Below are 57,671 nucleotides of genomic sequence, written 5' to 3'. Positions count from 1 at the left end.
GGCGACCCGAATGCGCCGCAGGCGCTGCGCCTCTATGCCGAGTTCGTCGGCAAGAGCTTCGCCAACCTGGCCGCGCCGCTGATGTGGGAGGGCAAGGGCGTCGGCCTGCTCAGCATGCAGCGTGGCGAGGTCGGGCCGTTCAAGCCCAGCGAGCGGGCGCTGCTCAAGACCTTTGCCGACCAGGCGGTCATCGCGATCCAGAACGCGCGGCTGTTCCACGAGACGCAGGAGGCGCTGGCCCACCAGACCGCCGCGGCCGAGGTGCTGCAGGTCATCGGCAAGTCCGTCCATGACACCGGGCCGGTGTTCGACAAGATCATGGAGTGCAGCGACCGCCTGTTCGACGTCAGTTCGTTCTCCCTGACGATGGTCGATCCGCAAGGGCAGATCGCGCTCACGCGCTGGCGCATGACCGCGGCCGGCCGGGCGGTGATCGGCGACGAACGCGCTGCGCAGCTCGGCCTGGCGATGCAGGCCAGCTACCCGATGCCGATAGCCGACACCTCCGCCCCGCTCGCCTTCCGCACCGGCGACGTGGTGGAGTTCCCGGATGTGCTGGCCGCTCCGGATGCGCCGCCGATGCTGCGCCTCAATGCGCAACGACTCGGCCGCAGCTTCGCCAACCTGGCCGCCCCGTTGATGCTGGAAGGCCGCGGCATCGGCGTCCTGAGCATGCAGCGCAGCGAGGTCGGGCCATTCACGCCCGGCGAGCGCGCGCTGCTCAAGACCTTTGCCGACCAGGCCGTCATCGCGATCCAGAACGCGCGGCTGTTCAACGAGACGCAGGAGGCCCTGCAGCGCCAGACCGGCACGGCGGAGATCCTGCGCGTCATCGCGAGTTCACCGACCGACGTGCAGCCGGTGTTCGACGTGATCGTGGAGCGCGCGGTGCAGTTGTGCAATGCGCGCATGGGCCGCGTCTACCGCTACGACGGCACCACCATCCACATGGTGGCCGTGGGCGGCGTGCATCCGGTCAAGCTGCGCAAGCTCAACCGCATCTTCCCGCGGGAGGCGGCGGACGACACCATCGCCGGCGTCGTCATCCGGTCCCGCAAGCCCTACTTCGTCAAGGACATCCAGCAACCCAACGACGTGCCGACGCTGTCGCTGCAGATGATCGCGTCGCTGGGCACCCGCAGCCAGGTCACGGTGCCGATGCTGCGAGGCGGCGAGCCCATCGGCGCCATCACCGTGGGCTGGGCCGAACCCGACGCCTGGGACGACCAGCAGGTGGCCCTGCTGCAGACCTTCGCCGACCAGGCTGTGATCGCCATCGAGAACGTGCGCCTGTTCAACGAGACCACGCAGGCCCTGCACAAGGTGGAGGAGCGCACCGCGGAGCTGACCGAGTCGCTCGAATCGCAGACCGCGGTGAGCGACGTGCTGCGCGTCATCAGCGAATCGCGCACCGACGTGATGCCGGTGTTCGAGGCCATCCTCGACTGCACGATGTGGCTCTTCGAAGGGCCCTCCTCCTCGATCTTCACCTACGACGGCCGCCTGGTCCGCCTGGCCGCGACGCGCAACTGGTCCCCGGAGGCGCTGGAAGCGGCGCGCACGATGTGGCCCGCGCCGCCCGACCCGCACCAGATGAACGGCCGGGTCATCCTCGAACGCCGCGCCCTGAGCAACGAGGACGCCTGGGCCGACCCGGACTACGACCGCACGCTCGCCAGCACCGGCAGCCGGCGCCGCATGATCGCCGCGCCGATGATGAAGGAGGGCGAGGTCGTCGGCGTGATCGTCACCGCCTGGCCGGAGCCCGGCAAGACACCGCAGCGGCAGATCGACCTGCTCAAGCTGTTCGCCGACCAGGCCGTGATCGCCATCGAGAACGTGCGCCTCATCAACGAGACGCGCGAGGCGCTCGACCGCCAGACCGCCACGGCCGAAGTGCTCAAGGTCATCAGCGCCTCGCCGACCGATGTGCAGCCGGTGCTCGACTCGGTCGCCGAGCGCGCCGGCCTGCTGTGCCGCGCCGAGGGCAGCCGGGTGTGGCTGGTGATGGAGGGCAAGCTGCGCGCCATGACCAGCTATGGGCCCGAGTACGCCGACGGCGCGGGCATGGAGTTGCCGATTCGCGGCGGTTCGGTCGCGGGTCGCGCGTTCATGCATGCCCGGACCGTGCATGTCGAGGACGTCGTGCCCCTGATCGACACCGAATATCCCGATGTGCGGGAACTGCAGGCGCGCAACGGCTTCCGCACGGTGCTGGCCGTGCCGATGCTGCGCGACGGCCAGGCCGTCGGCGTGATCTCCCTGCTGCGCAACCAGGTGCATCCGTTCTCGCCGGCCGAGATCGGCCTGGTGCAGACCTTCGCCGACCAGGCGGTGATCGCCATCGAGAACGTGCGCCTGTTCAACGAGACGCGCGACGCCCTGGAGCGCCAGACCGCCACCTCCGACGTGCTGCAGGTCATCAGCAGTTCGGTGGCCGACGCCGCGCCGGTGTTCGACAAGATCCTGGAACGCTGCGAGCGCCTGTTCCGCAGCTCGGAGCTCGGCATCCTCACCATCGACGAGGAGCGGCAACTGCTGTGCTCGGCTGCCTATCGCGGCGTGTCGGCGCCGGCGGTGGCGCGCATCTTCCCGCTGCCGCTGCGCGACGAGCCGGTGCACCAGGCGATCCGCGAGAACCGGGTGCTGCGCTTCGACGACGTGATGCACGGCGCCGACACGCCCAAGGGCGTGCGCAACGTCGGCGCGATGCTGGAGATCGGCAACTACTCGCAGGTGTTCGCGCCGATGCAGTGGGAAGGCCGCGGCATCGGCACGCTCTACGTGATCCGCCGGCCGCCCGTGCCTTTCATAGAGCAGGAAGCCGTGCTGCTGAAGACCTTCGCCGACCAGGCGGTGATCGCGATCCAGAACGCGCGGATGTTCAACGAGACCCAGGAGGCGCTGGAACAGCAGAAGGCCTCGGCGGATGTGCTCAGCGTGATCAGCAACTCGGTGTCCGACAGTGCGCCGGTGTTCGAGGCCATCGTGAAGGCCTGCCAGCGGCTGTTCACCGGCGGCCACGCCATCATTTCGCTGGTCGGCGACGACGGCATGGTGCGCCACGAGGCGATTGCCGTCGCGCCGGGCGAGGACGGCCTCACGGCCGAGGCATTGCGGCAGGGGCTGGACAAGGGCGGCTATCCGCGACCGCTCGAACAGTCCTACCAGGCCTACCCGATCCGAAAGCGCCGGGTCGTGCACTATCCCGACATCGTCAACGGGCCGAACGTGCCCGAGGCGATGCGCCGCAAGGGACGCGAGGTCGGTAATTTCTCGATGCTGATCGCGCCCATGCTGTGGGAGGGCCAGGGCATCGGCACCATTCACGTCACGCGTTTTCCGCCGGTGCCCTTCAGCGCGAAGGAGTTCGACCTGCTCCGCACCTTTGCCGACCAGGCGGTCATCGCGATCCAGAACGCACGGCTGTTCAACGAGACGCAGGAGTCGCTGGAGCGGCAGACCGCCACCGCCGAGATCCTCAAGGTCATCGCCGGTTCCCCGGCCGACGTGCGCCCGGTGTTCGACGCCATCGTGCTCAGCGCGCGGCAACTGGTCGGCGGACTGTCGGCGACCTTGCTCAGGCGCGTCGGCGATTCGGTCCATCTCTCGGCCTTCACGCCTACCACCGAGGAAGGCGACCAGGCGCTGAAGAAGTACTTCCCGGTGCCGGTCGACTCGGACTCCATCTACCGGCCGCTGCTCACCGGTCAACCGCTGCTGATGCAGGACATCGAGTCGAACACCGAGGTCTCCGACGAGTTGCGCGCATTGGCGCAGCGCCGCGGCTGGCGCGGCCAGGCCAACGTGCCGCTGGTGCATGAAGACGTGCCGATCGGCATGATCAGCGTGACCCGTGTCGCGCCAGGACCGTTCTCCAGCCACCAGGTCGAATTGCTCAAGACCTTTGCCGACCAGGCCGTGATCGCGATCCAGAACGTCCAGATGTTCAACGAGACGCAGGAGGCGCTGGAGCGGCAGACCGCGACCGCGCGCGTGCTGCGCGTGCTGGGCGGCTCGATGACCGACACGCAGCCGGTGTTCGACGCCATCGTCACCAACTGCGGCAAGCTGCTGCACGACAGCCGCGTGGTGCTATGGCTGGTGGAAGCGGACGGCCTGCACGCCCGGGCCAGCAACGGCGGGATGCCCAGCCTGGTGCTGCCGGTGGACGACAGCAGCCCGGTCGGCGCCTGCGTCACGGGCAAGCGTGTGATCCACCTGCCGGACCTCGTGGCCGCGGTGGAGCGGCACCCGATGCTGCAGCAACTCGGCGTGGCCAGCGGCTTCCGCTCCGGCCTCTATGCGCCGCTGCTGCACGAGGGCCGCGCCATTGGCGGACTGGCCGTGCTGCAGAAGGAACCGGACGGCTTCGACGACAAGGACATCGGCCTGCTCGAATCCTTCGTCGGCCCGGCCGTGATCGCCATCGAGAACGTGCGCCTGTTCCGCGAGACGCAGGACGCGCTGGAGCAGCAGACCGCCACCGCCGAGGTGCTGGAAGTCATCAGCGGCTCGGTGGCCGACACGGGGCCGGTGTTCGACAAGATTCTGCAGAGCTGCGAGAAGCTGCTGAGCAGCAACGAGCAAGGCATCCTGCTGCTGGGCGCGGACGGCTTCGTCGAACTGGCGGCGCATCACGGCCCCGCCTTGCCGACGCTGCAGAAGATCTTCGCGACGAAGATTCCCTCGGCCGATTTCGAACGCGGCATCCGTGCGGGCAAGACGCTGCATTTCGTCAATGCACTGGACCCGTCGGCGCACTGGGCGGTGCGCAAGATCGCCCAGGCACTGGACATCGGCGCCTATTCGCAACTCGTGGCGCCGATGGCCTGGAAGGGCCAGCCGATCGGCTACCTCAACGTGATCCGCAAGCCCGCCACCGGCTTCACCGGTAAGGAAATCGCGCTGCTCGAGACCTTTGCCGATCAGGCGGTGATCGCGATCCAGAACGCGCGCCTGTTCCGCGAGACGCACGAGGCGCTGGAGCAGCAGACGGCCATCGCTGACATCCTCCGCGTCATCAGCAGTTCGCCCACACGGACGCAGCCGGTATTCGATGCCATCGTGCAAGCCTGCCAGCGCCTGTTCGAGGGCCGCGCGGTGGCGTTCTGCATTCCGCGCGATGGCATGGTTGAAACGGTGGCCTTCGCCGACGACGGCACGCGCGGCGAGCGCGAAGGCGGCTTCCTCAAGCCGTGGCCGCTGGACCGCGACAGCGCGGCTGGCGCCTGCATCATCGACGCGCGCCTCATCAACGTGGCGGACACGCGGGAAGGCGCCAGGGAGTTCGCCCGGATGAAGGACCTGTCGCTCGCGCTGGGCTACCAGTCGGGCCTGTTCGTGCCGCTGATGAAGGAGGGCCGCGCGATCGGCAGCATCGGCATCCTGCGTACGACCACGGGCAAGTTCAGCGAGCAGGAAACCAAGCTCGCCAGCACTTTCGCCGACCAGGCCGTGATCGCCATCGAGAACACGCGGCTCTTCAACGAGACGCGGGAGGCGCTGGAGCGCCAGACCGCGACCTCCGAGGTGCTGCAGGTCATCAGCCGTTCGGTCAATGACTCCATGCCGGTGTTCAAGCGCATCCTGGAGAGCTGCGCCCGGCTGCTGTCGATCGAGGACGCCGCCATCTACCTGGTCAGCGACGACGACATGCTGCTGCCCGGCGCGCGCATGGGCCCGCTCTACGAGCGCGCGTTCCAGGCCTTGCCGCAACCGCTCGGCAACTCGCTCACCGGCCGCGCCATCGCCAGGCGGCAGATCCTCCACTTCCCGGACCTGCTCGCGTCGGACGAAGTGCCGGAGCCGGTGAAGGCCGCGGGGCGCGCCGTCGGCAATGGTTCGATCGCCTTCGCACCGATGATCTGGAACGACCGTGGCATCGGGTCCCTGTCGGTGGTGCGCGTGCCGCCCCGCCCCTTCACCGAGAAGGAACTCGGCCTGCTGAGCTCCTTCGCCGACCAGGCCGTGATCGCGATCCAGAATGCGCGCCTGTTCAACGAGACGCAAGAGGCGCTGGAGCGCCAGACCGCCACGGCCGAGGTGCTGCAGGTCATCAGCGGATCCATGGCCGATGCCAAGCCGGTCTTCCGCAAGATCCTGGAGAGCTGCCAGGGCCTGCTCGCCAGCGACGAACTCGCGACCATGCTGATCGGCGACGACGGCCAGCTCCATCTCGCCGCCGCCATCGGTCCCTATGGCGAGAGCCGCCACCCTGACGAGTCGCGCGCCTACGATGGCAGCGGCACGCAACTGGCCATCGACGATCGCTGCGTGCTGCACTACCCCGATGTCCAGACCGACCCCAGCGTGCCAGAGGCCCTGCGCGAGTTGACCGTGCAGGCCGGCATCCGTTCCCTGCTGCTCGCGCCGATGCTGTGGGAGGACCATGGCCTGGGCTCGGTGCTGGTCGGCCGCACCTCGCCCAAGCCCTACACCACCGTCGAGATGGCCTTGCTCAGGACCTTCGCGGACCAGGCCGTGATCGCGATCCAGAACGCGCGCCTCTTCAACGAAACCACCGAGGCGCTGGAACAGCAGACAGCCACCGCCGATGTTCTGCAGGTCATCAGCAACTCGATGGAGAACGCGCAGCCCGTGTTCGACAAGATCCTGGAAAGCTGCGAGCGTCTGTTCTCTGGTTCGCAACTCGGCATCTCGCTCAATGGCGGCGACGGGCAGGTGCACCTGGGCGCGCACCGCGGCAATGCGCGCGAGGTGCTGGAGAAGTACTACCCGCGACCGTTCGACCTCTCGCCCATCGGCGTGGCCATGGGCGGCACCGAAGTGCTGCACATCCCCGATGCTCTCGCCGAGCCCCACCTGCCTTGGTTCATGAGGGAGGTGGCGGAGCAGGTCGGCAACTTCGCGATCATGGTCGCGCCGCTGATATGGGAGGCCCGCAACATCGGTTCGATCCACGTCACGCGCGATCCGTCGGAGCCCTTCAGCGACAAGGAAATCAAGTTGCTGAAGACCTTCGCCGACCAGGCAGTGATCGCGATCCAGAACGCGCGCTTGTTCAACGAAACGCAGGAGGCCCGCGCCGCCGCCGAAGCCGCCAACGAAGCCAAGAGCGCCTTCCTGGCCACCATGAGCCACGAGATCCGCACGCCGATGAACGCGGTCATCGGCATGAGCGGCCTCCTGCTGGACACGCCGCTGGACGTCGAGCAGCACGACTACGTGTCGACCATCCGCGACTCCGGCGACGCGCTCTTGACCATCATCAACGACATCCTCGACTACTCGAAGATCGAGGCCGGCCGCATGGACATCGAGTCGCACCCGTTCGACCTGCGCGACTGCGTGGAGTCGGCGCTGGACCTGGTCAGCACCCGCGCGACCGAGAAGCACCTCGACCTGGCCTATGTGTTCGAGGGCGACGTGCCGGTGGGCGTGAGCGGCGACCTGACGCGGCTGCGGCAGATCCTGCTGAACCTGCTGAGCAATTCGGTGAAGTTCACCGAGCACGGCGAAGTGGTGCTGACCGTCTCGGCCAACGCCCTGCCCGTGGGCAAGGTCGGCCTCACCTTTGCCGTGCGCGACACCGGCATCGGCCTGTCGCCGCAAGGCATGAGCCGGCTGTTCCAGTCGTTCTCGCAAGCCGATTCGAGCACCACGCGCAAGTACGGCGGCACCGGCCTGGGCCTGGCCATCAGCAAGCGGCTGGCGGAGCTGATGGGCGGCACCATGTGGGTCGAGAGCGACGGCCCCGGCACCGGCTCGACCTTCTTCTTCACCGCCGAGATGCCCGTGGCGGAAATGCCGCCGAGCAAGCGGCGCATCTTCACCGGCGTGCAGGCCGAGTTGCAGGGCAAGCGCGTGCTCGTCGTCGACGACAACGCGACCAACCGGCGTGTGCTCTCGCTGCAGTCCGCCAAGTGGGGCATGGAGGCGCGTGAGACCGCATCGCCGCTGGAGGCGCTGCGCTGGCTCGAACAAGGCGAGCGCTTCGACCTTGCCATCCTCGACATGCACATGCCCGAGATGGACGGCACCGACCTCGCCCGCCGCATCCGCCCCAGCCACCCGAAGCTGCCGCTGGTGCTGTTCAGTTCACTCGGCCGGCGCGAAGTGGGAGCCGATGCCGAGTCGCTGTTCAATGCCTACTTGTCGAAGCCGATCCACCAGTCGCAACTGTTCGACACGCTGGTCGGCCTCCTCGCACACGAACCGGTGACCGCCAAGGCCGCGCCCACCGTCTCCGCCAAGCCGCAGATCGATCCGACCATGGCCGCGCGGCATCCGCTGCGCATCCTGCTGGCCGAGGACAACGCGGTCAACCAGAAGCTGGCGATGCGCCTGCTGCAGCAGATGGGCTACCGCGCCGACCTGGCTTCCAACGGCATCGAGGCGGTGGAATCCGTGGAGCGCCAGGCCTACGACGTGGTGCTGATGGACGTGCAGATGCCCGAGCTCGACGGCCTCGACGCCACCCGCCAGATCTGCGCGCGGCTGCAGCCCGGCGAACGCCCGCGCATCGTGGCCATGACCGCCAACGCCATGCAGGGCGACCGCGAGATGTGCCTCGCCGCCGGCATGGACGACTACATCACCAAGCCCATCCGCGTGGACAGCCTGGTCGAGGCGCTGAACAATGTTCCTGAACGCAAGGATTGAATTGAATGACGAGCACCGAAGGACCGCTCCAAGGAGCGAGGGCCCCCTCGGGGGGCAGCGCAGTACACGAAGTGACGAGCGTGGGGGCCATATGAATGAGACTATCGACCAGACCACGTTTGCCGAACTGCAGGATGCGGCGGGCGCAGAGTTCGTGACGGAGCTGGTCCAGACCTTCCTCGAAGAAGCGCCCGAGATGCTGAAGGAGCTGCGCGAGTCGCAGGCCGCGGGCGACGCCGACACCTTCCGCCGCGCCGCGCATTCGCTCAAGTCCAACAGCCTCACCTTCGGCGCGGTCAAGCTGGGCGCGCTGTCGCGCGACCTGGAGCTCGGTGGCCTGGCAGCCGCGCAGAAGCCGGAAGCCCTCGATGCGCTGATGCTCGAATTCCTGCGCGTCGACGCCGCGTTGAAAGCGCTGTGCCATGTCTGACCAGCACGCCCCGGCGGCCCGCCTGCTGGTCGCGGACGACAACAAGGTCAACCGCCTGCTGCTGACCCGCAGTCTCGAATTGCAGGGCCACAGCGTCAAGACCGCGGAGAACGGCCGCATCGCCCTGGAGATGCTGCGCAGCAGCCCCTTCGACCTGATGCTGCTCGACATGGAAATGCCGGAGATGACCGGCTTCGAGGTGCTGGAGCACCTGAGCGCCGACACCAAGCTGCGCGACCTGCCGGTGATCGTCACCTCCTCGCTCGAAGGCGTGGCCGACATCGTGCGCTGCATCGAACTCGGCGCCGAGGACTACCTGCACAAGCCGGTGAACGCGGTGCTGCTGAAGGCGCGCATCGGCGCCAGCCTGGAGAAGAAGCGCCTGCGCGACCAGCTCAAGGAAATGGTGCGCCGCTTCGCCACCTCCGAGGTCGCGCAGGACATGCAGCAATCCGGCTTTGCCTTGGGCGGCCGGCGTGTGCAGGGCACCGTCATGTTCTCCGACATCCGCGGCTTCACCGCGATCGTCGAATCGCAGTCGCCCGAGGAAACGATCGACCTGCTCAACACCTACTACACGCTGATGTTCGAGGCCATCACCAGCCACGGCGGCGTGGTCAACCAGATGATCGGCGACGGCCTCATGGCCATCTTCGGCGCCCCGCTCCCGCTGGCCGACCACGGCGGCTGCGCGGTACGCGCGGCGCTGGACATGGTCGAGATGGTCGGGCTGCTGAACCTGGAACGCACCGCAACGCACAAGACCGAGATCCGCATCGGCGTGGGCATCGCCACCGGCGAGATGGTGGCCGGCTACACCGGCACGCAGGAGCGCGCGACCTATACCTGCATCGGGGACACGGTGAACCTCGCTGCGCGGCTGGAGGCGCATACCAAGCTGGCGCAGCGCGCGATCCTCATCGACCCCGCCACCTGCCATGCGCTCGACGGGCGCATTGCGGTCGAGGCGCTGGGGCCGGCGCTGTTCCATGGGAAGTCGGCGCCGGTGGATGTGTATGCCGTCAAGGACGCGAATCTGGCTGCTGCGCCGGCATAGCGCGCTCAGTGGGTGTTGGGCGGCGGCTCCTGGGGTTCGTCCTCGATCAACATGACGGCGCGGCCCGCCAGCACGAGCCACGCCGGCAGGATGACGACGCACAGCATCGGCAGCAGATCGATGCCGGGGAGCATGATGGCGCCCATGAACAGGCTGAGCCAGCCGTCCCGCGTCGCCACCAGCGTGAAACCGAGCACGGAACAGGAGACAGAGATCGCGCCGGGAATCATCGGGAAGACCTGGTGCACGAGCAGTCCGAATGCGACGCCGACGAACACCAGGGGAAAGATTCGTCCACCCCTGAACCCGCAGGTTGCCGACACCAGGATGGCGACCAGCTTGATGACTACGATCAGCGCCAGTGCCGCGGCGCCGTAGCTGCCGGCGTTGCTCACGAGCGTCTTCATCTCGGCCAGGCCCTTGAACATGGTGATCGGCCCGCCGACGATCCCCAGAAGGCCCAGCACGAACCCGCCGATGGTGAGCGCCAGGACCGGGCTGCGCATGGCCTTGTAGGCCTTGTGGAAGAACGGGAAAAGCCACACGGCGCACATGCCGACCGCAATGGCGGCAAGCGCCACCAGCATGCCGAGGCCGATGTCGATGATGTTGGGATGAACGTAGGGCTGGATCGGCAGCGAGAAATTCATCTCCTCGAACTGCGACATCGTGATCGCGCCCGTGCCGGCTGCAATCAGCGGCGCGAAGAGCTGGTCCCACAACGGCTTGTCCTTTTGGCCGGTGAGCATTTCCGAAAACAGAAGCGCAGCCGCGACTGGCGTGCCGAACATCGCGCCGATGGTGCCGGCCGCCGCCAGCAAGACCCAGCCCTTGGTCGGGACGTATGGAACCAGCCTGCTGCCGACGGCAACCGTGATGCCCACGATGATCGCGATGATCGGGTTCTCGGGCCCCAGGCTCACACCGCCCGCCAGCGCAAGGATCAAGGCCAGGGCCAAGCCGGGCAACACGCTCAGCGGCGTGGGTGCGCCGAAGAGTTCGAGGGTCGCGGGATCGGGTCCTGCATGGCCGGGGAAGAAGCGGACGACGAGGCCGACCGCGAATCCCGTCAGCGTCAAGATGCCCAGCACCCACCACCACGTCGTGTTCGAGGCGCCGAACATCGGGGGCAGGGTCTGCCACAGGAATTTCTGAAGCAGATTCGCGACCAGCACCACCACCACCAGGATGACGGCGGCGGCCGCACCGACGACGATCGCCGGCCCGCCAAGGGCCACCATGCTTCGGGCCCGAGGATCAATTGCAAGCGTGTCCGGAGTGCTCATGGCTGTCTTCGACTGGCATAGGCCGCAAAGTCATCGGTCTTGCAGGCTAACGCGCCGGGGTAGACACGCACATTGCCCTTTGGGGCAAAGTCGACTGGCGGCTCTTGCCGTCGTTGCCTGCGGCAAGTGTCCGATGAGCTTCCCGCAAGCGCTGTCCAGTGTCATGATCCTCGCGAGGATCCTGTCGCAGGGAAGTTGCCCTCGGGCGCAAGGCGTCGGCTGACCCTGTCCCCGAGAGTCCGTAGGAGCGATCGTGTACGACTTCAAGTGGTCTGATTCTGAAAAGAAGCTCGCCCGCAGCGTGTTCGAGGCTGCGCTTGCAACGGAGCTGGCCGAGCTCATCGCCGAGTTCAAGATGAGGGCCGCCGCGGCAGCCGAACCTGACGACCTATGGTCCATCCAGGAGTACCTCCACCGCACGCGGCGAGAGATCGACGAGAAGTACGACTACCGGTACTCGCAGCTCGGCCTGGTGTTCGGCAGGTTGCTGCGCGAAGGGCGCATACAGGAGGCGCAGTTGGCTGGTCTTTCGGAAGAGAAGCTGTCGCACATTCGGCGCATTGCGTCCCTGTGAGGCCCTCGCAACCGACCGAAGCCATCGCCCCAAGCCGCCGGCACACACAGGCGCTCCGCGCCGAAATCCCGGCAGCGATCAAGGCGAAGAGATGAGCGTTTTCTTGGCCAACAGGAGGTTCCCTTGCCCCCGTTCAACAACGTCATGATCATCACGGAGGACCAGGTCGGCGAAGGGTCGCCCCTGCTCTTTCCCAGCGTGTCATCGTGCTCGGCCGTCGTGGCCTGCCTGGCCAACACGCTCGTGGGCGCGCATTTCACGCAGGATGTCTGGACAGGCGTCGACCCCCAGAAGTTCACCCGCAGGCTTCTCGATGGGCTGAAGGACAAGATCGGTGTGCGGCCGATCGATCGGCTGTTGATCGTCGGATTCAATCAGGGCCACAACCCGCCGAAGATCATGTCGGACCTGGAGGTGCCGCCGGCCCATTGCGACACCTACGACATCTCGCGCAAAGGCGTGCCGGATGTGACCTTGATCTTCACCCACCAGGGCGCAGGCGTGCGCCCGAAGGTCGACTTCAAGCGCCAGACCAAGGTGACGGCGGCAGCCGATCCGAATCCGGACTGGACGATGGCCGATCTGCGCAAGGGCGCACTCGGCACCGCGACGACCGGCAAGCTGCACACGTTGAGAAAGCACTTCGTCTGAAGAAGGTGTGAATCCTTCTACTGCGGACGCCCATCCCGCTACGAAATCTTCACTCCTTCCGAGGCGAGCGCGGCTTGCCACGGCAGGCGAGGTTCGCGCATCAGCTTCGGCCGGAAGCAAGGCCCGCCTTGCCCGGTCACCTCTGGGACTGCCTCGCCAGCCCGCGATGCAGACCGCGCTCAAAGCCTCTGCTATCGTCCCCGACGCCTGACTTGGCACCCAGATTTCTTCGAGGAGTTTCCTGATGTCCCTGTTTTCATTGACGGGCAAGGTGGCAATCGTCACCGGCTCATCCCGCGGCATCGGCCGCGCCATTGCCGAGCGGCTGGCCGAGCACGGCGCCAAGGTGGTGATCTCCTCGCGCAAGCCCGGGCCTTGCGAGGAAGTGCGCGACGCCATCAACCGCCAGCATGGCGACGGCACGGCAATCTCGGTGCCGGCCAACATCTCGTCGAAGCAGGAACTGAAGAATCTCGTCGACGAAACCAACCGCCAGTTCGGCAAGGTCGACATCGTGGTCTGCAACGCGGCGTCCAACCCGTACTACGGCCCCTTCGCCGGCATCGAGGACGACCAGTTCCGCAAGATCCTGGAGAACAACGTGATCGCCAACCACTGGCTGATCAGCTTCGCGGTGCCGCAGATGATCGAGCGCAAGGACGGCGCGATCATCATCGTGTCCTCGATCGGCGGCCTGCGCGGCTCGCCGATCATCGGTGCGTATTGCGTGTCGAAGGCGGCGGACATGCAGCTTGCACGCAACCTCGCGGTCGAATACGGGCCGCACAACGTGCGCGTCAACTGCATCGCGCCTGGCTTGATCAAGACCGACTTCGCGCGCGCCTTGTGGGAAGACCCGGAGGGCCTGAAGCACCGCACCGCAACGACACCGCTTCGCCGCATCGGCGAGCCGGACGAAATCGCCGGCGCGGCCGTGTTCCTCGCATCGCAAGCCGGCTCGTTCATGACCGGGCAAAGCCTGGTCATCGACGGCGGCGTGACCTGCTGAGGAGGCATTCCACATGGACATCCAAGGCAAGGTCGTCATCGTCACCGGCGGCGCGTCGGGCATCGGCAAGGCACTGTGCGAACGCTTCGCCCAGGAAGGCGCGCGTGGCGTGGTGGTGGCGGATCTCGACGCGGCAGGTGCGCAGCGCGTGGCCGAGGCCATTGGCGGCATGGGCGTCGGCGTCAACGTCGCGGTCGAGGCGGAGATGCAGGCACTGGTGCAGGCCGCGACCGAACGCTTCGGCCAGGTCGACGTGTTCTGCTCGAACGCCGGCATCATCGTGCGCGGCGACGAGGACACGCCCAATGCCGACTGGCAGCGCCACTGGGACGTGAACCTCATGGCCCACGTCTACGCGGCGCGCGCCGTGCTGCCGCAGATGCTGGCGCGCGGCGAGGGCTACCTGGTGCAGACCGCCTCCGCCGCCGGCCTGCTGAGCCAGGTGAATGCCGCGCCCTACTCCGTCACCAAGCATGCGGCCGTCGGCTTTGCCGAATGGCTGTCGATCGCGCATGGCGACCAGGGCATCCGCGTGAGTTGCCTGTGTCCGCAAGGCGTGCTGACGCCGATGCTGATGGGTGCCGACGGATCGCAACGCAGCCAGAGCTTCCTCGGCGACGGCGCGGTGTCGCCGGATTCCGTGGCCGGCGCGGTGATCGACGCAATGCAGGAAGAGCGCTTCCTGGTGCTGCCGCATCCGGAAGTGCTGACCTTCCTGCAGCGCAAGACCGCCGACTACGACCGCTGGCTTCGCGGCATGCGGCGGTTGCGGGAGAAGTTGGTGGGGATGGTCAAGGGCTGAGGGGGACACGCAAGGCTGCGGCCATCGTCAGTAGCGGTCCTTTCGTTCGCGAGGAACGGCCCTTGCTGGCACCCCTGGCGATGCCATGCAGTTCGTCCAGTGTAGGGACCGGCACGACCAGCACACCCGCGCCCTTGGGAATCAGCGCGAATTCCTGGCCGACGTCCCATTGGAGACCTTGCGCCAAGAATACCCGCGGTCGTGGGACATTGACCTCGGACCCCTGAAGGAATAACATTGTTGCAACAGGAGGTTCCATGCAAGTCACTATCAGACCATTCGGAAACAGCAAAGGCGTCGTCCTTCCAAAGCCACTGCTTGCCCAGGCAGGCCTCGGCGACGAGGATGCGGCGGACATGACCGTCGAGGATGGCGCAATCGTCTTGAGGAAGACAGCGCGACCAGCCCGGGCTGGATGGGCGGAGGCTGCTCAGGCACTCGCCGCAAAGGGCGACGACGAATTGGTCATGGGCGAATTTGGCAACGCCGACGATGCGGAGTTGACCTGGTGAAGCGCGGGGAGATCTGGCTCGTCAATCTCGACCCCACCGTCGGAAGTGAAATCAGGAAATCACGACCTTGTCTCGTGGTTTCGCCGTTGGAGTTGAACGATCACCTGCGTACCGTGATCGTGGCGCCAATGACGTCGAAGGGCTTCTCTGCCCCTTTCCGAATTCCGCTAACGCACGGGGGCACCAAGGGACTGATCTTGCTGGACCAGATTCGAACGGTCGACAAAGTGCGCTTGGCCAAAAAGCTCGGCGCGGTATCGGCGAAAACCTTGGCGGTCACGTTGACCACACTTCAAGAAGTTTTCGCGGAGTAATTCATTGTCAGGCTGATCGAGCACCGATAAGCAAATGGCGACAGTTATTCGGATTTAACGCGGCCGGGCTTCTTCGATCCGTCGCGCTGGCTTTCCGCGCCACCCGTTGAAGCGCTCCCCGCATTCGCCTGCTCCAGCCAAAGCAAGGTATCCACATACGCCATGAACCGATTCAGGTACTCCGGCGAGAGGTCCCGCATCAACGTCAGCGCCTGATGCACCAGATGCTGCGAATTGAGCGGCCCCGCGTTCTCCGGCACCTTCGCCAGCGACTGCGTCAGCCGCCGATCGGCGCTCAGCCTGGACCAGGTGCTGCGGAAGTAGCTCAGCGTCTTCAGTTCGCGAGTGCCCTCGGGTGTCGGCACACCATCGGTGATTGCGGCCGGCCCGCGGCCTGAGGATGGCGCAAGCCGCCCGATGTGCTCGACCAGTTCGGCCAGCGGCCCGCGCGAGGCCTGGCTTGGCGGGCTCCCTCTCAGGGAAGCGGAACGCGATGCCGGTGGGCCGGCCTTTTCAAGGTCATCACCGTAGGTCCGCAAGAGCCTGTCGACCTTGTCGTCCAGCAAGCGCCGCGTCTCGCCGTTGTGCGCCGCCGCCCTCCTCGCCATCGCCTCGATGAACCGGAAGCGCACGGGGTCCAGCCGATGCGCGCCCTGCTTGCGCCAAGCCTCCAGGGTCGCGCCGGCGTCCAGGTCCGCCGCCGCAACATGCGCATTTGAAGCGTCGCTACCCACGGGGCTTGTCGACAACGATCGCATTCGATGGCCGCGGCGTCGGCGCCATTTCCACACGCCGGTTCTTCGACCGCCCGTCCGCATCCGCATTCGACGCCACCGCCTGTTCGGACCCAAAGGCAGCCGCAAACACCGACCCCGACGGCAACCCGTCCTCGATCAGCGAGCGCGTGACCGTCAAGGCCCGTTGCGCCGAGAGTTCCCAGTTGTCCGCGAACTGGCGATTGCCGCCGCGCACCTGCCGGTCGTCTGTGAAGCCGCTGACCATCAGGATCTCGTCGCGCGTCTTCAGGTACGCAGCCAGCGGCCCCGTGAGGCTCTTGAGCAACTGCCGACCCTCGGGCTGCAACTCGGCGGAGTTGAAGGCGAAGAGAACGCTGCCGCTGATGCCGATGCGGCCGTTGTTCAGCGTCACGCGCCCGGCTGCGAGCGGGCCTTCCAGTGCCTTCTCGAGTGCCTCGCGGCGCTGCTCTTCCGCCTGCCGCTGCTTGACCTCGGATTCCAGCTTGGTCGCCAGGTCCAGCTGCATGCCCAGCACGCACACCAGGATCAGCACGAAGGCGCCCAGCAGGCCCGACATGAGGTCGCCGAAGACTGCCCAGACCGGTACCGTCGGCTCGACGCCGCCGTCGATCGCGTCGTCGGTCATCACGCTTCGCTGCCCGCAAGGGTCCGCTGGCTGGCCAGTTGCTGCAGATCTTCGACGATCTGCTTCTGCGACATGATGCTCAGGTCGATGACTTCCCTCGCCTGCGCCACGTAGTAGTCCAGTTGCTCGTCGCTGCGCGCGAGGGATTTGCCGAGCGCGCCTTCGATGCGCTGCAGGTGCGCCACGAGCTTCTCGTTCGACTGGCTGAACAACTGCACGGCCAGGCCGAAGGCCTCGCCCAGGCTCGCCACCTCGACCGCGCTGCCGGTGACCTGCGCGGCGACGTCGGCCATGCGCGCGGTTTCGGCCTCGACCTTGTCGGTGAAGCGCGTGCCGACGCGTTCCATCACGTCCGCCGACGCCGCCACTAGCGCGTCGATGGCCGCGCGCTGCTCGGTGGAGGCGTGGTTCACGGCGCCAAGCAGGGTCTCCAGCGTTTCGAGGATGCGGCTGCGCTCTTCCAGCATCGCGTTGTCGCGCACCATGCTGTCGGACAGCTTCTGGCGCAGCTCGCCGATGACTTCGGCGGCCGCGCGGGGCGCTTCCGACGCGGCCTGCATGAGCTGCGCGATCTCGGCGATGGTGCGGCTGGCGTGGTCCTCCGAATGTGCAGAGATGTCGCGGCCGGTCCGGGCCAGCGTCTCGCAGATTTCGCGCTGTTGATGCTCGGCGCGCTGGCCGGCTTGCTGCCATTCCTGCTGCAGCGATTCGGCCATGGCTTCCAGGGACTGCGTCCACGCGCCAAGGCGCTGTTCGTCGCGCGAGGCCATCGCCTCCAGCGCCTGCGTCCAGGCTGCCAGCCGCTGTTCGTCGCGCGATGCCATCTCCGCTTGCAGGCTGGCATGCGCTTGGTCCACCGTGCGCTGCAACGAGGCCGCGTGTTGCTCGAAGCCTGCCGCAGCCGACACGAGGGCCAGCTGCGCCTCGCCCGACAGCGCCTCGCTGACGCGCTGATGCTGCGCCAGCGCCTGCCCCCAGGTGTCCGACACGCTGCTTGCGGTGCTCTCCAGCCGAGCCGCGACGCCTTCTACCAGCGAAGCCGACCGTTGCTCGAAGGTCTGCGCAAACCGGTCGAGCGAGCTGCGCAAATCGCCCGACTGCGCGACGATGGCGTTTTGGTGCTCCGCGAGCGCGCTTCTCCAGATGTCCGCCACGGCGCCCGTGGTCTCTTCCAGGCGGGTCGACAGGCCGTCGAGTTGCTTCTGCACGCTGTGCTCCACGGTGCCGTGCAACGCGACAGCTTCCCGCGCGATGCCAGCCATCGCCGCTTCCACGACCGGCTGGATCGTCGCGCCGGCGACGCGGGCGCTTTCAGTCAGGCTTTCCTTCAGGGACTGGCCGACGGAGGTGGCAAGCCCCGAATAGACCGCCTCCGCCTTCAGGTGGAAGCTGTCCTGGCTGGACGCGATGCGCTCGTTCAAGGCCGCGCTCTGTCGCTCCATCGCCGCCAGCATCTCCTGCAGTCGGCCGACCAATTCCGGCATCGCCTCGCCCTGCCGCTGCAGCAGCCTGAAAGACTCCTCGCGCTGGTGCGCCGCGGAAAACACGCGAAGGCTCGTCGCGATTCGCGTGTCCAGGGCTTGCGCTGCCTGCAGCCGGTCGCGCCGGCACAGCGCGGAGACCAGCCCCAGCATCGCCGATGCAGCCACGCCCGCGACGGAGGTGCCGAAAGCCAGCCCCAGGCCCCGCACCGGCGCGGCGAGCGAGGAGCGGATCGCATTCACGTCCGACGCGCTCTCCAGCGCGATGCCGGTGCCGTTCAGCGTGACCACCATGCCAAGGAAGGTGCCCAGCATGCCCAGCAGCACCAGCAGCCCCGCCAGGTAGGGCGTCATGGCCGGGCCGGGCAAGCCGACGCGCACGCCCTCGACGCGCAGGCGAACCGGGTTCTGCAGCGACGGATGCAGTTGCGCCAGCCATGGGCCCAGGCTCGCCGGCGGGTCGCCCTTCTGCGAAACGGCACGCGCAAGGGTCGCGGTCGCTTGGTGGAAGTGCAGCAGTTCAAGCGCGCCCATCAGGTAGAACGCGCCGACCAGCAGCGTGATCACCAGCGCCAGCGGATTGGTGCCGATGTATCCGGCGCCCACCCAGCACACGGCGGCCAGGCCAACCAGGAAGGCGGCGTAATGGAGAGATCTGTTCATGTGGCTTAGGGTCACTTCACTTCATGCGAAGGGCTTCGAGCAGCCCTTCGACCGGTTGAAATCGAATATCCAGTTCGGCCAGCAACACGCCTTGCATGTCCTTGCCGAACGCTTCCAGCCAGGCTGCGGGCTGGACCTGACCCGGCGAACTTACTGGCTTGCCGGCGTTGTCCGGCGCGTCCGGCGCGTCCGGCCCGTCCGGCATTTGGCCCTGCGCCCCCGCGTGCGCCTGCTTCAGACGCTTGAAATACTTCTCCAGCAGCGAAGGCACGTTCGCCAGCAAGCGCTGCTCCTGCGGGTCCAGGGCCTGCTCCATCACTGCGTCCACCGATGCCAGCCGCGCCATGGCCGGCGATCTGCCCGCCAGCACCGCCCTCAAGCGACCACGCAACGGCCCGATGCCCGCCTCCATCGCCTGCTGCCGCGCGATGTAGCGCTGGCGGTAAGGGGCGAAGTCGTCGACCGAGAAGGCCGTGCCTTCGGTGATGGCCTTGGTCAGCGCGGTGCGCACACGCGCGCATTCACGTTCCTCGGCGCTTGCGGAGGCAAGTGCGCGGGAGGGCGCGGTTGCCGGAGGGCTGTTCAACGCGGAGGACAAAGAGATGGCGTCGGTCCATCGGAGCCATTGGCTCAATCGCTCCGCGAAGGCTTGTTTGGGTTCGGGGGCGCCGTGATCGGTCAGTCGAGCCAGCAAGCGAATGAGCGCCGATCCGGTGACACCTGGGCGCCGTGACACTTGCACCATATCGCCAGAGGGAAAAACCGGGCAGTTTACCCGGTCGCCCCCGCCCAACCCCGGTCCACCCGATCGGCTACTGGGCGACGCCGTTGCCGCCCGCGTACATGAGCCGCAGTTCGCGCTTGAGCAGCTTGCCCGTCGGATTCTTCGGCAGCGCGTCGGTCAGGATCACGCGCTTGGGCAGCTTGAACCCGCCGAGGCGGCCGGCGCAGGCGGCGAGCAACTCCGCCTCGGTCATGTCCACGCCCTGCTTGAGCACGACCACGGCGGTCACCGCCTCGATCCATTTCGGATCCGGCACGCCGATCACGGCCACCTCCGAAACGCCCTCCACGCCGTAGATGGCCTCTTCCACCTCGCGGCTGGAGACGTTTTCGCCGCCGGTCTTGATCATGTCCTTCTTGCGGTCGACCACGGTGATGTAGCCCTCGTCATCCATGGTGCCGAGGTCGCCGCTGTGGAACCAGCCGCCATGGAACGCCGCGGCGGTGCGCTCCTCGTCGTTGTAATAGCCGGCCAGCAACTGGGGCGAGCGGTGCACGATCTCCCCGACCTCGCCGGTCTTCACATCCTGCATGTCGTCGTCGACCAGGCGCGTCTCGACATTGAGCGCGGCCTTGCCGGCCGAGCCCGCCTTGCGAAGCTGGTCCTCGGGCTTGAGCACGGTGGCCACCGGCGCGATCTCGGTCTGGCCATAGAGGTTCCACAGGCGCAGGTGCGGCATGCGCTGCTGCATCTCCTTCAGCACCTCGACCGGCATGATCGACGCGCCGTAGTAGCCCTTCTTCAGCAGCGACAGGTCGGTCTGCGCGAACTCAGGCGCACGCAGCAGCGCGATCCAGACCGTGGGCGGCGCGAAGAAGGAATTGATGCCGTTCGCAACCATCATGGCCAGCAGGTTCTGCGCTGTCGGCTTGCTCGTGATGATGTTGGTCGCGCCCACGTACACCGACGGGCCCAGGAACACGTCGAGCTGAGCGCAGTGGTAGAGCGGCAGCGCGTGCAGCAGGCGGTCCGAGGCGGTGAGCTCGATGTCGACCAGGCATGTCACGTATTCGGAGATGACTGCATCGTGGGTGAGCATCGCACCCTTGGGCCGCGACTCGGTGCCGCTGGTGTAGACGATCTGGGCGAGCATCGCGCCGTTCAATGCGCGCTCGGGTGCCGGGCCGTCGAGCAGCAGGCTGTCGAAGGCCAGCATGTCGGACTCTGGTGGCGAGGCCTGTTCGCCGGGCAGCCACACCAGTTGCTGCACCGCCGTGTCGCTGATCGCGGCCCTTGCCAATGCCGCCCCTTCGGAGTCCACGCAAAGCATGCGCGCACCGGCATGCTGGAGGATGTAGCGCGACTCGTCGGCGTTCAGCATGAAGTTCACCGGCACCAGCACCGCGCCGATGCGCGCCACGGCGAAGCGCAGGGCCGCGAACGCATGCGAGTTGCGCGACAGCACCGCAACCCTGTCCCCCACCCCGATGCCCTGCTCCACCAGGCCATTGGCCAGCCGCGTGCAGACGGCGTCGAATTCGCGGTATGTCCAGGCAGTCGATCCGCACTGGATCGCGAGCTTGTCGGGGGAGCGGCGGCAGGTGCGGCGCAGCAGGTCGCCAAGGGTCTGGCGGCTCATGTCTCCAGTCATTTTTTTCCTTTGTCTCGGTTGAAATCCAAGTATCCACGCGACGCCCGGCGCACGGCTTGTGAACTTTTGAATTCGTTCCTTGCCACCGCGTTTGCCTGATTCGTCGCGAATGCCACGCCAGGTCCTGGAAGAGACCTCGCGCAGGTGACGAATTTACATTTTGTTGCTAATGTCAATGGCTTCGTTGAACCACCTGAACGCCGAATTGGATAGCCAGCATGAACAGATTCGAGGCCGCCTCTTCTTCCCTGTCCCACACGCCCAATCGGCGCCAGGCCATCGGCCGCGTGACGGGCGTCTTGGCGGCCGCGTCCGGGCTGGCGGCGCCCGCATTTGCGCAGGCCCGGGTGGTTCGGATCGGCACGACCTTCGACAACAGCAGTGTTGAAAAGGCCAACGGCACGGGCATGTTCCTGGGCTCGTCGGCGTACTTCAACGCAGTCAACAAGGCCGGCGGCATCCACGGCGCGAGGATCGACCTGGTCTCCGCCGACGACCAGTTCAAGCCCGACGTGGCCAAGGCCAACGCCCTTGCCTTCGCCGCCGACAGCACCGTGGTGGCGATGCTGCATCCGCTGGGCACGCGCCAGGCGGCCGAGGTGATCGACGCGGTGCCCGGCATGGCCGTGGTGGGGCCGAACACGGGCACGGTGTCGCTTCGCAAGAAGGCCGCGCCCAACGCCTTCTGGGTGCGCGCCAACTACGACCAGGAAATCGACAAGCTCGTGGCCACGGCGGTGACGGCCGGGCAGACGCGCATCGGCATCGTGTATTCGAACGATCCGCTCGGCCAATCCTTGCTGGCAGGTTTCAAGGCGGCGCTGGCGAAAGTCAAGCTGGAGCCGGCGGTCATCGCGAGCACGCCGGGGACGACCAGCATGGAAGTCGGCCCCGCGGCCGCGCAGATCGCCGCGGCCACGCCGCAGGTGGTCATCATCGGCCTGGCCGGCACCGCGCCAGCTTTCGTGAAGGCCCTGCGCCAGGCGGGCGGCAAGAGCAACGGCTATGGCCTGTCGATCACCGCCGGATCGCTGAGCGCGATGGGCGAGTTGTCGCACGGGCTCGGCTTCTCGATGGTGATGCCCTCCCCCTTCGCGACGAAGTTCGAAATCGTGCGGCGCTACCAGGTCGACATGCTGGCCAGCGGCAACAAGGAGTTCTCGCTGCCGAGCCTGGAGGGCTATGTGGATGCCTGCGTGCTCGGCGAAGGCCTGCGCCGCGCCGGCCCGTCGCCCACACGCGCGAGCCTGCTGGCATCGATGGAACGGATCGAGGGATTGGACCTCGGCGGCGTGAAGATCAACTTCAGCCGCGGCAACCGCGAAGGCAACCAGTTCGTGGACGTGGCGGTGATCAGCGCGAGCGGGCGATTGCTGAGCTGAAGCGGAAGGCGGGACGCGCGGCGCCTCAGAAGGTGTGAAGATTTCGTAGCGAGGGCGCCGAGGTCGGGTCGAGGACCGGAACCGCACTCTCGTGCGGTGAGGACCGCAGGCCCGAGATCGGCGTCCGCAGTAGAAAGATTCACACCTTCTTCAGTGCGCGGCCTTTTTCCGCTCGATATTCGGCAGCAGCATCGCCACAATTCCCAGCAGCGGCAGGTACGCAATCACCTGGTACACGTAGTCGATGCTCGTGTGGTCCGCCAGCAGGCCGAGCATCGCGGCTCCCAGTCCGCCCATGCCAAAAGCGAAGCCGAAGAACAGCCCCGACACCATCCCGACCTTGCCGGGAATCAATTCCTGCGCATAGACCAGGATCGCCGAGAAGGCCGACGACAGGATCAGCCCGATCAGGATGGTCAGCGTGGTGGTCCAGAACAGGTCCGCATGCGGCAACAGCAACGCGAACGGCGCCACGCCGAGGATCGAGGCCCAGATCACCGGCTTGCGGCCGATGCGGTCGCCCACCGGCCCACCGATCAGCGTGCCGAGCGCCGAAGCGAACAGGAAGATGAACAGGTGGTACTGCGAGCCCTGCACCGACAGGCCGAACTTCTCGATCAGGTAGAAGGTGTAGAAGCTGCTGATGCCGGCGATGTAGAAGTACTTCGAGAAGATCAGCAGCAACAGCACGCCGATCGCGCCGATGACCTTGCCGCGCGGCAGCGGTGCCACCGCTGGACGCAGCGCCGCACGCGCTTTGGCCGCAGCGTGGTGCAAGGCATACCAGCGGCTCACCTGGATCAGCAGCGCGATGCCGAGCAGCGCGGCCAGGCAGAACCAGGCCACGCTCGACTGGCCGTACGGCACGATGACCACCGCCGCCACCAGCGGCCCGAGCGCGCTGCCGGTATTGCCACCCACCTGGAACAGCGACTGCGCCATGCCATGCCGCCCGCCCGAGGCCATGCGCGCCACGCGCGACGACTCCGGATGGAAGATCGAAGAACCCGTACCGACCAGCGCCGCCGCCACCAGCACCACCCCGAAACTGGGTGCGAAGGCCAGCAGCAGCAGACCCGCGAGCGTGAACGTCATGCCGATGGGCAGCGAATACGGCGTCGGCTTGCGATCGGTGTACAGACCCACGAGCGGCTGGAACAGCGAAGCCGTCAGCTGGTAGGTCAGCGTGATCAGGCCGATCTGCCCGAAGCTCAGGCTGAACTCGCCCTTGAGCACCGGATAGATCGCGAGGATCAGCGACTGCATCATGTCGTTGATCAGGTGCGATGCGCTGATGGCGCCGAGCACGCGGAAGGCGGTGCGCTGCGCGGCGGGCGCGTTGGCTGGTGCGGCAGGAATCGTGCCGCTGGGAGGAAGAACGCTGGACATGGAGCTGGATTGCGCGCGCAGGACGCGCGCAGTGGGAAGTCGGATCAGGCGTGGATCGTAGAGGTACGATCGATGCCTGTCTCTCGCCAACCGGGCTCCCCTCTTCGCAAAAAGGACATGGCAAGCTTCCGCAGATTTCCGCCCGCGATGCCGGACCCCGACTTTCTCGCGGACGTCGACCGCAGCGAAGCGCTCGTCAGCTGCCGCCCCAACGACTATCCGCCCGGCCACGTCATTGGCTGGCATGCGCATGCCAAGGAGCAACTCGTTTACGCGGCGCACGGCGTGATCATGGTCAGCGCGCAAGGCGGCCAGTGGATCGTGCCCCCGACGCGCGGCATCTGGATGCCGGCCGGCGTACGCCACAGCATCCGTTGCATCGGCGAGGTCCACATGCGCAGCGTCTATGTGCGGCCCGGCGCCACGCCACACCTGCCGCGGGACTGCGCCGTGGTCGGCATTTCGCCGCTGCTGCGCGAACTGATCCTCGCAGCGATTTCGATCACGCCCGGTTACGCGACTCCTTCCCGCGATGGCCGCGTGATGCGGCTGCTGCTCGATGAACTGCACGCCCTGCCCGTGCTGCCCTTGCATCTGCCGCAACCCGAAGAGCCTCGTCTGCAGCGCATCTGCACGCGCCTGCTCGAAGCACCCGACGACCCGACCACGCTCGACGACTGGGGCCAGCGTCTTGGCGTCGATGCCAAGACCATCCAGCGCCTGTTCGCACGCGAAACCGGCATGACCTTCGGCCAATGGCGCCAGCAAGCGCGGCTGCTGCATGGCCTGGAACGGCTCGCGAGCGGCGAGAAGGTCGTCGACGTTGCGTTGGCCGCGGGCTACGACAGCCCCAGCGCCTTTGCCACGATGTTCAAGCGGCAGTTCGGGCAGACGCCGAGCGAGTTCTTTCGTTAGCGAGCGGCCGGGGCCGTCGTGCGACGCGTCTTCACAGCGGCAGCCAGTTCGTGCAGCACCGGCACCGTCTGCACGAAGCTGATGCAGGCATCGGTGATCGACACGCCATGCTTCAGCGGGGTGCCGGCGACCAGGTCCTGCCGGCCTTCTTCCAGGTGGCTTTCGATCATCACGCCGGTGATGCGCCGGTCGCCTGAAGCGATCTGGCCCGCCACGTCCTGCGCCACGACGATCTGCCGCTGGTGCTGCTTGCTGCTGTTGCCGTGCGACAGGTCGACCATGACCTGCTCGCGCAATCCGTTGGCACGCAATGCCTCGCAGCTCGCCGCGACATCGGCCGCCGAATAGTTGGGCGCCTTGCCGCCGCGCAGGATGACGTGGCAATCGTCGTTGCCGCGCGTCTCGAAGATCGCGGCCATGCCCATCTTCGTCATGCCCATGAAGGCATGCGGCGCGCGCGCCGCGAGGATGGCGTCGGCCGCGACCTTGATGCTGCCGTCGGTGCCGTTCTTGAAGCCGATCGGGCAGCTCAGGCCGGAGGCCAGCTGGCGATGGCTCTGGCTCTCGGTGGTGCGCGCGCCGATGGCGCCCCAGGCGATCAGGTCGGCGACGAACTGCGGGCTCAGCAGGTCGAGGAACTCGGTGCCGGTCGGCAGGCCCAGCGTGGTCAGCTCCAGCAGCAGGCGACGGGCGCGCTCCAGGCCCTCGTTGATGGCGAAGCTGCCGTCCAGGTGCGGATCGTTGATGTAGCCCTTCCAGCCGACGGTCGTGCGCGGCTTCTCGAAGTAGGCGCGCATGACGATGAGCAGGTCGTCTTCCAGTTCATCAGCGACGGCCTTCAGGCGGTGCGCGTAGTCGAGGGCCTGGTCATGGTCGTGGATGGAGCATGGCCCGACCACGACGACGAGCCTGTCGTCGCGGCCATGAAGCACGTCGGCGATCCTGGCGCGGCTGCTTTCGACGAGCGCCAACGTGTTGTCGCGCACCGGCACGCGCTCCTGCAGCAAGGCCGGCGTGATCAGCGGGCGCACCGCGCCGATGCGTACGTCGTCGATGCGGGTGGTGTCGATGGTGCTGTCGCGCGAGCCGACTTCGGCGTCGTGGAGGGGGTCGTCTAGTTTGGGCATGGCGGGAATCTCGGGTGCGTAGGGACTTTGCGGGCGCAATTGTCCACTCACCCGCCGGCGAGCCCCGTTCGGCGTTGGCGGCTGCATTGTCCGGAGCGACTTCGTCCGACATACAGCCTCTCGCGTGCATATAGTCTTGAAGCACCACTTGCATCGAACCATTGCTCCATGTCCATCGTCTGTGATGCCTGCAAGTCGAGCAATCGGAACACCGCCATGTTCTGCATCGGCTGTGCGCGCCGCTTGCCCAGCTTCGTTGCAACCGGGCCATCCATGCTGGAGACGACGCGTCGCGGGGGGTTGACGCGGCCGGCCACCGGGACGCCGATCGAAGGGCATTCGGCTGGCAGGGTGCTCGAAGACGATCCGCGCAAGCCGTGGCTCTGGCTCGGTGCGGGCGCATCGATGCTGATCGCTGCCTTCTTGGCCTGGTTCTTCCTGGTCGCATCGCCCGCGAGCGACAGTTCGGTGCGCCGGCTGCCGCCTGCCAGCGTCGCAACAGCGGCACCAACTTCCTCGCCATCGCTTGCCAGGTCGAACGACACGCCGCAGTTCGACGATCGACCAGCCGCCACGCTGGCATCACCGCCAACCCCACCTGTTGCGGCGGCACCGACGCCGGTTCCGACAGATGCCTCTGCGCCAACGCTGCAACGCGCCGCACCTTCTGTCTTGCCCGCGGCCGCCCCCAACAGGGAAGCAGCGCGCACGGTCGAGAAGTTCTACATCGCCCTGTCCTTCGGCGATGGATCGACCGCCGCCTCGCTCGTCACGCCGACCAAGCGCGGCGTCGGTCCCTTCAGCGAGGCCGGGATGACGAGCTTCTACGGCTCGCTGCGCGACCCGCTCGCGCTGCGCTCGGTGCGGCCGTTGGGTGGCGGGCGGGTCGAGGCCCGCTACCGATATCGCGCGACGACGACCACCTGTGAGGCCACTGCCGTCGTCCAGACCGAGACGGTCGGGGACAAGACGCTGATCCGCAGCATCAGCGCAAATTGCTGATCACGCCGACTCAGAAGGTGTGAAGATTTCGTAGCGAAGGCGCCGAGGTCGGGTTGAGGAGCGGAACCGTACACCCGTACGGTGAGCACCGGAGGCCCGAGATCGGCGCCCGCAGTAGAAAGATTCGCACCTTCTTCAGCTTCCGACCACCGTCCCGCTCACCTCACCCAACCCGATCCGCGCCGCGCCGGCACGCTCGCAGTAGCCGCGCAGCGTGAGCGTGTCCCCATCCTCAAGGAAGGCCCGAGTCTCGCCGTTCGGCAGCGAAATCGGCTGCTTGCCACCCACTGTCAGTTCAAGCAGCGACCCAGCCTGATCCGCCGCCGGGCCGGACAAGGTGCCCGAGCCCAGCAGGTCGCCCGGCTGCAAATTGCACCCATTGACCGTGTGGTGCGCCACGAGTTGTGCCGGCGTCCAGTACGCCGCTTCACGCATGTCCGTCTGCGACAGGCGCACCGGCGCCGCGCCGGCCTCACGCATCTTCTTCGTCTGCAGCCACGCTTCCAGCGTGATGTGGAAACTGCCGTGTTCGCGGTTGTTCGGCGAATCGAGATACGGCAGCGGCTGCGGATCGCCTTCCGGCCGCTCGAAGGATGCGCGGAAAGGCGCCAGCGCCTCCAGCGTCACCAGCCACGGCGATACGGTGCTCGCAAAGTTCTTCGATAGGAACGGCCCGAGCGGCTGGTACTCCCAGCCCTGCAGGTCGCGCGCCGACCAGTCGTTGAACAGCGTCACGCCGAACAAATGCGATTCCGCGTCCGCCATCCCGACCGGCTCGCCCAAGCCATTGCCCCGCCCGATGAACCAGCCGAGTTCCAGCTCGTAGTCCAGGCGAAGACTAGGCCCGAACACCGGCGGCGCGGCGGGGTCGGAACCGGCCGGCTTGGTCTGCCCCTTGGGACGCTTGAATTGCTGGCCGCTCACGCCGATCGACGAGGCGCGCCCGTGGTAGCCGATGGGCACCCACTTGTAGTTGGGCAGCAGCGGGTTGTCGGGACGGAACTGCTTGCCCACCGTGGTCGCGTGGTGGACGCTGGTGTAGAAGTCGGTGTAGTCGCCGATGCGGCAGGGCACGGTCATCTCGACATCGGCCTGCGCGTAGAGCGCGAGTTGCCAGTCCTTCTGCTTGGGGCTGCCTTCGCGCAGGCTTTCCGAGAGGCTTGTGCGCAGTGCGGCGCGCTCCTCGGGCGTGGCCGCCATGAGCAGGTTCATGTCGGCATGGTCGATGAGGTGCGCGGCTTCGAGGTCGAGCACGCGGTCTCCGATGGCCACGCCGATGCGAAACGCTTCCTTGCTGCCCTTCGGCCGGAAGCGCCCGAATGGCAGGTTCTGGATCGGGAAATCGCAGCTGGGTGCGTTCGCGGTTTCGACCCAGCTTCGCAGTTTCGGGTCGTGGGTTTCGTTGATGTCGGTCATGATTTCTTGAACTGGTCTTTCAGGCCGGCCCAGCAGTCGGCGTACTCTTGGTCGAGTGAATTGCTGGACAGCGCCCATTGGGTCGGCAGGAAGCGGTAGCGGCTCTCGAACATGAAGGCCAGCGTGTTGTCGAGCTTCTGCGGCTTGAGGTCGGCGTTGCTGGCCTTGGTGAAGGCTTCCTCGTCGGGGCCGTGCGGCACCATGCAGTTGTGCAGGCTGGCGCCGCCGGGTTTGAAGCCGCCGGGCTTGGCGTCGTATTCGCCGTACACGAGGCCCATGAACTCGCTCATGAGGTTGCGGTGGTACCAGGGCGGACGGAAGGTGTCCTCCATCACCAGCCAGCGCGGCGGGAAGATCACGAAGTCACAGTTGGCCGTGCCGGGCGTGTCGCTCGGCGACGTGAGCACGGTGAAGATGGAAGGGTCGGGGTGGTCGAAGCTGATCGAGCCGATGGTCATGAAGCGCGCGGTGTCGTACTTCACCGGCGACAGGTTGCCGTGCCATGCGACCACGTTGAAGGGCGAATGGCTGGTCGGCGCGCGCCAGAAGCGGCCGCCCGCCTTCTTGACGAGTTCATAGCCGCCGTCTTCCGTCTCGAAGGCGGCGACGGGCGCCTGGAAGTCGCGCGCATTGGCCAGGCCGTTGGAGCCGATCGGGCCCAGTTCCGGCAAGCGGAACTGCGCGCCGTAGTTCTCGCAGACATAGCCGCGCGACACACCGTCGGGCAGGCCGACCTTGAAGACCACGCCGCGCGGCACCAGCGCGATCTCGCCAGGCTTCACCTCGAGCACGCCCATCTCGGTGGTGAGCACGAGGCGGCCTTGTTGCGGCACGAGCAGCATCTCTCCATCGGCATTGACGAAGGCGCGCCGCTCCATCGAGCGGCCCGCGATGTAGATGAGCGCGCCGATGCCGCATTGCGCCTCCGCATCGCCGTTCGCGGCAAGCGTCTGCATGCCGTCGATGAAGTCGACCTGCTCCGCGCCATCCATCGGCATCGGATGCCAGCGCATCGGTTCGGGCGGCAAGGGCACGCTGCGGTCGCCGCCGGTCTGCCAGCTCGACTGGGCATAGGGCTGGTAGCGGCCCGACACCACGGAGGGCTGGCGGCGGTACATCCAGGTGCGCCGGTTCTCGTGGCGCGGCGCGGTGAAGGCAGTGCCGGAGATCAGCTCCGGATAGAGGTCGAGCGGCGCGCGCTGCGGGCTGTTGCGGCCCTGCGGCAGTGCGCCGGGCACGGCTTCGGTGGCGTATTCGTTGCCAAAGCCGGTCTGGTAGGCGAGCGGTGTGGTCATGGACTTTCTTCGAGACGAAATGGGTTCAGGCGCGCTTGGCCGCGGCAAAGGCTTCGCGCAGCACCGGCAGCGAGCCGATGTGGTTGGCCAGCAGCAGCACCAGGCGCGCGTTGAAGGCGTGGCTCTCTTCCGCCGAGAGGCCTTGGTGGGATTCGATCAGCGCCTCGTAGAAGTCGTCCGGCGCGTCGAGATTCGATTCGGTGATGAGTCGGGGTTGGGTGGCTTGCAGCATGAGGATTCCTTCAGACCCAGCCGAGCGCGCGATCCAGCGCGTCGCGGATCACGGCGGCGTCGGGTTGTCGCCAGCGCGCGCAGACATGCTGGTCGGGGCGCAGCAGGTAGACGGTGCCGACTTCCGCGTCGTAGCGCCGGGCCGCCAATGCGTGCGCATCGTCGAGCGGCACGACCACGGTCCTCACCGGCACGTGCGCGGCTGCCGATGCTTCGGCCACGGCCCGCGCGGCCCGGTCGGAGAGGACATCGATGCCGAAGACCAGCGCCGTGAAAGCCTCGCCGCCGGCATGCGCCAGCAGCCATCCCATGCTGCCATCCTTGCGGACCAGCGGCGCATCGGCAGCCACCGCGCCCGGCACCATGCGGCCGTTGAAGGCTTGCGCATCGGGCGTGCTCAGCGCGGAGTCGTGCAAGGTGGCAGGCACCGAGAGCCGGCCGCTGTTGACCAGCTTGCGCGCAAAAGCATTGACCTTCGCCAACTCCAGCACCGCATCGCGGAACAACTTGCTGACTTCGCTCTTGGGCGTGATGAAGTCGGTGGCGCGCGTCGAGTTCAGGATGTTCTCGTCAGCGGCGTATTCGCGCTCCTGGCCGTAGCTGTCGAGCAGCGCATCCGACGCCTGGCGTTGCAGCACTGCAGCGAGCTTCCACGCGAGGTTTTCCGCATCCTGCACACCCGAGTTGGCGCCTCGCGCGCCGAAGGGCGAGACACCATGCGCCGAATCACCCGCGAACAGCACGCGGCCATGGCGGAACTTGTCCATGCGCAGGCACGAAAAGGTGTAGACGCTGGCCCATTCGAGGTCGAACTGCGCGTCCTCGCCGAGCAGCGCCTTCACGCGCGGGATGATCTTCTCGGGCTTCTTTTCTTCCTCGGGGTCGGCATCCCAGCCGAGCTGGAAGTCGATGCGCCAGACGTTGTCGGGCTGCATGTGCAGCAGCACGCTCTGGTTGGGATGGAACTCCGGGTCGAACCAGAACCAGCGTTCTGCAGGCCGATCGAGTTTCATCCTGACGTCGGCGATGAGGAAACGGTCCTTGAACTGGCGACCCTTGCTTTCCAGCCCGAGCAGTTGTCGCACGCTGGAGCGTCCACCATCGCAGGCGGCAACGTACTCGGCCTCCAGCAGATAGGGGCCATCCGGCGTCTCGACCGTCAGCGTGACATGGTCGGCATGCTGCACCACGCCCGCCACCTTGTTCTTCCAGCGCAGATCGATCAGCGGCAACTCCGCCGCGCGCTCGGCCAGGAAGCCTTCGACGTAGTACTGCTGCAGGTTGACGAAGGCCGGCCGTGAATGCCCCGCCTCGGGCAGCAGGTCGAAGCTGTAGATCTCTTCCTTCTTGAAGAACACGCGCCCGACATTCCACGACACGCCCTTGTCGACCATGCGCTCGCCGCAGCCGAGGCGGTCGAAGATCTCCAGCGTGCGCTTGGCGAAGCAGATGGCGCGCGAGCCGGTGGAAAGCGTGTTGTCGTTGTCGAGCAGCACGACCGGCACGTCGCGCTGCGCCAGGTCGATGGCCAGCGCCAGGCCCACCGGGCCGGCGCCGACGACGACCACGGGCCGCCGCACGGGCATCGCGGCGTCCTGGTCCGCATGGCGCACATAGTCGAATTCCAGCTTCTGGTAGTCGACGGCTTCGCCCTTGCGTGATGCAAGCTCGTTCAATTGCATGGTGTGGTCACTCCTGCGAGGCGAGCCGGCCGCTCAGCCTTCCAGCGTCTTCCACATCTCGACATCGCGCTCGGCAGTCCAGATCCGCGGGTCCGCGTACTGCGTGGCTTCGTCGTAGCAGCGCGTCACGTCGAAGGGCATGCAGTGGTCGAAGATGACCCAGTGGCCGTACTTCTGCTTGAGCACGCCGTAGGTGTCCTTGTAGACGGCGTTCAGGTCCTTGCCGGCGGCGACGCCCTTCTGCACGTTGGCATACACGTCGGCGATGAAGTCGCGCGTCTCGCCGAGGCCCTTGGCCACTTCCGCGGGCGTGGTCAGCGCGGCGCCGCGGCCCGGCACCAGCGCCTTGGGCTTGAGCGCGGCAATGTTGTCGAGCGTCTTCGGCCAGTCCTTGAAATAGGCGTCACCGGCGTACGGCGTGGCGCCGAATTCGACCAGGTCACCCGACAGCAATGCGCCCTCGCCCGGCAGCCAGACCACCGTGTCGCCCTTGGTGTGGCCGCGGCCGAGTTGCAACAGTTGCACCTCGAGCTTGCCCAGCCACAGGGTCATCTTGCCGGTGAAGGTCATGGTCGGCCAAGTCATGCCGGCCGGCACCGTCTCGACGTTCTGGAACAGGCGCGGGAAGCGGCCGATCTCGCTGGCCTTGTCCTGCTCGCCGCGCTCGACGATGAGGTCATACGTGTCCTGGCTGGCGATGATCTGCTGCGGCTGGTAGGCGCTCGCGCCGAGCACGCGCACGGCGTGATAGTGGGTGAGCACGACGTACTTGATCGGCTTGTCGGTGACTTCGCGGATGCGGCGGATCACGTCGGCGGCCATGGCCGGCGTGGCTTGCGTGTCGGCCACCAGCACGCAGTCATCGCCAATGATGATGCCGGTGTTGGGGTCGCCCTCGGCCGTGTAGGCCCAGGCGTGCTCGGAGATCTGGCTGAACGTGACCTTCTTTTCTTCGAGGTCGGCTTGGGAGGCAAATTTCTTCGTGGCGGTCATCGGGGTGGCTCCTGTTGTCGTTTGTCTAAACCTAACTTGTTTGCGATTATCCAATCATTGGTTCGCTCAGGACGAATCAATCTGTGAATGACTAACTAGGGTTTTCCCTTGAATCATGGCTTAACGCGTTTGTCGTTGTCTAATTCCACGGGCTTGAACAGAGGTACGGACATGAACGAAGAAGTCGAAACGCGGCAGCAGCGCGGCATACAAAGCGTAGAAGTGGGCGGGCAACTGCTGCGCGCGCTGGTGCACCACGGCCGGCCGATGGCCCTGAGCGATCTCGCCCGCGAAGCGGACATGGCGCCGGCCAAGGCGCATCCCTACATGGTGAGCTTCGGCCGGCTGGGCTTGATCGAGCAGGACCCCGTCAGCGGCCAATATCTGCTCGGACCGCTGGCAATGCAATTGGGGTTGATCGGACTGCAGCAGAACAACCCGGTGCAGATCGCCTCGCCGCTGATCGAGGCGCTGGCGGCGAGCATCGGCCAGACCGTTGCCATCGCCGTCTGGGGCGACCGGGGCGCGACCATCGTGCGCCTGGCCGAATCGCCGGCCGCGGTGCACGTGGTGATGCGGCACGGCACCGTGTTCTCGTTGACCGATACCGCCTCGGGTCGGCTCTTCGGCGCGTACATGGAGCCCGCGGTGGTGAAGCGCTTCCTGGAGGAGGAACGGTCGCGTCGCAAGCAGCGCGACCGCGGCGACCCGACCCCGCAACCCGGCATGCCGGCCGCCGCGCCGGTGCCGAACTGGCGTGAATTCGAAACGCACCTCGAAGAAGTGAAGCGCCACGGCCTCAGCCGCTCGACCGGCGAGATCGTGCCTGGCGTCAATGCCATGGCAGCGCCGGTGTTCGACCACAAGGGCACGATCGTGCTGGCGGTCACCGCGATCGGCGCGGCGGGCGTGTTCGACAGCAGTTGGGATGGCGAAGTGGCGCGGGCGCTCAAGGCCTGCGCGAGTCAGGTCTCGCGGCGGCTCGGCGCACCGGCGACCTGAGCGTCTTCAAGCGTCTTGTCGCGGCGCACGAAGCCACCGCTTCGACGGCCTCCGCGGCGCTCTCGCCAGGCTTTGGTCAGGCAGCAGTCAGACTCAAAAGCGTCGCGCACCCTGCAAGACACATTTATGCGCAAATGTTTGCGCCTACTCCGCTTTCTGTTGTGCACGCCCAAAGGGTGCCGCACGTTGGAATGGGAAAATCGGGGGATCGGCAGCCGGCCGTTTCCCGCCGTGCCCCGCCCCCTGGACCCCTGATGTATCGCACAGACTCGACCCCGCCCGACTCCACCTTCCCCTCCGACGCCGACTCTCCCCATATCGTCCGCGGCCCGCAACGGCCCGACCTGATCCGGACGGAAATCCTCGCTGACCTGTTCGAAGCCACCGCCGCAAGAATACCTGCCCACACGGCATTGATCTTCGGCGAGCAATTGCTGAGCTATGGGGAACTGGACCAGATGGCCGACCGGGCCGCGTCGCGGCTCATCGAAGCCGGCGTGCACCCCGGCCGCATCGTGGGCCTGTGGCTGCCGCGTGGCCTGGACCTGCTGGTGATGCAACTGGCGATCGCCAAGACCGGCGCCGCCTGGCTCCCGCTCGACGCGGACACCCCGGTCGAACGCGTCGGCGTGTGCCTGGACGACGCAGACGCGGTTGGCATCGTGAGCTGTAATGAGTTCGCCCCAAAGCTGGGCGCCATCGGTCGGCCGACCTGGACCGCCGAGGCGTTGCTGGCCCTGCCCTTCGACGCGGCGTCCGCCCTGCGTCGCGAGGGCGCGCTGCCGGTGCATCCGGCCTACGTCATCTACACCTCGGGCTCCACCGGCAAGCCCAAGGGCATCGCGATCACGCAGGGCAGCATCTGCCACTTCCTGCGCAGCGAAAACGCGCTGCTGGGTGTGCGGCAGGACGACCGCGTCTACCAGGGCTTCTCGGTCGCCTTCGACATGTCCTTCGAGGAGATCTGGATCAGCTACCTGGTCGGCGCCACGCTCTGGATCGCGCCGAAGGTCATCGCCTCAGACCCCGAGGCCCTGCCCCGCGCGCTCATCGAGAACCAGGTGAGCGTGCTGCATGCCGTGCCGACGCTGCTGGCGCTGTTCGATCGCGACGTGCCCGGCCTGCGCATCATCAACCTCGGCGGCGAGATGTGCCCGGCATCGCTGGTCGAGCGCTGGGCCGTTGCAGGCCGCCAGGTGTTCAACAGCTACGGCCCGACGGAGGCCACGGTGTCGGCCAGCATGGCGGAACTGGCCGCTGGCGAGCCCGTGACCATCGGCCGGCCGCTGCCCAACTACGCGATGCTGGTCGTCGCGCCCGAGATGACGGCAAGCGGCCCCGTGCTGCTGACGCGCGGCGAGGTCGGCGAACTGTGCATCACCGGCCCCGGTGTAGCCGCCGGCTACCTGGGCCGCCCGGAACTGACGGCCGAGAAGTTCCTGCGCAATCCCTGGGCGGCCGACGCGACCGAGGCACGCCTCTACCGCACCGGTGACCTGGCCCGGATCGACGAGGAAGGCAACGTGCAATGCCTGGGCCGCACGGACGACCAGATCAAGATCCGCGGCTTCCGGGTGGAGCTTGGCGAGATCGAGGCGGTGCTGGCGCAGCAACCGGGTGTCGGCACGGTGGCCGTGGTGCTGCGCGAGGTGCGGGGCGTCGACCAGCTCATCGCCTTCCTGGTGGCCGAGAGCGCCGGCACCGTGTCGGCGTCGGCACTGCGCACGGCGCTGGCCGAGCGCCTGCCGCCGTACATGGTGCCGAGCCGCTTCGAAGTGCTGCCGCAGATGCCGCGACTGCCTTCCGGCAAGATCGATCGAAAGGTGCTCAAGGCGCAGCCGCTGGCCGAGGCAGCGGTTTCAGCGGAAGGATCGGACACGGCCGAGACGCCCACCGAGGCCGCCGTGTTCGCGGCCATGTCCTCCCTCTTCCCTGGGTTCGCGATCCGCCGCAGCTCGGACCTCTTCGACGAGCTCGGCGGCCATTCCCTATTGGCGGCACGGCTGGCGACCACCTTGCGCGCCGATCCGCGCTTCACCAGCATCACGGTGCGCGACATCTACACGCACCGCACGGTCGGCGCCATTGCCGCCGCGCTGGAAGCCAGCAGCATCCAGCCTGCCGAGCGCGTGCCCGACTGGACGCCCCCGTCAGCCTGGCGCCGCTGGCGTTGCGGCCTGGCGCAGGCCGCCGCCATTCCGGGGCTGGTCGCGCTGCGCATGATGCAGTGGCTCGCGCCCTTCTTCACCTACCATTTCTACACGGGCGCCCCGGAGGATTCGATCCCCTTCGCGGTCACGATGTCGATCGTCGCGTTCCTGGCGACCACGGTCCTCGAATTCGCCGTCGCCATCGCGGGGAAATGGCTGATCGCCGGTCGCCTCAAGCCGGGCCGCTACCCGCTCTGGGGCCTGACCTATTTCCGCTGGTGGCTGGCCGACCGGCTGTGCGATGCGGCGCCGACCTATTTCATCAGCGGCTCGTCGCTGCAATCCTGGTGGCTGCGTGCCCTGGGCGCGCGCATCGGCAAGGATGTGCTCATCGGCTCGGTCAAGGTGCGTGCGCCCGACCTGCTGTCGGTGGGCGATGGTGCCAGCGTCGGCAATGCGGTCAACCTGGAGAACGCGCGGGTGTTCTGCGGCGAACTCCTGATCGGCCCGATCGTCATCGGCGCGCAGGCGCACGTCGGCTCGTATGCCGTGCTGGAAGGCAACACGTCCATCGGGGACTGGGGCCATCTCGATGGCCAGTCCGCGCTGGCCGATGGCCGGACCATGCCGGCCCGGCGCGTCTGGAGCGGCGCCCCGGCACGCGACGTGGGCGCCTTCGATCCCTCGTCGTTGCGCCCGCGCCCGGACGTCTCGTCGCGCCGGTTGCTCGGCGAAGGCGTGTTCTTCTTCGTCGGTGCCATGCTGGTCGCCGCCATGTTCTTCCTGCCGGTGTTCCCGACCTTCATGCTGATCGACTGGCTGGACCCGAGCGACGGCGCGACCTGGGAGGCATCCAATTCGGCCACCTTGATCTTCAAGTACTTCGGACTGGCGCTGCTGGCGAGCCCGGTGATGATCGTGCTGACGGCGCTGATCTCCGCCGGCATCCGCTGGAGCGTGCTGCCGCGTCTGAAGAGCGGGAGCTGGCCGGTGCACAGCAACGTGTACTGCGGCAAATGGCTGGTCAACCAGATCCAGGAGTCGAGCCTGCAGGTGCTGCATGGCGTGTACGCCACGCTGTTCGCACCCATGTGGTATCGCCTGCTGGGAGCCAAGGTGGGCCGCAACGCCGAGATCTCGACCGCGCTCGGCGTGGTGCCGGACATGCTCACCCTCGGCGACGGCACCTTCATCGCCGATGCGGTGCTGCTCGGCGACGAGGAGATCGACGGCGGCTGGCTGACGATGCAGCCGACCGTGGTCGGACGCCGCAGCTTCATCGGCAACGGCGCCTACATCCCCGACGGCACCACCGTGCCGGAGAACGTGCTGATCGGCGTGCTCGGCCGTGCGCCCGATGCGGCAGAGATGCGCAGCGGCGAGACCTGGCTGGGCTCGCCCGCGCTGCGCCTGCCGGCGCGTGAAGTCGTGACCGGGCATCCGGAATCGCTGACCTTCAACCCCTCGCTGCTGCGGCGGATCGGGCGCGGACTGGTCGAGGCCTTCCGCATCGTCGTGCCGCATGCGATCGTGATTGCCGCGGGCTACAGCATGGTGCAGGCGGTCATGCCTTCGGCCGCGCGCGAGCACTGGAGCGCGGTGGTCGGCTACCTCACGCTCGACGGGTTGATCTTCGGCCTCTCGACTTTCGTGTTCGTCGCCTTGTTCAAGTGGATCTTCCTGCGCCGCTACCAACCGCTGGCCAAGCCGATGTGGACGCCCTTCGTCTGGCTGTCGGAGGCGGCGACCAACATCTACGAAGGCATCGCGGTGCCCAACTTCATGAACTACCTGCGCGGCACGCCCTGGCTGCCGATCGCCTTCAACCTGCTGGGCGCGCGCATCGGCCGGGGCGTGTACCTGGACACCACCGACCTCACCGAGTTCGACTGCGTGCGCATCGGCGAATACAGCGAACTGAACGCACAGTGCTGCCCGCAGACCCACCTGTTCGAAGACCGCGTGATGAAGGTCCACCACGTGAACATCGGCTCGCGCGTCAACATCGGGGCGCGCAGCGTCGTGCTGTACGGGGCGGTGGTGCACGACGGTGCACAGCTGGGCCCGCTGACGCTGGTGATGAAGGGCGAGAGCATTCCGCCGTCGTCACGCTGGAGCGGGAATCCCGCCATGCCCGTGCGCGCTGCCTGACCTGAGTTCGCCAGCCGCCGCTGGTGCGCTGTCGAGCGCCGCCACCACGGCGTCGCCCATCTCGGCGGTCCCGACGCGGGTGCACCCCGGCTGGAAGATGTCGCCGGTGCGCAGTCCGTCGGCCAGCACGCGCCGCACGGCGCGCTCGACCCGGTCGGCGTTGCCGGCTTGGCCGAAGGAAAAGCGCAGCATCATGGCCATCGAAAGAATGGACGCCAGCGGATTCGCCAGGTTCTTGCCGGCAATATCGGGCGCGGTGCCGTGCACCGGTTCGTACAACCCGAAGCTGCCAGCCGCCATCGACGCCGAAGGCAGCATGCCGATGGAGCCGGTGAGCATCGCTGCGGCGTCGGAGAGGATGTCGCCGAAGATGTTGCCGGTGACGATCACGTCGAACTGCTTGGGCGCACGCATCAGTTGCATCGCGGCCGCATCGACGAAGAGGTGCGTGAGCTCGACGTCGGGATAGTCCAGGCCCACGCGCGTGACCACCTCGCGCCACAACTGCATGACCTCGAGCACGTTGGCCTTGTCGACCGAACACAGCTTCTTGCCACGCTGGCGCGCGGTGCGGAAGGCCACGTGCGCGATGCGCTCGATCTCGGGTTCGGAGTAGCGCATGGTGTTGAAGGCCTCGCGCTCGCCGTTGGCGTTCAGGCCGCTTCCGCGCGGCTCGCCGAAGTAGACGTCGCCGGTGAGTTCGCGCAGGATCATCAGGTCCAGCCCGTCCACCACTTCCGGCTTGAGGGTCGAGGCGCCGATGAGTTCGGGGAACAGGAAGGCCGGGCGGAAGTTGGCGAACAGTCCCAGCTCCTTGCGCAGCCGCAGCAGGCTGGCGCCCGGTCGCATCATGAACGGGATGGCCTCGTCGCCCGGCATGCCGGCCGAGCCGAACAGGATGGCGTCGGCCTTGCGCGCGATCTCGCTGGTGGCGGCGGGGAGCGGGTCGCCGGCGGCATCGATGCCGGCCTGGCCTATCGTCGCCTCCACCAGTTCGATGGGCCGGTCGTTGCCCACGACAGCCTTGAGCACTTTCACGGCCTGCGCCGTGACCTCGGGGCCAATGCCGTCTCCGGGCATTACTGCGATCTTCATTGTCAATACCTTTCTGGATTTACCTGCAAGGAGCCTGGCCGACTTCGTAGCCCTGCTCGAACGTTTCGATGGCGGCGCCCTGCGCCAGCGTGTAGTCGATCTCGTCCAGCCCCTCCAGGAGGCAATGGCGCGGGAAGGGATCGATGGCGAATGGTTCGGGCCGCCCGCGTGGCCCTGTGACGGTTTGCGCCCGCAGGTCCACCTGCAGGTGCGCTCCCGGGGCGGCGAGCAGGTCGGCCAGCATCTCCAGCACCACGGCCTCGGGCAGGCGCACCGGCAGCAGCCCGTTCTTCAGCGCGTTGCCATGGAAGATGTCGCCGAAGCTGGGCGCGATGACTGCGCGGAAGCCGCCGTCATGCAGCGCCCAGACCGCATGCTCGCGCGACGAGCCGCAGCCGAAGTTGTGTCCCGCCACCAGGATGCGCGCCTGGTCGTACACCGGGTCGTTCAGGATGAAGTCGGGGCGGCGCGTCCCGCGGGCGTCCCGCCGCACGTCGTGGAAGAGATAGTCGCCGAAGTTGTCGGAGCGCGGCTTCTGCAGATAGAGCGCAGGCACGATCTGGTCGGTGTCGACGTTCGAGCGGGCCAGTGGCACCGCCACCGCGTCGATCTGTGTAAAGGCTTCCATGGTTGCGATTCCGTGTTGTCAGTGGGGCGCGAGAAGCTTGCGCACGTCGGTCAGGCGGCCAGTGACGGCCGCTGCGGCAGCCATCGCGGGGCTCAGCAGGTGCGTGCGCGAACCCGGCCCCTGGCGGCCGACGAAGTTGCGATTGGAGGTCGAGGCACAGCGCTGGCCCGGCGCCACCTGGTCGCCGTTGGTGCCCAGGCACATCGAGCAGCCGGCATGCCGCCACTGCAGGCCGGCTGCGCGGAACACGGCATCGAGCCCCTCCGCCTCGGCCTGCTGCTTCACCAAGCCCGAGCCGGGCACGACCCAGGCCTCGACACCCTCGGCCACGCGCCGCCCGCGCACCACTTCCGCGGCGCTGCGCATGTCCTCGATGCGGCCGTTGGTGCAGGAGCCGATGAAGACGCGGTCCACCGCCACGTCCGTGAGCGCCTGGCCGGGCTGCAACCCCATGTAGGCCAGCGTGCGCTGCATCGTTTCGCGGCGTTCCGCGCTCGTGGCATCGGACGGGTCGGGCACGTGGCCGGTGATCGGCAGGACGTCCTCGGGGCTGTTGCCCCAGGTGACCATCGGTGCGATGTCGTCGGCGCGCAGTTGCACTTCCCTGTCGAAGACAGCGCCATCGTCGCCGGGCAGGCGCCGCCAGCGCGCCAGCGACGCATCCCATTCGTCGCCCGTCGGCGCATCCGGGCGACCGGCCAGCCACTCGAACGTGGTGTCGTCGGGCGCGACCATGCCGGCGCGCGCACCGGCCTCGATCGACATGTTGCACACCGTCATGCGGCCCGCCATCGAGAGCGCTCGTATCGCCTCGCCGGCGTACTCGATCACATGGCCCGTGCCGCCCGCCGCGCCGATGCGCGCGATGATCGCCAGGATGATGTCCTTGGCCGAGACGCCGCCGGACAGCCGACCGTCGATGACGACGCGCAGCGTGCGCGGCTTGCGCTGCCAGATCGTCTGCGTGGCCAGCACGTGCGCCACCTCGGATGCGCCGATGCCGAAGGCCAGCGCGCCCATCGCGCCGTGCGTTGCGGTGTGGCTGTCGCCGCAGACGATCACGCTGCCCGGCAGGCTCAGTCCCTGCTCCGGGCCGACCACATGGACGATGCCCTGGCGCAGGTCGTCGAGGCCGAAGAAGCGGATGCCCGAAGCCGCGCTGTCGTCGCGAAGGGCCTGCGCCATCGCGCGCTTCTCGGGGTCGGCGATGTCAGACAGGATGCGCGAACCGGTGGGCACATAGTGGTCGGGCGTCGCAAAGGCACGGTCCGGCCGGCGCACGGCAAGACCCCGCTGACGCAGCATCTCGAAGGCCGGTGCGGAGCCATCCTGCACCAGGTGGCGATCGACGTACAACAGGCTCTGGCCGTCGTCGCGCTGCATGACGACATGCGGCTGCCAGATCTTGTCGAAGAGCGTGCGCGACACAGGCATTGGCGCGGCGGCGGAAGATGAGGATGGCATTGGGATCCAGGCAGGAAAAAGGTCAGTCGAGCTTGACGCCGGAGACACGCACGATCTCCGCGTACCGGCTGGTCTCGCTCGCCATGAAGCGGCCGTAGTCTTCCGGCGTGCCGCCGCCGATCTCGGCGCCGAGCGCCTGCATCCGCTTGTTCAGTTCCGGCGATTTCAGGACCACGTTGGCCTCGGCATTGAGCTTGTCGATGATGGCGCGCGGCGTTCCGGCCGGTGCCGACAGCCCGTACCACGATGCCGCATAGACACCCTTCAGGCCGACCTCGTCGAAGGTGGGCACGTCAGGCAACGCGGGGTTGCGGGCCTTGGATGCGACGGCCAGCGCGCGCATGCGGCCGCCCGCGATGAAAGGCAGGCAGGTGGTGGTGTCGAGCATCAGCGAGATCTGGCCCGCCACCAGGTCGGACTCGGCCGGCGCCGTGCCCTTGTACGGCACATGCATGATGTCGACCTTCGCTGCCATCGTGAACTGCACTGCCGCCAGGTGCTGTGACGAACCGATGCCAGCCGAGCCGTAGTTGAGCTTGCCCGGGTTGGCGCGGGCCGCGTCGATCACGTCCTTGACGGTCTTGAACGGGGAATCCGCGGGCACCACCAGGATATTGGGCACGGCCGAGACGTAGACGATCGGCTCGAAATCCTTGACCGGATCGAACCCCAGCCTGCTGTACAGGCTGATGTTCACGGCGTTGGGACTGATCGAGGACATCAGGAGGTTGTAGCCATCGGGCTTCTGGCGCGCCGCGAACTCGGTGCCGATGTTGCCGCCGGCGCCGGCGCGGTTGTCCACCACCAACGGGCGGCCCAGGCGACGGCCGAGCCCCTCGGCAACGATGCGCGCCATGGTGTCGACGCCACCGCCTGGAGGCCAGGGAACCATCAGCTTGATGGGCTGGTTCGGGTAGCGCGTTGCCGCGTCGTCGGCCGACGCTGCCGCGTGCGATCCGAGCAACACGGCTGCCATCAGGCAGGCATGCAATTTCTTCATCATCATGGCTTGTCTCCGGTCTTTGTAATGGCTGCCATGTTATTTCCCGGTACTGGGGCGAAGCAATCACAATTAAGGCATGCTGGCATGAGTAAACTGCATCCCCCATGACACGTCGACTCCCTCCCCTCAATGCCTTGCGCGCCTTCGAGGCGGCAGCACGCTGCGGCAACTTCACGCGCGCCGCGCAGGAGCTGTGCGTCACGCAAGGCGCCGTCAGCCGGCACATCGCGACGCTGGAGGGCTGGCTCTCCGTGCAGTTGTTCGAGCGCGGGCGCCACGGCATCCGGCTGACGCCCGGTGGCGAGAGCTATTTCGCCAGCATGCGGGTCGCGCTCGACCAGATCGAACACGGCACGCGCCTGTTGCAGCAAAGCCCTGACGAATGGCTGCTGCGCGTCAAGCTGCCGCCCACCTTCGCCATCCGGTGGCTGATTCCGCGGCTGGCGCGCTTCCATGCGATGCATCCGCGCATCGACGTGCAGATCACGACATCGCACAAGCCGACGGACTTCGACCGCGACGACATCGATGTGAGCATCCATTCCGAACCCAGCCCGCCCGTCGGCGAGGGCTATCGCCTGCTGTTCCACGAAACGCTGTTGCCGGTGTGCGCGCCTGGCCTCCTGAAATGCGATCCGGCGCTGGCCCAGCCGGCAGATCTGGCCCACCAGGCGCTGCTGAGTTCGCTCAATCGGCCGCACGACTGGCAAACCTGGCTCGAAGCGGCCGGCGTGCACGGCGTCGACACCCGGCGCGGCCTGAAATTCGAGAACGCGGCCATGGCGTATCAGGCGGCGGCCGAGGGTTTGGGGGTGATGGTGGCCGTGCACGCGTTCGTTCGCGACGACTTGGCCAGCGGGCGGCTGGTGGCGCCTTTCGATCTGCGCGTGCCCACGGAAGGCGGCTATTTCATGGCATGGCGCGCGGACCGTCCGGTGGCGCAGCGGGTGCGCGATTTCGAAAGCTGGATCGCGGCGGAAGCCGCCGCCAGCGAGTCCTGAAATTCAGCGCCGAGACCGGGGTTCTTTGCCCTTCGTGCGCGCCTTTCCCCCGTCGGCCTGGGATTTCCTGAAATGACTTTTATTCATTTCTCGCATGAGTTAATTGTGATTGAGTCGCCGGGGGCGATCCACTATCTTCATGGCCTAAGTCATTAGGAGACAAGGCTTTTTTCGGCGCAATCCGTTCCGCGAAAAGTCAGAGAAGGCATGAAGATCCTGGCCGATGGCCTGCAATTCCCTGAAGGTCCGGTGGCATTGGGCGACGGCTCCGTGCTGCTGGTCGAGATGCGTGCGGGCAGGATCGTCCGGGTCTCGCCCGACGGTCGCATCGACACCGTGGCCGACTGCGGCGGTGGCCCCAATGGCGCCGCGATCGGGCCGGATGGCGCGCTTTACGTCTGCGACAACGGCGGCAGTGCCTACGTGCCGGGACGCTTCACTTCCATCGGGCCGGCAGCCGACTACCGTGGCGGCAGCATCCTGCGCGTGGGCCTCGACGACGGCGCCTGCACACGGCTCCATACCCATTGCGAGGGGCATCGCCTCTCGTCACCCAACGACATCGTCTTCGATGCGCAAGGCGGTTTCTACTTCACGGATTTCGGCAAGAAGCACGCGCGCTCACGCGACGCCGGCGGCGTCTACTACGCCCTGCCCGACGGCTCCCATATCGTCGAGGTCGCCTACTCGCTGCTGTCGCCGAACGGCATCGGCCTGTCGCCGGATGGCCGCGTCCTCTACGTGGCTGAGACCGAAACGGCGCGGCTGTGGGCCTTCGACATCGTCGAGCCCGGCGTGGTCAGGAAGCTGCCGTTTCCATCGCCGCATGGCGGGCGCCTGGTCTGCGGCCTGGGCGGCTTCCAGCGCTTCGACAGCCTGGCGCTGGACGCCGAAGGGCGGATCTGCGTGGCGACGCTGGTCACCGGGGCGATCTCGGTCATCGCACCCAGCGGCGAGCTGCTGCGCCAGCACAGATTCCCGGACATCTACGTCACGAATCTCTGCTTCGGCGGCCCGGACCTGAAGACCGCCTTCGTCACGCTGTCCGAGACCGGTCGGCTGGTGTCGCTGCCATGGCCCGATGCGGGACTGCGGCTCCATTTCAATGCATAGCATCGCCGGGCGCGGCGACGGCACCAGGAGACTTCCATGAATCGTCGTGAACTCATCACTGCGCTGGCTGCGGCCGGCGTCGCCGTCACGCTGCCTGTGCGCGCCGCCAGCCCCTACCCCGACCGGCAGGTCAAGGTCGTGGTGCCCTTCACCGCCGGTGGCGGTCAGGACGTGGTGGCACGCGCGATCGCCGCCAGCCTGTCCCAATCGCTTGGCCAGACCTTCTACGTCGAGAACAAGCCAGGCGCCAGCACGGTCATCGGCTCCGAGTTCGTGGCCAAGGCCGCGCCGGACGGCTACACCCTGCTGGTGGCCAGCGTTCCGCACGCCACCAATCCGGCAATGATGAAGAGCCTGCCCTTCGACACCGCCAAGGCCTTCGCGCCGATCTGCCTTGCCGTGCAGTCGCCCTTCATCATGGTGGCCTCGCTCGCCTCGTCGATCGGGTCCATGGACGAGGCGCTGGCCCTGGCCAGGACCCGCAAGCTCTCCTTTGCGTCGACCGGAAGCGGTACGGCCGACCACCTGTCGATGGAACTGCTGACGCTGCAATCGGGCGTCAGCATGACGCACGTGCCGTACAAGGGCACCGGACCGGCGCTGGCGGACGTGATGGGCGGGCATGTGGACCTCATGTTCGCGAACGTGGTGGCGGCGGCGCCGTTGGTGAAGTCGGGCAAGGTGCGCGCGCTCGCAACGTCGACGGCGCATCGCTCCGCGTCGCTGCCCGAGGTGCGCACCGTGAGCGAGATCAGCGGCAAGCCCTTCGACGTCAGTGCGTGGACCGGCATCCTCGCGCCCGCGGGCACCGACCCGGCGATCGTCGAGCGCCTGAGCGCAGAGATCCGCAAGGCGCTGCAGACGACGATCACCCGCGAGGCACTGACCAACAATGGCGCCGAACCCGTGGGCAGCACACCCGCGGAATTCCAGGCATTCATCTCGCGCGAAATGCAGACCTGGGCCGGAATCATCTCGAAGGCCGGCATCACGCCAAGCTGAAGCAAGCCACGGAGTACCAAATGCCATTCGTCATCCTCTCGCTCGACAAGCCGGATTCGCAGGCATTGCGACAGGCACTCAGGCCCGCGCATCTCGACTACCTCACCGCCCGCCAGGACAAGATGCTGGCCGGCGGTGCGCTGCTGGACGCCGATGGCCAGGCGATCGGCAGCCTGATCATTCTGGACGCCCCGGACGCTCAATCCGCACAAGCGTTTGCGGGCGAAGACCCGTTCGGCGAGGGGCAGCTTTTCGCGTCGGTCCAGGTCATGCCCTGGCGGCAGGCTTTCTTCGACCGGCGCCGCACGAAATAATGCATCCGCGCGTGCCGGCGGCGCGCCTTGTGGACGGGTGAGCGACACTCGCTGGCCGAGCCGTACGCTGAAAGCAAGCCATGTCGACGACACCGCCCACTGTCCTCCTCTCCACGCAGGAGGCCGTGAGCCTCGTGACCCTCAACCGCCCGGCTCGCCTCAACGCCATCGGCGCGCACTTGCTGGAAGACCTGCACCGTGCGTTGGCCGAAGCCCACGCCGACCCGCAAACGCGCGTGATCGTGTTGACTGGCGCAGGCCGCGCCTTTTGCGCAGGCGACGACCTCAAGGAATTCGACGAGCAGTCCGCCACCCCCGAATCCGTGGCCGCGATGGGCGAACGCGTCCAGCAGATCACGCGCGACATCATGTTCGGGCCCAAGTTCGTGATCGGCGCCGTGCACGGCTTTGCCGTGGGCGCGGGTTTCGAGTGGGTGCTCAACTGCGACATGGTGGTGGCGGCCGACGACCTGGTGGCGTTCTTCCCGGAGATGGCGCTGGGCCAGTTCGTGACGGGCGGCGTGACGCACCTGCTGCCGCAACTCGTCGGTTATCAGCGTGCGATGGAACTGATCGTGCTGGGGGAGCGGGTTGATGCGAACGCCCTGCATCGGCTCGGACTGGTCAACCGAGTGGTGCCGCGGGACGCGATGCTGCCGACTGCGCTGGCGTTGGCAGGGCAGATCGCTGAGCGATCGCAGACTGCGACCCTGCAACTCAAGAGGGTGATGACGTCGCAGATGCGGCCAGCACTCCAGGGCGCGCTCGAACTGGAGGAGCAGGCGGCGATGGCGTGCTTCTCGGATCCGGACACCGCCGCGCGTGTGGCCGCGTTCGTTCAGCGCAAGCCCTGAAGCCGGACGCTCAGTCCTGGCCTTTGGCTTGCGGAGACAGCTTGAACAAGCTGGTCGCCTCCAGGTCCAGCACCATCTCCCCTCGCTGATTGAACAGCTTCCAGCGCCAGTCGAGGATTCCAAGCGCCTTGCCGCTGCGCGATACACGAACAGCGAGCACCTCCGCCACGAGGCGCAGCGAATCGCCGGGCCGCACAGGCTTGGGCCATTTCACGTACTGGAGCCCCGGCGACGCAAAGGACTCCGAGCCTGCCAGCGCCGCGTCGGCGATCAGGCGCATGGCAATTGCGCAGGTGTGCCAGCCGCTCGCGATCAGGCCCTGGAACGGCCCCGCGTCGGCAGCGGCCGGATCGGTGTGAAACCACTGCGGATCCCAGGCACGCGCGAACGACAGGACCTCTTCTTCCGTGACCTGGAATGGCCCGGCCTCGATCGACTGGCCAACGTGGAAATCTGCGAACTTCATGTGCCCCGGCGCGCAGGGCTCAGTAAGTTTCGAGGTGGAGCCGGCCTTCGGACTTCAGGCCGGCACCGATCGTGTCCCAGTCCAGCCCGGCTTCCGCGGCCACGTCTCGCAGTGCCAGGACCACGCCCTCTTCCATGCTCTTGAGGCCGCACACGTAGAAGTGCGATTGGCCGTCCTTCAAGAGCTCCGCAAGGTCCGCGGCGCGCGAACGCATCAGGTCCTGCACATAGCGCTTGGGCTGACCCGGCGCGCGCGAAAACGCGAAGTTGATGTCGATGAAGTCCTTCGGCAAGGTCTGCAGCGGGCCGAAGTACGGCAGTTCCTGTTGCGTGCGCGCGCCGAAGAACAGCATCAGCTTGCCGCCCTCGAACTTGCCGCTCTTGCGCAGTCGCCTGCGCCATTCGGTCATGGCGCGCATCGGCGCGCTGCCTGTTCCCGTGCAGATCATGACGATGTGCGACTTGGGATGGTTCGGCATCAGGAAGGACGCGCCGAACGGCCCGACGACCTGGACCTTGTCGCCCACTTTCAGGTCGCAGACGTAGTTGCTCGCGACGCCTCGCACGGGCTTGCCCTGGTAGTCCTCGGTGACGCGCTTCACCGTGAGCGAGACGTTGTTGTAGCCCGGCCGCTCGCCGTTGCGCGGGCTGGCGACGGAGTACTGGCGCGCGAAATGCGGCTTGCCGTTGGCGTCGGTGCCGGGCGGGATGATGCCGAGCGACTGGCCTTCGAGCACCGGGAACGGCATCGCGCCGAAGTCGAGCACGATGTGGTGGGTCTGGTTCTCGAAGCCGGCTTCGGTGCAGTTGAAGTTGCCGACCACCGTGGCGGTCGTGGGCTTCTTCGGCGGATGCAGGTTGGTGTACGCGTGCGCGGCGGACCAGGGCGGCGTCGTGGCGCCGTACTGGGCCGAGTTGAATACCGGCTCGCCGGGTTCGGACGCCGGCTGCGGCACCGCGCTGGACGGGGGCATCTGCGGTTCGGCATCGCTCGACACGCCTTCGGCTTCGAGCTGTTCGGGCGTCAGCTCTGCCGGCAACTCATCCCACGTCAGTTGCTCTTCGATCGAGTAGGCGCGGACCATGGGCATGGTGCGCCAGTTGTCGATGGAACCCGTCGGGCATGGCGAAATGCAGGCCATGCAGCTGTTGCAGACGTCGGCGCGCACGACGTAGTTGCGATCGTCGTGCGTGATGGCGCCGACCGGGCAGGTGGCCTCGCAGGTGTTGCAGCGGATGCAGATCTCGGGGTCGATCAGGTGCTGCTTGATGATGTTGACTTCGACCATGCTGTTCATCGTGTGTCTCCTCTCTTTTTCCTCTCCCCTCGGGGAGAGGTTCAGGGTGAGGGGGCTGTGCTTCGTGGGGACGCCGCCTGCCCTCACCCCGGCCCTCTCCCCGGTGGGAGAGGGAGCAATACATCAGCCGAAGCGGATGTATTCGAAATCGACCGGCTGGCGGTTGATGCCCATCACCGGCGGCGCGATCCAGCCGGCGAACTTGCCGGGCTCGATGACGCGGCCCATCAACGATGCCACGAAGGCGAAGTCATCCGGGGTCGGCAGCCATTCGCTCTTCTTCGCGGCCCACTCCTGCTCGTTGACCACGCGGCCTTCAGGCGACATCTTGATGCCCGCGAGTGCACCGATCTGGCGGTTGAAGGCCTTGTGCGGCACGACCAGGCGTGTCGGGATGCCGGCCTTCTCCAGCACCTTGTTCCAGCGGCCGACACCGGCCACGGAGTCCTTGATGAAGTCGTCGCGCAGCACTTCGTTCAGGGCGTTGAGCATCGGCACTTCCTTCTCGAGGAGCTGGCCGTCCTTCACCTCGAGCACCTTGTAGGTCTGGCCCTTGAGTATGTGGTCGTCGGTGCGCTTGCCTTCTTCATAACGGCCTTTGAGACCCGAGCTGTAGAAGATGGCGGCGTTGCTCGACTGGTCGGCGCCGAACAGGTCGATGGTCACGCTGTAGTGGAAGTTCAGGTAGCGCTGGATCGTGCCGAGGTCGATGGCGCCGGCCGCGCGCACCTTCTGCGGGTCGTCGGTCTTGAGCTCATTCATCACGGCCGCGGTGCGCGACAGCACGCGGGAGACGCCGCTCTCGCCGACGAACATGTGGTGCGCTTCCTCGGTCAGCATGAACTTGGTCGTGCGGGCCAGCGGATCGAATGCACTCTCCGCCAATGCCGACAGCTGGAACTTGCCGTCGCGGTCAGTGAAGTAGGTGAACATGAAGAAGGCCAGCCAGTCGGGCGTCTTCTCGTTGAAGGCGCCGAGGATGCGCGGGTTGTCCACGTCGCCGGAGGTGCGCTGCAACAGTGCCTCGGCTTCTTCGCGACCATCGCGGCCGAAGTGCTTGTGGAGCAGGTAGACCATCGCCCACAGGTGGCGGCCTTCTTCCACGTTGATCTGGAACAGGTTGCGCATGTCGTACATCGACGGCGCGGTGAGGCCCAGGTGGCGCTGCTGCTCGACCGACGCCGGCTCGGTGTCGCCCTGCGTCACGATGATGCGGCGCAGGTTGGCGCGGTGCTCGCCGGGCACGTCCTGCCAAGCCTTCTCGCCCTTGTTGTCGCCGAAGTGGATCTCGCGGTTCTGGTCGCCCGGGTTCAGGAAGATGCCCCAGCGGTAGTCGCGCATCTTGACGTGGCCGAACTGCGCCCAGCCCTGCGGGTCGACGCTGACTGCCGTGCGCAGGTAGACGTCGTAATTCGTGGAACCGTCCGGGCCCACGTCGTCCCACCAGTTGATGAAGTTCGGCTGCCAGCCTTCGAGCGCGCGCTGCAGCGTGCGGTCTTCGCCGAGGTTGACGTTGTTGGGGATCTTCTCGCTGTAGTTGATCGTGCTCATCGGGGTTCCTTGGGTTTGTTCTTGGTTTAGACGCGGTTGAGGTCGAAGCCGGCTTTCTCGCCGGTGCCGTAGACCTTGAGCGCACCCTTCTCTCCCACGGCGTTCGGCCGGTTGAAGATCCAGTTCTGCCAGGCGGTGAGGCGGCCGAAGATGCGGGTGTTCATGTTCTCGCGCTGCGAGAAGCGCAGGTTGGCTTCGAGGCCGGTCAGCGAATCCGGCGACATCGCGGCGCGTTCTTCCATGGCGATGCGGATCTCGTCGGCCCAGTCGATGTCGTCCGGGGCCATGGTGACGAGGCCCAGCTTCAATGCCTCGTCGGCGTCCAGTTCGCTGCCGATGGCGGCGCGCGCGGCGGCGAGCGGCGCCTCTTCCTCGTAGAAACGGCGTTGCAGGCGGCTCTGGTCGTTGACCATCGGCAGCTTGCCGAAGTTGAGTTCGTTGAGCGACAGCTTCGGTGCATGTTCCGGGTCGTCCGGCAGCGCCAGCATGTAGGCGCGGTCGGCCGAGAAGGCCAGTTCGGCCAAGGTGCCGGCGAAGCACGAATCCGAGTCGATCAGCGCGAACAGGCTGCGCGACGACACGTCGAGGCGGGCCAGCGTCCGGCGCAGCAGGCCGATGGTTTCGCGCACGAACCAGTGGCCTTCGTTCGCCAGCATCGTCGCGTCGCTGGCCAGCACCGCGGCCGGGTCGCCCTTGGTCTTGAGCACCCAGGTGCCGATGTTCAGCTCGTTGGTGCGCATGCAGAGGATCGCGTCGTCCAGTTCGCGCGCCATCGCGAACGGCCACCACGAACCGCCCGCGGCCTCGATGCTCGCGATGTCGGTGGGTTGTGCACCGACCGGCGCATGGATCGTGAATGTCGCCGAGCGCCCTGACCGGTCGATCTCGACCTGCACGTGCTTGTAGCGCAGGCTGTTCTCGCTGTCCTCGCGCTCGATGCGGGCGAGCGGGACACCCTTGGCGCCAGCGGGACGATCGCTCTTTTCGCCCAGCTCGACCGCACGCTGCTGCACGCTGGCCGCGAACTGCGCTGGCTTCACGACCTTGTCGACGAGGCGCCAGTCGACGGCACGCTGCCCGCGCACGCCTTCGACGCTGGTGCAGAAGATGTCGGCCAGGTCGTGGCGCACGTGGCGCTTGTCGGTGACGCGCGTGAGGCCGCCGGTTCCGGGCAGTACGCCGAGCAGCGGCACTTCGGGCAGCGACACCGACGACGAGCGGTCGTCCACGAGGTAGATCTCGTCGCAGGCCAATGCCAGCTCGTAGCCACCGCCGGCGCAGGCGCCATTCACGGCGGCCAGGAACTTGATGCCCGAGTGCTTAGAGGTGTCCTCGATGCCGTTGCGCGTCTCGTTGGTGAACTTGCAGAAGTTGACCTTCCATCTGTGGCTCGACACACCCAGCATGAAGATGTTGGCGCCGGAACAGAAGATGCGGTCCTTGGCGCTGGTGACGACGACCGAGCGCACTTCCGGATGCTCGAAACGCACACGATTCAGCGCGTCGGCCAGTTCAATGTCCACGCCCAGGTCGTAGCTGTTGAGCTTGAGCTTGTAGCCGGGACGGATACCGCCGTCTTCGGCGATATCGAGCGACAGGCGGGCCACGGCGCCGTCGACGCTGAGCTTCCAGTGGCGGTATTGGGTGGGGTCGGTGCGGTAGTCCACGGATGCCGGCGCGGTGGCGGTTTCAGTCATTTCGAGGTCTCCTGATGCGGTGGATAGAAGAAGTATCATGCATGTGACGGATTAATTCTTCCGCCATGACATGCATCATTATGCATGTTCAGGGCTGCGTCAATATCTGCATCGATTTATTACAGGTCATGGGGCGCAAAGTTTCAGGCGGGCTCCGCGAGGCTTTCCCGAACCGCGGCGCGCAAGGACTGGAAGCTCTGCGCGAGGTCCCGTCTCGAGGTATCGACCACCATGTCAGCCTTCGAATAGAAGGCGGCGCGTCCGGTCAGGATGCGGCGAAGGTCGTCCATCGCCTCCTTGCTGGCGGCCATCGGGCGGGTGTCGCCCTGCGCGGCGACGCGGCCCATGTGCTCTTCCGGCGCGGCCTGCAGCCAGACGGTGGCGCAGTGAGCGAGCAATTCGTTGAAGGTGGCCGGGTCGGAGACGATGCCGCCGGGCGTGGCGATCACGACCTCGCTGTAGATCTGCACGGCCTCCTCCAACGCCCTGCGTTCGTAGCGGCGGTAGGCATTGGTGCCATAGAGGTCGTGGATCTCGCGCACGCTGCAGCCGGCGATCTTCTCGATCTCGCGGCTCAGTTCGATGAACGGCACCTCGAGGTCGTCGGCGAGCATCTGCCCCAGCGTGGACTTGCCGGCGCCACGCAAGCCGATCAAGGCGATGCGCCGGTTGCGCGCCGGATCGCTGGACGACGAATCCAGCAGTTCGCTCAACGCGATGCGCGCACGGCGCAGATCCGCCTCGCCTCGCCGCTCCAGCAGTTCGCGGATCAGCAGCCACTCCGGCGAACTGGTGGTCACGTCACCGACGAGTTCGGCCAGCGAGCATTGCAGCGCGTTGGCCACCTGCTGCAGGACCAGGATCGAGGCGTTGCCGGTGCCGTATTCCAGGTTGGCCAGATGCCGCTCGGAAACGTCCGCCGTCAGCGCCACCGCCTTGCGGGTCAGTCCCCGCCGTGCGCGCAGGTTGCGCACCCGATCGCCGAGCGCCACCAGCAGCGGATTCTTCGACTCGTCGTCCGCCACGCTCACGGTCTCGTGGGCTCGCTCATTCATATCCATCCTTGGCCTTGAGGGCATCTCGGGGTTAACACCATGGATGCACTATATTGCTTGACAGCATTTGAGTGCCTGCGTATTGTTCGCAACAGGCAAGATACTGCACATGGCGGATTACCGCAAGCGCGCTGACAGTCTCCTCACCCAAAAAAAGACCAGGCCACGATGTCCAAGGAATCCTTTCACCAGCTTGTTGCCGGCCTCACGGCCGAAATCGCCGGACGGCCGCTCGACCATGAATTGGACGCGTGGCTCAACACCCGCCACGGCGCCGGCACGGCGAGCTTCGAGAGCTTGAAACAGGCCTGTATCGAAGGTGTCGCGGAGGGCTGGCTGTGCGAGCGCGAAGGCGGCGGCATCCGATATGGCCGCGTGTTCAAGGCGGAAGACGCGCTGCATAGTTTCTCGGTCGACGTGGTCGACATGCGGGATATCGCCGGGCCGCACCACAGCCATCCCAAGGGGGAGATCGACCTGATCATGCCGCTCGAAGGCGACGCAACCTTCGACGCGCGGCCTGCAGGCTGGTGTGTGTATCCGCCGGGCAGCGCGCACTTTCCGACCGTCGCGGCAGGACGTGCACTCGTCCTGTACCTGCTGCCCGAAGGCCAGATCCAATTCACAAAGACGGCTTGAACCGTCACCCGAGGAGACCCACCCGATGAGCCCGCTGCCTCCAACTTTCAATTTCGCCGAGCACCTGTTCGCACTGAACCGCGGCCGCGCGCAAAAGGTCGCCTACATCGACGACAAGGGCACGATGACATACGGCGAGCTTGAAGCGCGCGCCCGGCAACTTGCGTCGGCCCTGCTTGCAGTGGGCCTCCAGCGCGAGGACCGCGTGCTGCTGCTCCAACTCGACAGCAGCGACTGGCCGGTGAGCTTCCTCGGCAGCCTGTACGCAGGCGTGGTGCCCGTGGCGGTCAACACGCTGCTCACGGCCGACGACTACGCCTACATGCTCGACCACAGCAGCGCGAAGGCCGCACTGGTGTCGGGCGCCCTGCTGGGCGTGCTGCAGCAGGCGATGGCGAAGGCCCCGCATCAGGTCCGCCAGTTGTTCGTGTCGCATCCGGTGGGCGATCTCCCGGCCGGCGCGGTGAGCATCGCTGACGCCGTCGTCGCGGCCACGCCACTCGCCGCGCCCGCAGACACCGCCCCACAGGATCACGCGTTCTGGCTCTATTCCTCCGGCTCGACCGGCCGGCCCAAGGGCACGGTGCACACCCATGCCAACCCATGGTGGACGGCGGAGCTGTTCGGCAAGCCGGTGCTGGGGCTGACGGAGGACGATGTCTGCTTTTCCGCGGCGAAGCTGTACTTTGCCTATGGACTGGGCAACGCCCTCACCTTTCCGCTGTCGGTCGGCGCGACCGTGATGCTCATGGCCGAGCGCCCGACGCCCGATGCCACCTTCAGGCGCTGGACCGCCAGCGGCATCCGGCCGACGGTGTTCTTCGGCGCGCCCACCGGCTTCGCCGGCATGCTCGCCTCGCCATCGCTGCCGGCGCGCGATCAGGTCGCATTGCGCATGTGCTCTTCGGCGGGAGAGGCACTGCCGGGCGAAATCGCGCAACGGTTCAAGGCGCATTACGGCTGCGAGATCATCGACGGCATCGGCTCGACGGAGATGCTGCACGTCTTCATCTCGAACCGGCCCGGCGACATCCGCTACGGCACCACCGGCAAGCCGGTCGAAGGCTACGAGATCGAACTGCGCGGCGAGGACGGCAAGCCGGTGCCTATCGGCGAGGTCGGCGACCTGTACATCAAGGGCCCGAGCGCCGCGCTGATGTACTGGGGCAACCCCGAGAAGAGTCGCGACACCTTCCACGAAGGCTGGACCAAGAGCGGCGACAAATACTCCCGCGACGCCGACGGCTACTACACCTACGCCGGGCGCAGCGACGACATGCTGAAGGTCAGCGGCATCTACGTCTCGCCCTTCGAGGTGGAGTCGACGCTGATGCTGCATCCCGCGGTGCTCGAGGCCGCGGTGATCGGCAAGGAGGACGCGGACGGGTTGACCAAGACCAAGGCCTATGTCGTGTTGAAGGCCGGCCATTCGGCGACCGACGACGAACTCAAGGCCTTCGTCAAGGAAAAGCTGGCGCCGTACAAGTACCCGCGCTTCATCGAGTTCATCGAGGAGTTGCCGAAGACGGCCACCGGAAAAATCCAGCGCTTCCGCCTGCGTGACAAGGAGAAGCAGGCGTGAGCGGAGGTTCTTCTTCCCTCTCCCCGAGGGGAGAGGGAGTGAACCCCACCGAATTCGCAAGCATCCGTTGGCGCGAGCGCGATGTGCGCATCGAATACGTGCGCATCGCGCCCGAGCGCACCAATGCGCCGCTCGTCGTCTTCCTCCACGAAGGCCTCGGCTCGGTCGCGATGTGGAAGGACTTCCCCCAGCAGCTGTGCGATGCCGGCGGCTACAGGGGCCTTGTGTTCTCGCGCCCCGGCTATGGCCGCTCGACGCCGCGCGATGAAGACGAGCACTGGGATGTCGACTTCATGCACCGGCAGGCATGCGAAGTGCTACCCGCCTTCTTCAATGCAATCCATCTCCAAGAAAAACCCTGGCTCTTCGGCCACAGCGATGGCGGTTCCATCGCCCTCCTCTACGCGGCGCAATTCCCCCACGCCGTGGCGGGCATCGTCGTCGTCGCGCCACACATCTTCGTGGAAGACGTGACCGTCGCGAACATCGAGGAAGCGCGCCAGGCCTACCTGTCCACCGACCTGCCGCAGCGCCTCGGCAAGTACCACAACAGCGCCGATTCCGCCTTCTGGGGCTGGAACCGCATCTGGCTGCACCCGCCCTTTCGCCGATGGAACATCGAGGCCGAGCTCGGCGCGATCCGCTGTCCCGTGCTCGCCATGCAGGGCGTCGACGACGAGTACGGCACGCTGGAGCAAATTCAGGGAATCGCGCGACAAGTGCCTGCAACGCAGCTCGTCGAATTGCCCGACTGCGGGCATTCCCCACACCGCGACCAGCCGGAAAAGGCAATAGTCTCGGCGGTTACATTCATTGACCTGCACCGGAGTTCCACCCCATGAGCCAACGCATCGCACGCACCACCTTGACCGCCCTCGCCCTGGCTTGCATCGCCACCCTGGGGCATGCCCAGCAAGGCAAGCTGAAGGTCGGCCTGATGCTGCCCTACAGCGGCACCTACACCGCGCTGGGCGTGGCCATCGAGAACGGCTTCAAGCTGCGCGTGGACGAGCTCGGCGGCAAGATCGGCGGGCGCGAGATCGAATACGTCAAGGTCGATGACGAATCCGACCCGGCCAAGGCCACCGACAACGTCAACAAGCTCATCAAGCGCGACAACGTCGACGTCATCATCGGCACCGTGCACTCGGGCGTGACCATGGCCATGGCCAAGGCCGCGAAGGAAAGCGGCACCGTGCTGATCGTGCCCAACGGCGGCGCCGACGCGGTGACCGGCCCGATGTGCGCACCCAACATCTTCCGCAGTTCCTTCTCCAACTGGCAGCCTGCCTACGCGATGGGCGAAGTCGCGGCCAAGCAAGGCAAGAAGACCGCGATGACCATCACGTGGAAGTACGCGGCCGGCGACGAGTCGGTGGCCGGCTTCAAGGAAGGCTTCGAGAAGGGCGGCGGCAAGGTGACCAAGGAACTGACCGTGCCCTTCCCCAATGTCGAGTTCCAGGCGCTGCTGACGGAGATCGCCGCGGCCAAGCCCGATGCGGTGTATTCCTTCTATGCCGGCGGCGGCGCGGTGAAGTTCGTCAAGGACTATGCGGCGGCCGGGCTCAACAAGACCATTCCGCTGTACGGCCCCGGCTTCCTCACCGACGGCACGCTGGAAGCGCAAGGCGATGCCGCGCAAGGCATGCTGACCACGCTTCACTATGCCGACGGCCTGAACACGGCGCGCGACAACAGCTTCCGCACGGCCTATGCCACCAAGTTCAAGCTGCAGCCCGACGTGTATGCCGTGCAGGGCTATGACGCCGCGCAGATGCTGGCCATCGGCCTCAACGCAGTGAAGGGCGACCTCACGAAGAAGGCGGAATTTTCCGGCGCCATCGAGAAGGCGAAGATCGACAGCCCGCGCGGCCCGTTCACGATCAGCAAGTCGCACAACCCGGTGCAGGACTTCTACCTGCGCAAGGTCGAGGGCAAGGAGAACAAGCTGGTGAACGTGGCCGTGAAGGGCCTGGCCGATCCGGGTCGCGGCTGCAAGATGTAGGGTAGCCGGGGCTGCGCGGCATGCCACGCATGCTTCGCCAGCCTCCTTGCCGGGGGCGACGACAGCGTCCGCAATGCCGCTTCAACCCTACGGTCGCGCGCGCTTCGTCTTTCCAACGCCGATAAAGAGCAACGCCAGCGGTCCGGCCAAGTCCGGCACGCGGCGTTTCACAAGTAGAACAACTGAGGGTCTTTGAGTGGATATCGGCACCTTCCTCGTCCAGTGCCTGAACGCCGTCCAGTACGGTTTGCTGCTGTTCCTGGTCGCCTCCGGGCTGACGCTGATCTTCGGGATCATGGGCGTCATCAACCTGGCGCACGGCAGCTTCTACATGATTGGCGCGTACATGGCGTTCGCGCTGTCGCCGCTGTTCGGCGACCAGTTCATCGCCATGCTCGTGGCCGGCGTGGTGCTGGCGGCGGTGTTCGGCTACCTGCTCGAATGGGCGTTCTTCAGTTTTCTCTACCAGCGTGAGCATCTGCAGCAGGTGCTGATGACCTATGGGCTGATCCTCGTGTTCGAGGAACTGCGCTCCATCCTGGTCGGCAACGACGTGCACGGCGTGAAGGTGCCGCCCTGGCTGGACGGCAGCTTTGCGCTCGGCAGCCTCATGAGCTACCCGTGGTACCGGCTCTTTGCTTCGGCGGCCTGCATCGTGCTGGCCATCGGGCTCTACTGGGTGGTGAATCGCACGAGGCTCGGCATGATGGTGCGGGCCGGCGCCAGCAACCGCGATATGGTGCGCGGACTGGGCATCGACATCCGCAGGCTCTACCGCATCGTGTTCGCGGCCGGCGTGGCGCTCGCGGCGCTGGCCGGCATGATCGCGGCGCCGATGTCCTCGGTGTACCCGGGCATGGGCGCGAGCGTGCTGATCATCTGCTTCGTGGTGGTGGTGATCGGCGGCATCGGGTCGATCACCGGGGCGCTGGTGGCATCGCTGCTGGTGGGCTTCGTGGACACCTTCGGCAAGGTGTTCTTTGCCGAGCTGAGCGGGATGGGCGTGTA

The 57,671-nt window shown here is 66.7% G+C and carries 46 protein-coding genes and 1 pseudogene (2 of these 47 running past the window's edge); 24 read left to right on the top strand and 23 right to left on the bottom strand.

What is annotated here, in order from left to right:
- The 3 genes from HB681_RS19780 to HB681_RS19770 form a co-directional block, all read left to right on the top strand.
- Positions 1 to 8,625, top strand: the 3' portion of a protein-coding gene (locus tag HB681_RS19780; protein ID WP_213956579.1) for a GAF domain-containing protein. Its footprint begins 2,451 nt before the window's first position; only the last 8,625 of its 11,076 coding nucleotides appear in the window; its start codon lies off the left edge, out of view; its stop codon occupies positions 8,623 to 8,625.
- A 91-nt stretch (positions 8,626 to 8,716) separates the two neighbouring features.
- Positions 8,717 to 9,055 (top strand): Hpt domain-containing protein, encoded by a 339-nt coding sequence (locus HB681_RS19775; protein ID WP_213956578.1) that lies wholly within the window; start codon positions 8,717 to 8,719, stop codon positions 9,053 to 9,055.
- Positions 9,048 to 10,112, top strand: coding sequence for an adenylate/guanylate cyclase domain-containing response regulator (locus HB681_RS19770; protein WP_213956577.1), 1,065 nt, complete (start codon positions 9,048 to 9,050; stop codon positions 10,110 to 10,112). Before HB681_RS19775 ends, HB681_RS19770 begins: the two co-directional genes overlap by 8 nt.
- A 5-nt stretch (positions 10,113 to 10,117) precedes the next feature.
- On the opposite strand, the gene HB681_RS19765 is transcribed toward HB681_RS19770, so the two are convergent.
- The gene (locus tag HB681_RS19765) at positions 10,118 to 11,398 is read right to left on the bottom strand and encodes an ion channel protein (RefSeq protein WP_213956576.1); all 1,281 of its coding nucleotides are present in this window, start codon (positions 11,396 to 11,398) and stop codon (positions 10,118 to 10,120) included.
- A gap of 253 nt (positions 11,399 to 11,651) precedes the next feature.
- Between HB681_RS19765 and HB681_RS19760 the strand changes: the two genes are divergently transcribed.
- From HB681_RS19760 to HB681_RS19735, 6 genes are all read left to right on the top strand, one after another.
- Positions 11,652 to 11,972, top strand: a complete 321-nt coding sequence (locus tag HB681_RS19760) for a hypothetical protein (protein WP_213956575.1) — start codon at positions 11,652 to 11,654, stop codon at positions 11,970 to 11,972.
- Positions 11,973 to 12,095: 123 nt separating this feature from the next.
- Positions 12,096 to 12,623, top strand: a complete 528-nt coding sequence (locus tag HB681_RS19755) for a hypothetical protein (protein ID WP_213956574.1) — start codon at positions 12,096 to 12,098, stop codon at positions 12,621 to 12,623.
- Positions 12,624 to 12,867: 244 nt separating this feature from the next.
- Positions 12,868 to 13,632, top strand: a complete 765-nt coding sequence (locus tag HB681_RS19750; RefSeq protein WP_213956573.1) for an SDR family oxidoreductase — start codon at positions 12,868 to 12,870, stop codon at positions 13,630 to 13,632.
- A 13-nt stretch (positions 13,633 to 13,645) separates the two neighbouring features.
- Positions 13,646 to 14,434 (top strand): SDR family oxidoreductase, encoded by a 789-nt coding sequence (locus HB681_RS19745; RefSeq protein WP_213956572.1) that lies wholly within the window; start codon positions 13,646 to 13,648, stop codon positions 14,432 to 14,434.
- Positions 14,435 to 14,691: 257 nt separating this feature from the next.
- Positions 14,692 to 14,946: an AbrB/MazE/SpoVT family DNA-binding domain-containing protein gene (locus HB681_RS19740; protein ID WP_213956571.1), complete on the top strand. Its 255-nt coding sequence runs from the start codon at positions 14,692 to 14,694 to the stop codon at positions 14,944 to 14,946.
- Complete coding sequence (locus tag HB681_RS19735) at positions 14,940 to 15,260, top strand: type II toxin-antitoxin system PemK/MazF family toxin (protein ID WP_213956638.1); 321 nt, start codon at positions 14,940 to 14,942, stop codon at positions 15,258 to 15,260. Before HB681_RS19740 ends, HB681_RS19735 begins: the two co-directional genes overlap by 7 nt.
- 44 nt (positions 15,261 to 15,304) lie before the next feature.
- On the opposite strand, the gene HB681_RS19730 is transcribed toward HB681_RS19735, so the two are convergent.
- The 5 genes from HB681_RS19730 to HB681_RS19710 form a co-directional block, all read right to left on the bottom strand.
- The gene (locus HB681_RS19730; protein ID WP_256735013.1) at positions 15,305 to 16,009 is read right to left on the bottom strand and encodes a DUF2894 domain-containing protein; all 705 of its coding nucleotides are present in this window, start codon (positions 16,007 to 16,009) and stop codon (positions 15,305 to 15,307) included.
- Entirely contained in the window at positions 15,987 to 16,643 is a 657-nt protein-coding gene (locus tag HB681_RS19725) for an OmpA family protein (protein ID WP_213956569.1), read from the bottom strand. Before HB681_RS19725 ends, HB681_RS19730 begins: the two co-directional genes overlap by 23 nt.
- On the bottom strand, positions 16,643 to 18,787 hold the full coding sequence (locus HB681_RS19720) for a DUF802 domain-containing protein (protein ID WP_213956568.1): 2,145 nt from the start codon (positions 18,785 to 18,787) through the stop codon (positions 16,643 to 16,645). Before HB681_RS19720 ends, HB681_RS19725 begins: the two co-directional genes overlap by 1 nt.
- Positions 18,788 to 18,803: 16 nt before the next feature.
- Positions 18,804 to 19,532: a DUF3348 domain-containing protein gene (locus HB681_RS19715; protein WP_213956637.1), complete on the bottom strand. Its 729-nt coding sequence runs from the start codon at positions 19,530 to 19,532 to the stop codon at positions 18,804 to 18,806.
- A gap of 67 nt (positions 19,533 to 19,599) precedes the next feature.
- Complete coding sequence (locus HB681_RS19710) at positions 19,600 to 21,150, bottom strand: acyl-CoA synthetase (RefSeq protein WP_256353978.1); 1,551 nt, start codon at positions 21,148 to 21,150, stop codon at positions 19,600 to 19,602.
- Positions 21,151 to 21,380: 230 nt separating this feature from the next.
- Between HB681_RS19710 and HB681_RS19705 the strand changes: the two genes are divergently transcribed.
- On the top strand, positions 21,381 to 22,544 hold the full coding sequence (locus HB681_RS19705) for an ABC transporter substrate-binding protein (protein WP_213956566.1): 1,164 nt from the start codon (positions 21,381 to 21,383) through the stop codon (positions 22,542 to 22,544).
- 150 nt (positions 22,545 to 22,694) lie between these two features.
- Here HB681_RS19705 and HB681_RS19700 read toward each other — a convergent pair whose 3' ends face one another.
- Positions 22,695 to 23,933 (bottom strand): MFS transporter, encoded by a 1,239-nt coding sequence (locus HB681_RS19700; RefSeq protein ID WP_213956565.1) that lies wholly within the window; start codon positions 23,931 to 23,933, stop codon positions 22,695 to 22,697.
- Positions 23,934 to 24,050: 117 nt separating this feature from the next.
- Between HB681_RS19700 and HB681_RS19695 the strand changes: the two genes are divergently transcribed.
- Entirely contained in the window at positions 24,051 to 24,848 is a 798-nt protein-coding gene (locus tag HB681_RS19695) for a helix-turn-helix transcriptional regulator (protein WP_213956564.1), read from the top strand.
- Here HB681_RS19695 and HB681_RS19690 read toward each other — a convergent pair.
- Together HB681_RS19690 and HB681_RS19685 are read right to left on the bottom strand one after the other, a co-directional pair.
- Complete coding sequence (locus tag HB681_RS19690; RefSeq protein WP_218628261.1) at positions 24,845 to 25,975, bottom strand: 3-deoxy-7-phosphoheptulonate synthase; 1,131 nt, start codon at positions 25,973 to 25,975, stop codon at positions 24,845 to 24,847. The genes HB681_RS19695 and HB681_RS19690 overlap by 4 nt on opposite strands.
- Positions 25,976 to 26,022: 47 nt before the next feature.
- Positions 26,023 to 26,520: a hypothetical protein gene (locus tag HB681_RS19685; protein WP_213956563.1), complete on the bottom strand. Its 498-nt coding sequence runs from the start codon at positions 26,518 to 26,520 to the stop codon at positions 26,023 to 26,025.
- Positions 26,521 to 26,647: 127 nt separating this feature from the next.
- Between HB681_RS19685 and HB681_RS19680 the strand changes: the two genes are divergently transcribed.
- Positions 26,648 to 26,977: a hypothetical protein gene (locus HB681_RS19680; protein ID WP_213956562.1), complete on the top strand. Its 330-nt coding sequence runs from the start codon at positions 26,648 to 26,650 to the stop codon at positions 26,975 to 26,977.
- 135 nt (positions 26,978 to 27,112) lie between these two features.
- Here the strand turns inward: HB681_RS19680 and fahA are convergent, their stop codons facing one another.
- The 5 genes from fahA to HB681_RS19655 are packed head-to-tail and all read right to left on the bottom strand — an operon-like array spanning position 27,113 to position 32,594.
- Positions 27,113 to 28,393: a fumarylacetoacetase gene (fahA, locus tag HB681_RS19675; protein ID WP_213956561.1), complete on the bottom strand. Its 1,281-nt coding sequence runs from the start codon at positions 28,391 to 28,393 to the stop codon at positions 27,113 to 27,115.
- On the bottom strand, positions 28,390 to 29,688 hold the full coding sequence (gene hmgA, locus HB681_RS19670) for a homogentisate 1,2-dioxygenase (protein ID WP_213956560.1): 1,299 nt from the start codon (positions 29,686 to 29,688) through the stop codon (positions 28,390 to 28,392). Before hmgA ends, fahA begins: the two co-directional genes overlap by 4 nt.
- 25 nt (positions 29,689 to 29,713) lie before the next feature.
- On the bottom strand, positions 29,714 to 29,920 hold the full coding sequence (locus tag HB681_RS19665) for a DUF2783 domain-containing protein (RefSeq protein WP_213956559.1): 207 nt from the start codon (positions 29,918 to 29,920) through the stop codon (positions 29,714 to 29,716).
- Between the two features lie 10 nt (positions 29,921 to 29,930).
- Positions 29,931 to 31,601 (bottom strand): FAD-dependent oxidoreductase, encoded by a 1,671-nt coding sequence (locus tag HB681_RS19660; protein WP_213956558.1) that lies wholly within the window; start codon positions 31,599 to 31,601, stop codon positions 29,931 to 29,933.
- A gap of 33 nt (positions 31,602 to 31,634) precedes the next feature.
- Positions 31,635 to 32,594: an MBL fold metallo-hydrolase gene (locus HB681_RS19655; RefSeq protein WP_213956557.1), complete on the bottom strand. Its 960-nt coding sequence runs from the start codon at positions 32,592 to 32,594 to the stop codon at positions 31,635 to 31,637.
- A 171-nt stretch (positions 32,595 to 32,765) separates the two neighbouring features.
- Between HB681_RS19655 and HB681_RS19650 the strand changes: the two genes are divergently transcribed.
- Entirely contained in the window at positions 32,766 to 33,596 is an 831-nt protein-coding gene (locus tag HB681_RS19650) for an IclR family transcriptional regulator (protein WP_213956556.1), read from the top strand.
- A gap of 254 nt (positions 33,597 to 33,850) precedes the next feature.
- On the top strand, positions 33,851 to 37,897 hold the full coding sequence (locus tag HB681_RS19645; RefSeq protein ID WP_213956555.1) for a Pls/PosA family non-ribosomal peptide synthetase: 4,047 nt from the start codon (positions 33,851 to 33,853) through the stop codon (positions 37,895 to 37,897).
- A gap of 33 nt (positions 37,898 to 37,930) precedes the next feature.
- Here HB681_RS19645 and leuB read toward each other — a convergent pair.
- From leuB to HB681_RS19625, 4 genes and pseudogenes are all read right to left on the bottom strand, one after another.
- Positions 37,931 to 38,992 (bottom strand): annotated as a pseudogene (leuB, locus tag HB681_RS19640) (3-isopropylmalate dehydrogenase); the annotation flags it as partial.
- Positions 38,993 to 39,011: 19 nt separating this feature from the next.
- Positions 39,012 to 39,620: a 3-isopropylmalate dehydratase small subunit gene (gene leuD / locus HB681_RS19635; RefSeq protein WP_213956554.1), complete on the bottom strand. Its 609-nt coding sequence runs from the start codon at positions 39,618 to 39,620 to the stop codon at positions 39,012 to 39,014.
- A gap of 18 nt (positions 39,621 to 39,638) precedes the next feature.
- Positions 39,639 to 41,084: a 3-isopropylmalate dehydratase large subunit gene (gene leuC, locus HB681_RS19630; protein ID WP_213956553.1), complete on the bottom strand. Its 1,446-nt coding sequence runs from the start codon at positions 41,082 to 41,084 to the stop codon at positions 39,639 to 39,641.
- A gap of 22 nt (positions 41,085 to 41,106) precedes the next feature.
- Positions 41,107 to 42,090 (bottom strand): tripartite tricarboxylate transporter substrate binding protein, encoded by a 984-nt coding sequence (locus tag HB681_RS19625; RefSeq protein WP_213956552.1) that lies wholly within the window; start codon positions 42,088 to 42,090, stop codon positions 41,107 to 41,109.
- A gap of 101 nt (positions 42,091 to 42,191) precedes the next feature.
- Between HB681_RS19625 and gcvA the strand changes: the two genes are divergently transcribed.
- From gcvA to HB681_RS19600, 5 genes are all read left to right on the top strand, one after another.
- A complete protein-coding gene (gene gcvA / locus HB681_RS19620) occupies positions 42,192 to 43,088 on the top strand; it encodes a transcriptional regulator GcvA (RefSeq protein ID WP_213956551.1) in 897 nt (298 codons plus the stop codon).
- A gap of 207 nt (positions 43,089 to 43,295) precedes the next feature.
- Positions 43,296 to 44,201: an SMP-30/gluconolactonase/LRE family protein gene (locus HB681_RS19615; RefSeq protein WP_213956550.1), complete on the top strand. Its 906-nt coding sequence runs from the start codon at positions 43,296 to 43,298 to the stop codon at positions 44,199 to 44,201.
- A 36-nt stretch (positions 44,202 to 44,237) separates the two neighbouring features.
- The gene (locus tag HB681_RS19610; RefSeq protein ID WP_213956549.1) at positions 44,238 to 45,203 is read left to right on the top strand and encodes a tripartite tricarboxylate transporter substrate binding protein; all 966 of its coding nucleotides are present in this window, start codon (positions 44,238 to 44,240) and stop codon (positions 45,201 to 45,203) included.
- A 20-nt stretch (positions 45,204 to 45,223) separates the two neighbouring features.
- Positions 45,224 to 45,517: a YciI family protein gene (locus HB681_RS19605; protein WP_213956548.1), complete on the top strand. Its 294-nt coding sequence runs from the start codon at positions 45,224 to 45,226 to the stop codon at positions 45,515 to 45,517.
- An 80-nt stretch (positions 45,518 to 45,597) separates the two neighbouring features.
- Positions 45,598 to 46,371 carry an enoyl-CoA hydratase/isomerase family protein gene (locus tag HB681_RS19600; protein WP_213956547.1) on the top strand — a complete coding sequence of 258 codons (774 nt, stop codon included), beginning with the start codon at positions 45,598 to 45,600 and terminating at the stop codon, positions 46,369 to 46,371.
- Between the two features lie 10 nt (positions 46,372 to 46,381).
- Here HB681_RS19600 and HB681_RS19595 read toward each other — a convergent pair whose 3' ends face one another.
- The 5 genes from HB681_RS19595 to HB681_RS19575 all read right to left on the bottom strand — a co-directional run bounded on the left by HB681_RS19595 (position 46,382) and on the right by HB681_RS19575 (position 52,443).
- Entirely contained in the window at positions 46,382 to 46,837 is a 456-nt protein-coding gene (locus HB681_RS19595) for a MaoC family dehydratase (protein WP_213956546.1), read from the bottom strand.
- 19 nt (positions 46,838 to 46,856) lie between these two features.
- A complete protein-coding gene (gene boxA, locus HB681_RS19590; protein ID WP_213956545.1) occupies positions 46,857 to 48,134 on the bottom strand; it encodes a benzoyl-CoA 2,3-epoxidase subunit BoxA in 1,278 nt (425 codons plus the stop codon).
- Between the two features lie 123 nt (positions 48,135 to 48,257).
- A complete protein-coding gene (gene boxB, locus HB681_RS19585; RefSeq protein WP_213956544.1) occupies positions 48,258 to 49,685 on the bottom strand; it encodes a benzoyl-CoA 2,3-epoxidase subunit BoxB in 1,428 nt (475 codons plus the stop codon).
- A 26-nt stretch (positions 49,686 to 49,711) separates the two neighbouring features.
- Positions 49,712 to 51,382: a 2,3-epoxybenzoyl-CoA dihydrolase gene (gene boxC, locus HB681_RS19580; RefSeq protein ID WP_213956543.1), complete on the bottom strand. Its 1,671-nt coding sequence runs from the start codon at positions 51,380 to 51,382 to the stop codon at positions 49,712 to 49,714.
- 143 nt (positions 51,383 to 51,525) lie between these two features.
- On the bottom strand, positions 51,526 to 52,443 hold the full coding sequence (locus HB681_RS19575) for a helix-turn-helix transcriptional regulator (RefSeq protein ID WP_213956542.1): 918 nt from the start codon (positions 52,441 to 52,443) through the stop codon (positions 51,526 to 51,528).
- Between the two features lie 162 nt (positions 52,444 to 52,605).
- Between HB681_RS19575 and HB681_RS19570 the strand changes: the two genes are divergently transcribed.
- The 5 genes from HB681_RS19570 to HB681_RS19550 form a co-directional block, all read left to right on the top strand.
- On the top strand, positions 52,606 to 53,076 hold the full coding sequence (locus HB681_RS19570; protein WP_213956541.1) for a DUF4863 family protein: 471 nt from the start codon (positions 52,606 to 52,608) through the stop codon (positions 53,074 to 53,076).
- A gap of 25 nt (positions 53,077 to 53,101) precedes the next feature.
- Positions 53,102 to 54,658: a benzoate-CoA ligase family protein gene (locus HB681_RS19565; RefSeq protein ID WP_213956540.1), complete on the top strand. Its 1,557-nt coding sequence runs from the start codon at positions 53,102 to 53,104 to the stop codon at positions 54,656 to 54,658.
- Positions 54,659 to 54,696: 38 nt separating this feature from the next.
- Positions 54,697 to 55,500, top strand: a complete 804-nt coding sequence (locus HB681_RS19560) for an alpha/beta fold hydrolase (protein WP_213956539.1) — start codon at positions 54,697 to 54,699, stop codon at positions 55,498 to 55,500.
- Positions 55,497 to 56,663 carry an ABC transporter substrate-binding protein gene (locus HB681_RS19555; RefSeq protein ID WP_213956538.1) on the top strand — a complete coding sequence of 389 codons (1,167 nt, stop codon included), beginning with the start codon at positions 55,497 to 55,499 and terminating at the stop codon, positions 56,661 to 56,663. Before HB681_RS19560 ends, HB681_RS19555 begins: the two co-directional genes overlap by 4 nt.
- A gap of 196 nt (positions 56,664 to 56,859) precedes the next feature.
- Positions 56,860 to 57,671 carry the 5' portion of a branched-chain amino acid ABC transporter permease gene (locus tag HB681_RS19550; protein ID WP_213956537.1) on the top strand. 61 nt of this gene lie beyond the right edge of the window, so the window shows 812 of its 873 coding nt (coding positions 1–812); it begins with the start codon at positions 56,860 to 56,862; its stop codon lies off the right edge, out of view.

Origin of the sequence: Variovorax sp. dw_954 (genome assembly GCF_018449755.1) — a bacterium.
Lineage (GTDB): Bacteria > Pseudomonadota > Gammaproteobacteria > Burkholderiales > Burkholderiaceae_C > Variovorax.
This window is presented reverse-complemented; position numbering and strand designations above follow the sequence as displayed.

Coding starts and splice junctions, on each gene's coding strand:
- HB681_RS19775 (WP_213956578.1), top strand. CDS start 8,717: ATGAATGAGACTATCGACCAGACCACGTTTGCCGAACTGCAGGATGCG.
- HB681_RS19770 (WP_213956577.1), top strand. CDS start 9,048: ATGTCTGACCAGCACGCCCCGGCGGCCCGCCTGCTGGTCGCGGACGAC.
- HB681_RS19765 (WP_213956576.1), bottom strand. CDS start 11,398: ATGAGCACTCCGGACACGCTTGCAATTGATCCTCGGGCCCGAAGCATG.
- HB681_RS19750 (WP_213956573.1), top strand. CDS start 12,868: ATGTCCCTGTTTTCATTGACGGGCAAGGTGGCAATCGTCACCGGCTCA.
- HB681_RS19745 (WP_213956572.1), top strand. CDS start 13,646: ATGGACATCCAAGGCAAGGTCGTCATCGTCACCGGCGGCGCGTCGGGC.
- HB681_RS19740 (WP_213956571.1), top strand. CDS start 14,692: ATGCAAGTCACTATCAGACCATTCGGAAACAGCAAAGGCGTCGTCCTT.
- HB681_RS19725 (WP_213956569.1), bottom strand. CDS start 16,643: ATGACCGACGACGCGATCGACGGCGGCGTCGAGCCGACGGTACCGGTC.
- HB681_RS19720 (WP_213956568.1), bottom strand. CDS start 18,787: ATGAACAGATCTCTCCATTACGCCGCCTTCCTGGTTGGCCTGGCCGCC.
- HB681_RS19715 (WP_213956637.1), bottom strand. CDS start 19,532: ATGGTGCAAGTGTCACGGCGCCCAGGTGTCACCGGATCGGCGCTCATT.
- HB681_RS19710 (WP_256353978.1), bottom strand. CDS start 21,150: ATGAGCCGCCAGACCCTTGGCGACCTGCTGCGCCGCACCTGCCGCCGC.
- HB681_RS19705 (WP_213956566.1), top strand. CDS start 21,381: ATGAACAGATTCGAGGCCGCCTCTTCTTCCCTGTCCCACACGCCCAAT.
- HB681_RS19700 (WP_213956565.1), bottom strand. CDS start 23,933: ATGTCCAGCGTTCTTCCTCCCAGCGGCACGATTCCTGCCGCACCAGCC.
- HB681_RS19695 (WP_213956564.1), top strand. CDS start 24,051: ATGGCAAGCTTCCGCAGATTTCCGCCCGCGATGCCGGACCCCGACTTT.
- HB681_RS19690 (WP_218628261.1), bottom strand. CDS start 25,975: ATGCCCAAACTAGACGACCCCCTCCACGACGCCGAAGTCGGCTCGCGC.
- fahA (WP_213956561.1), bottom strand. CDS start 28,393: ATGACCGACATCAACGAAACCCACGACCCGAAACTGCGAAGCTGGGTC.
- hmgA (WP_213956560.1), bottom strand. CDS start 29,688: ATGACCACACCGCTCGCCTACCAGACCGGCTTTGGCAACGAATACGCC.
- HB681_RS19665 (WP_213956559.1), bottom strand. CDS start 29,920: ATGCTGCAAGCCACCCAACCCCGACTCATCACCGAATCGAATCTCGAC.
- HB681_RS19660 (WP_213956558.1), bottom strand. CDS start 31,601: ATGCAATTGAACGAGCTTGCATCACGCAAGGGCGAAGCCGTCGACTAC.
- HB681_RS19655 (WP_213956557.1), bottom strand. CDS start 32,594: ATGACCGCCACGAAGAAATTTGCCTCCCAAGCCGACCTCGAAGAAAAG.
- HB681_RS19650 (WP_213956556.1), top strand. CDS start 32,766: ATGAACGAAGAAGTCGAAACGCGGCAGCAGCGCGGCATACAAAGCGTA.
- HB681_RS19645 (WP_213956555.1), top strand. CDS start 33,851: ATGTATCGCACAGACTCGACCCCGCCCGACTCCACCTTCCCCTCCGAC.
- leuD (WP_213956554.1), bottom strand. CDS start 39,620: ATGGAAGCCTTTACACAGATCGACGCGGTGGCGGTGCCACTGGCCCGC.
- leuC (WP_213956553.1), bottom strand. CDS start 41,084: ATGCCATCCTCATCTTCCGCCGCCGCGCCAATGCCTGTGTCGCGCACG.
- HB681_RS19625 (WP_213956552.1), bottom strand. CDS start 42,090: ATGATGATGAAGAAATTGCATGCCTGCCTGATGGCAGCCGTGTTGCTC.
- gcvA (WP_213956551.1), top strand. CDS start 42,192: ATGACACGTCGACTCCCTCCCCTCAATGCCTTGCGCGCCTTCGAGGCG.
- HB681_RS19615 (WP_213956550.1), top strand. CDS start 43,296: ATGAAGATCCTGGCCGATGGCCTGCAATTCCCTGAAGGTCCGGTGGCA.
- HB681_RS19610 (WP_213956549.1), top strand. CDS start 44,238: ATGAATCGTCGTGAACTCATCACTGCGCTGGCTGCGGCCGGCGTCGCC.
- HB681_RS19605 (WP_213956548.1), top strand. CDS start 45,224: ATGCCATTCGTCATCCTCTCGCTCGACAAGCCGGATTCGCAGGCATTG.
- HB681_RS19600 (WP_213956547.1), top strand. CDS start 45,598: ATGTCGACGACACCGCCCACTGTCCTCCTCTCCACGCAGGAGGCCGTG.
- HB681_RS19595 (WP_213956546.1), bottom strand. CDS start 46,837: ATGAAGTTCGCAGATTTCCACGTTGGCCAGTCGATCGAGGCCGGGCCA.
- boxA (WP_213956545.1), bottom strand. CDS start 48,134: ATGAACAGCATGGTCGAAGTCAACATCATCAAGCAGCACCTGATCGAC.
- boxB (WP_213956544.1), bottom strand. CDS start 49,685: ATGAGCACGATCAACTACAGCGAGAAGATCCCCAACAACGTCAACCTC.
- boxC (WP_213956543.1), bottom strand. CDS start 51,382: ATGACTGAAACCGCCACCGCGCCGGCATCCGTGGACTACCGCACCGAC.
- HB681_RS19575 (WP_213956542.1), bottom strand. CDS start 52,443: ATGGATATGAATGAGCGAGCCCACGAGACCGTGAGCGTGGCGGACGAC.
- HB681_RS19570 (WP_213956541.1), top strand. CDS start 52,606: ATGTCCAAGGAATCCTTTCACCAGCTTGTTGCCGGCCTCACGGCCGAA.
- HB681_RS19565 (WP_213956540.1), top strand. CDS start 53,102: ATGAGCCCGCTGCCTCCAACTTTCAATTTCGCCGAGCACCTGTTCGCA.
- HB681_RS19555 (WP_213956538.1), top strand. CDS start 55,497: ATGAGCCAACGCATCGCACGCACCACCTTGACCGCCCTCGCCCTGGCT.